The sequence below is a fragment of the Azospirillum lipoferum 4B genome, assembly GCF_000283655.1.
In the GTDB taxonomy this organism is placed as follows: domain Bacteria; phylum Pseudomonadota; class Alphaproteobacteria; order Azospirillales; family Azospirillaceae; genus Azospirillum; species Azospirillum lipoferum_C.
Genome location: NC_016586.1, coordinates 184540 through 241608, shown reverse-complemented (window position 1 = coordinate 241608; position 57069 = coordinate 184540). Strand labels below are relative to the sequence as shown.

Sequence of the window (57069 nt, the reverse complement as noted above, 5' to 3'; positions counted from 1 at the left end):
GCGCGCGGGAACGTGGTCTTAAAGGTGGAGGCGGCCGTGCGATGTCCGCCCTTTTCCAACACCTTCTTTGCCGCGGGCGGGCTCAAGGTTGCCGCCCGCGAGACTGGAACCAGAATGTCAGTATCCGTCCTCGTCGCGAAACCGGCCTCGTCCGTCGAAGCCGGTCAAACCGCTTCTCACGCCCCGCTCAAGCATGGCAATCCGGCCGTCGTCGGCCTTGCCGGCTTCGGGCTGTCGACCCTGCTTCTGCAGTTCCACAATGTCGGCTGGGTCGACATCGGCCCGGTGGTCTGGCTCGGCCTGATCTTCGGCGGGGCGGCGCAGATGATCGCCGGCCTGCAGGAAATGAAGGCGGGCAACAATTTCGGCTACAGCGCCTTCACCTCCTACGGCTGCTTCTGGATCTCGCTTTGCCTGATCCTGATCGGCAACAAGACGGGCCTGTTCACCGTCGGCGAGACGGACATCGGCTGGTTTCTGGTCGCCTGGACGTTCTACACCGCGATCATGACCATCGGCGCCATGCGGATCAGCCGGGTGTTGGGCCTGATCTTCATCACGCTGCTGGCCGGCTTCGTCCTGCTGGATCTGGCCCATTTCGCCGATCACGTCTTCACGGTGATCGCCGGCTACGAACTGATGATCTGCGCCGGTCTGGCGCTGTACGGCATGGCGCACGCCGTCTTCCTCGACGTCTTCGGCCGCGACGTGCTGCCGATGGGAAAGCCCTTCCTAGGCTGACCGACCGGCTCATTCCGCGCCGATGCTTGCACGATCCTCTTGGGGCGCTGTGAGCATCGGCGGAACACCGCTTCAACGCCCCAGCAAAGCCTCCACCAGTTCGGAGTCCGGATCGGCCAGATCGTCGATGACGTCGAAGTGATGGCGCCCGCCGGCCAGCCGCAATTCGGTCGCCGCCCCCAACCCATGCCAGATGTTGGCGAGCAGTTCCGTCTGCCGGACGAACTCCGGCCGTTCGGCGGCACCCGCCCAGCAGGTGATGCGGGTGCCCGGCCGCGGGCGCAGAAGGGCCGGGCTTTCCGCCGCGGCCTCCGCCTCGTCCAGGTTCAGCGTGGCGTTCATGCGGGTGTTCAGCAGCGGCCGCAAATCGTGCAGGCCGCTGATGGAAACGACATGCTCCACCCGCCCCTGCACCTCCGGCGGCAAAAGCGCATCGGCACAGGCAAGACGGCTGACCAGATGGCCGCCGGCGGAATGGCCGGTCAGGCGCAGCGGTCCCGGCTGGGCCTGCGCGATGGCCTCCACCGCGCGCGCAACCTGCCGGGTGATGCCGGCAATGCGGCTCTCGGGGCAGAGCGTGTAGCTGGGCATCGCGACGGCCCAGCCGCGGGCGAGAGCGCCGGCCGCCAGATGCGACCAGCGCCCCTTGTCGAAGGCCATCCAATAGCCGCCATGGACGAACACGACAGTGCCCTTGGCCGCTCCGTCGGGGCGGAACAGGTCGTAACGCTCCCGCGCACCCTCGCCATAGGACAGGTCCAACTCTGCCCGGCCGACGGCGGAAAGTTCTGCCCGGAAGGCCGCCGCCAGTTCCGCCCAGCGCGCCGGATAGGCGTCGCCGCCAGGAATATAGGCGCCGTTGCTGTAGGCGTCGTCCCAATCGGCGATTGCCTGCAAGCCGCTCACAGCACCGTCCTCACGCGCCAGAGTTCCGGAAAGAGTTCAACCGCCAGCATGTTGCGAAGATAGGACACGCCGCCGGTGCCGCCGGTGCCGCGCTTGAAGCCGATCACCCGCTCCACCGTCGTCACATGGTTGAAGCGCCAGCGGCGGAAGTAATCCTCGAAATCCACCAGCTTCTCGGCAAGCTCGTAGAGCGGCCAATGGTCTTCGGGGGACTGGTAGATGACCCGCCACGCCTCCGTCACGCCGTCGTTGGGCTGATGGGTCTGCGACACGTCGCGTTCCAGCACTTCGGCCGGAACCGGGATGCCGTTGCGGGCGAGCAGGCGTAGCGCCTCGTCATACAGGCTGGGGCGGGACAGCTCCTGTTCCAGCATGGCGTGGATTTCCGGCCGGTGGGCGTGGGGGCGCAGCATCGCCGGGTTGCGGTTGCCCAGCAGGAACTCGATCTCCCGATACTGGTAGGACTGGAAGCCGGAGGATTGGCCGAGATCGTCGCGGAAACGGGTGTATTCGCTGGGCGTCATCGTGCGCAAAACGTCCCAGGCGGAATTCAGCTGTTCGAAGATGCGGGCGACGCGGGCCAGCATCTTGAAGGCCGGCGACAGCCGGTCCGCGCTGATCGCTTCGCGCGCGGCGCGGATCTCGTAGACCGCCAGCCGCATCCACAGCTCCGACGTCTGGTGCTGGATGATGAACAGCATTTCGTCATGGGCGGTGGAACGCGGCATCTGCGCGCCCAGGATGCGGTCGAGCTGCAGATAGTCGCCGTAGGACATCCGCCCGTCGAAGGCCATCTGCGCGCCCTCGTCCGCCGGGTCGTAAGGCTTGCTCCTGTCACGCCCACTCATGTCACGCTTGCTCATGTTACGGCGGCCTTCCTGTGATAGTCGGGCCGGTCCCAAAGCCCGCCGTCCAACACCTGTTTCAGCACGGCGACGGCGCCGCGCACCTCCGCCTCGCCGATGTAGAGCGGAGTGAAGCCGAAGCGCAGGATGTCCGGCGCGCGGAAATCGCCGATCACGCCGCGGTCGATCAGCGCCTGCATGATGGCGTAGCCGTGGGGATGGCGGAAGGACACCTGACTGCCGCGCCGCGTGCCGTCGCGCGGTGAGGCCAATTCCAGCGCCGGGCATTGCGCCTCCACCAGTTCGATGAACAGGTCGCAGAGCGCGATGGAGGTGCGGCGGACATCGGCCATATCGACCCCATCCCACACGTCCAGCGCAGCGTCGAGCGCGGCCAGCGCGATCACCGGCGGGGTGCCGACGCGCATCCGCTCCACCCCTTCGCCGGGGCGATAGGACGGGTCGAAGGCGAAGGGCGCCTCATGCCCCATCCAGCCGGACAGGGCCGGCCGCGCCGACCGGGCATGGCGCGGCGCGACATAGATGAAGGCCGGCGCCCCCGGCCCGCCATTCAGGTATTTGTAGGTGCAGCCGACCGCGAAATCAGCGCCCGAACCGGCCAGATCGACCGGCAGCGCACCGGCGGAATGGGCGAGGTCCCACACCGTCACCACACCCGCCGCATGGGCCTTGGCGGTCAGCGCCGCCATGTCGTGCAGACGGCCGGTCCGGTAATCGACCTCGGTCAGCATCAGCACGGCGACATCCTCGCCGATCGCAGCCTCCACCTCCTCCGGTGCCACCGCCTTCAGGACATGGCCGCGGCCGAGCGTCTCGATCAGCCCTTCCGCCATGTAGAGGTCGGTCGGGAAGTTGCCGCTGTCGGACAGGATGACGCTGCGGTCCGGCCGCATCGCCAGGGCTGCGGCCAGCGCCTGATAGACCTTGATCGACAGGGTGTCGCCCACCACCACGCTGCCGGCCGGTGCGCCGATCAGCCGGGCGATGCGGTCGCCGACGACGCGCGGCTGTACCATCCAGCCGGCGCTGTTCCAGCCGCGGATCAGCTGGCCGCCCCATTCCGCGGTCAGGGTGCGGGCCACCCGCTCCTCCGCGGCGACCGGCAGCGGTCCCAGCGAGTTGCCGTCCAGATAAATCACGCCGTCGGGAATGCGGAAGCGGGCACGGGTCGCTTGGAAATCCGTCATCGCTCTGCCTGCCGCTGTCTGGCCGGCAAGCGCTGCCGGACAGAAATTGTTAGTTCTCGCAACACTCTATGACTCTGGATATCCCCGCCACCCCGAGGCTGTCCAGCGGAAAATGGGCATTGCCGGAAGCCTCGCCACCCAATCGACCCGGACGACCCCATCTGAAAGAAAGTCGTATGCTAAACAGTTTGCGGGTTTCCTTCGTGCCCACGCAGACCGTTCCGTTCCGGCGCTTTTCCACCGGCTTTCTGCCGTAACCTGACCCGTCTCGGCGGCATCATGGGACGGCTGCTGGCCGACCACATGCGCTCCCTGGCCCTGGGAGAGGCGGGCGCGGGCGCCGCCCTCCCACAGGGTGTGGAATCGGCGTATGCCGGTCTTCAGTCCCGCTTCGCCGACATCGGCGGCTCGACCGGGTGCTCCAGGAAGAAGCGTATCATCTCCGCCGTGGCGTCCGGTCCCTGCGGGTCGGTGTAGGATCCGGCAGGGCTTCCGCCCGCCCAGGCATGTCCGGCGCCATGGATGGTCCACTGCTCGCACAATGTCCGACCGGAGGGATCGGTGTGGAGGGTCCGGCTGTAGGCGCGCCGGCCAGAGGCTTCCCCCTGCTGCGTCTCGGTGCGCAGGCCGGCAGTGGCGGCGGTCGCCTGGGCCGCGACCTGATCGCCGTTCTGCGGGTTCACCACCGTGTCCCGGTCGCCGTGGAAGACGATGGTGGGCACCTTGCGGCCGTTCCCTGCGCGGGTCGGAGCCGCCCGGCCACCCTGGCGCATGGCCGCCAGGGCGGAAGGGAGATCGCCGGCGGCACCGGCGGGCAGACCGGAATGCACGCCGACCGCGGCATAGAGATCGGGATAGGCCGCCGCCATGATCGCCGCCGCCGCACCACCGGCGGACAGGCCGGCGATGTAGACGCGGTTCGGGTCGATGGGATGCTCGCCCATGATCCGGCGGGTGATGCCCGCCAGCAGGTCGGGCTCGCCACGATCGCGGTGCTGGTCCTCCGGCTTGAACCAGTTCCAGCAGCGCTGGGGGTTGGCCGAGGCCGGCTGTTCCGGATAGGCGACGAACACACCATGCCGCTCGGCGAAGGCATTCATCCGGGTGCCGGCGGCGAAATCGTCGGGCGACTGGGTGCAGCCATGCAGCATCACCACCAGCGGGCACGGCCCCTCGCCTCGGTTGGCCGGCACATAGAGCTTGTAGGCGCGGGTTCCCGATGCCCCGCTGTGGGATGCCGTCACGAAGGACGCACCGTCGGGCAGCGGGTCGGCGGGCAGACGGGGCGCGCCCATCCCCGCACCATGCAGCCCGGTCGGCCGCAGGCGGGCGGCAAGGCCGCGCAGGGTCTCGCCCAGACCGGTTCTCGCCGCATGGCCGGGCCTGTTTCCCGGCGCCTTTTCGGTCTTGGGTGCGGAATCGAGCCGTGTGAACTCGCCCTCTATCACGGAGGGATCCGGCGCGGCTGTGGGGCCGGGTTCGCCCGTCCCCCGCAGCAGGCGCTGAACAAGGCCGGTCGCCTCGGCAAGCTGGCCGGAGCGGGTCAGTCGGGCGACCTCGTCCATGCCGGGCAGGAAGCCGGTGGGGCGTGAGTTGGGCATAAGGGGGTCTTTCGAGGTTCAGGCCAGGTTCGGGCCAAATTCGGGAATGATGCCGAGTGCGTCAGCGGATGCGGTCGGCGAGCGCCGCCTTGACGGCGGCCGGCGCATGCAGCGCCCCCAGCACGGTCAGCGAGGCGATGGTGGCGCGGGCGAGGTCGGCGGAAACGTCCTGGGCGATCGTGGCGAGCCCGAGGACACGGATGTCCAGCATCCGCCCTTCGGCCTGCGCCGCTTCCAGGTCGGCACGGCTGAAATGGCGCAGGCCCAGATCGACGCTCTTGCGCGTCACTGTCTGGCGGACCACGTCGGCGTGCCGGTCGACCTGATTGCGGATGGCCGTGCGGATGAAGTCGGTGCGGTTCGAATAGAACCCTTCATCGACCAGCAGATCGATATGGCCCAGGTCGACATAACCGAGATTGATCGTGATCTTCTCGCTGTCGCCTGCCTTGGGCCGCAGGTCACGGGCCGTATCGCTCATCGCCGACCATCCTTCCGCCATCCGACTGGATGGTAGATGGATGTAATGTGCTTTCCGTTCAAGGCCGGCACCGGTGTTCTCCCGAACCTGTACGAACAATCGGGTTTCTTTCTGGCTGGGATCGGAACAATGAATTTTTCGATTCCGCGGCGGGATGCGATTTAATCCCAGCCGGAACACAGAAATGGCCGGCGACCGCACCGGTCCCGGCCAACTCCGCCCAGAAGGAATTTTCAGAATGACCGTTCCGCCCAGCGATCAGGTGCAACTCGTCGCCTATCTCGTCGCCAAGCCCGGACAGGAGCAGGCGCTGGCCGATGCCATCACCGCCATCGTCCCGACCGTCCTGACGGAGCCGGGCTGCCTCGCCTACTCCGCCCATGTCAGCCGCGAGCGGCCCGGCACCATCGTGATGTACGAAGTTTGGCAGGATCAGGCGGCACTCGACGCCCATGCGGCGGGCGCTGCCTTCACCGGGCTCGCAGCGCAGTTCGACACGCTGCTGGGCGAGCCGCTGCGGATCGACCTGCTGCGCCGCATCGCCTGACCGGGGCGACAGTCCCTTACCAGTCGGACGGGCAAGACTTGCAGCCGGTCATCAGCGCGTTCTGAAAGATCGCGAAGCGGATTTTCGCCCCGTCCAGATTGGCGCCCGACAGGTTGGACAGGGACAGCTTCGCCTCCTGCAGGTTGGCGCCTTCGAGGCTCGCGCCGGTAAGATTGATCTTGTCGGCGCGGATCGCCTCCAGGTTGGCGGCGGTCAGATCCGTGCCGGTGAAATCGGCGCCGGTGGCCCGGGCGAATTCCAGATTGGCGCCGCGCAGACGCGCACCGGACAGCTTCGCCCCCTGCAGGAAGGCGGTGCGCAGATCGGCGCCGTCGAGGATGGCGCCCGACAGGTTGGCCCCGCGCAGATCGGCGTTGCGCAGGTCGGCCCGCATCAGGTTGGCTCCGTGCAGATCGGCCCCCGCCAGCGCCAACCCGCGCAGGTTGCGGTGCCGCAGGTCGAGGTTGGGACAGGTCACGCGCGGGGCGAGCGTGCAGCCGTTCACGCTGGTGGCCCGTTCCTCCTCGCCACCGCCGACCGGGCGGGCGGACGGATCTTCGGCTGCCTTCTCCAGCGCGGCGCTTTCCACCTCCGCGGAGAGGACCGAGGCGGCGGGCGCCAGCATGCAAAGGACAAGGCCGCATCCTGCCAAGCTGGGGAGCAGGGCCTTCTTGCGCGACGTCATGATGTTGCCTCCGTTGGGAAAAGGCCGGGGCGGTAACCGCCCCGGCTCCTCTGGGATCATCCGGCCTGGAATCATCCTGCTGGACCGGCTCACTTGGTGCTGGAGACCTTCACGTCGGCGAGCTTGAACACCCAGAAGGACCCGCCCTGGGTCACGCGGGTGGTCAGGTCGGCCAGATCGCCGCCCCACAGCGGCACCGCGCCGCCATAGCCGGTGGTGATGCCGACATACTGCACCCCGTCCTGCTCCCAGGTGACGGGGGACGAGATGATGCCCGAACCGGTCTGGAAGCGCCAAAGCTCCTCGCCCGTCTTGGCGTTGAACGCCTTGACATAGCCGTCGCCGGTGCCGGTGAAGACCAGATTGCCGGCGGTCGCCAGCGTGCCGGACCACAGCGGCAGTTCCTCCTTGTGTTCCCAGACGATCTTGCCGGTGGTCGGATCGAGCGCCCGCAGGATGCCGACATGGTCGTCGAACATCTTGTGGATGCGGAACCCCATGCCGAGATAGGCCGCGCCGGGGTTGTAGCCGACATGCTCGGTCCAGTAATCCTCCTTCCAATGGTTGGCGGCGATGTAGAACAGCTTGGTGTCCTCACTGTAGGACATCGGGTTCCAGTTCTTGCCGCCGAGGAAGGGCGGCGACACCTCGACCGGTTTGCCGCGCTTCTCGCCTTCGGCCGGCAGGGCCGGACGCTGGCCCTCGACCTCGATGGGGCGGCCGGTCTTCAGGTCGATGCCCTTGGCCCAGGTGATGCCGTCGACGAAGGGATAGGCGGCCAGCACGCTGTTCGGCTTGTTGGGCTCGCCGCCGGCCGTCGCCAGCTTCACGCGGTCGGTGACATAGAAGAAGCCGTTGCGGTCGGCGTGCGCCGTCGCCTTCACCGTCTTGCCGGAGGCGTCGATGTAGTCGAACAGCACCAGCTCGTTGTTGCCGGAGAAGTCCCAGGTGTCGTTGGGCGTGTGCTGGTAGAAGCCCTTCAGTTCGCCGGTGGCTGGATCGACATAGGCCTGGCCGGAGGTATAGAGGCTGTCGCCGGGCCAGCGCGCCCAGCCGTTCCACGGCGCCGGGTTGCCGGTGCCGATGACGATGGTGTTGGTCTCCACGTCGAAGGTGGCGCTCTGCCAGGGCGCGCCGCCGCCATGGTTCCACGCCTCGACCAGCTTGCCGTCCTTGTCACGCGGCCAGGACGGAGCCTTGTCGCTGCCGGTGGGGGTGCTGTCCTTGCCGTTCAGCCGGCCCATGTGCCCTTCGACCAGCGGGCGCATCCACACCTCGTCGCCGGTGTCGGGATCGCGGGCGAACAGCCGGCCGACCACACCGAACTCGTCGCCCGACGACCCGTGGATCAGCAGCACCTTGCCGCTCTTCTGGTCCTTCACGATGGTCGGCGCGCCGGTCATGGTGTAGCCGACCTTGTGATCGGCGAACTTCTTCTTCCAGACGACCTTGCCGGTGTCCTTGTTCAGGGCGACGACGGACGCATCGAGCGTGCCGAAGAACACCTTGTCGCCATAGATCGCCGCGCCACGGTTGACGACGTCGCAGCAGGGCCGGATGTCGTCGGGCAGGCGGTGGGCGTAGCTCCACAGCCGCTTGCCGGTCTTCGCGTCCAGCGCGAACATGCGGGAGTAGGAGGCGGTGACGTAGATCACCCCCTCATGCACCAGCGCCTGGGTTTCCTGCCCGCGCTGCTTCTCGTCGCCGAAGGAGAAGGACCAGGCCGGGACGAGGCGCGACACGCTTTCGGCGTTGATCTGCTTCAGCGGGCTGAAACGCTTGCCCTCCACCCCCATGCCGTACATCAGCACGTCGCCGGGATTCTTCGCGTCGCTGGCGATGGCGTCCCAGCTGACCTCGCCGGCCAGCGCGGGAACGGCCGCCGTCAGCAGCAGCCCGGCGACCGCCGCGGCAAGGCCGAGACGACGATGCAGCCGGGACCGGCCGGCGTTGGGCGCAGTGGTGGTGTTGGACGAAAGTGTCATGCGTTTCCCCCGTTGATTGGCCGTGAGACGGCGATGGTCGGCAATGGAGTGCTCAAGGCGCCCTGCAGGAGCGTGCAGGCAGCGGCAGCGGGAAACCGTCACGCCGGCCGCTCCCCCTCCGGCAACGGCGGGAGGCTGTGCCGCCCGGATGCGGAGGCGGCCGTGCGTGACGGTGTCATGCCCGAAGGCGGCGCTTTGCCGGCAAGACGCTGTCGAAGGCTGTTCTGTGCATCCCGCCCGGCGCACAGGGCCATGTCCTGCCTGTCCCCATAGTCTTCCCGGCGGGCCTACCTTTCCATTCGACATTCCGGGGAAGATTTTCTTGAAGTCCGCGCATGTCGATTTCCCGAACGATACGGGATTTTTTCCCGTGTCGCTTGCCGACGGGCGGAACCATGTGGCGCCGTTCGCCGCCCATTGTCCGAAGGGCGGATGGCAGGCAAACAGATTGATGGACTAACATTCCGCCAATGGTCCTATAGCGGAGCGGGCGGCGGTGTCCCTGAAGATGCGCATCCTGGCCCTGATCGGCCTTTTCCTGCTGCTGATGACGGTGGCCGGCGGCGCGGTGATGGTCGCGAACGCCCGCGACGCGGTGCGGGCGGAGATGGCGTCGGCGCTCGAACTGGGCCGCGCGCTCGGCCTTGCGGTGACGGAGCGCGGAACGCTGGCCGGCGGCCCCGGAATGCTGAACGGGCTGGGGCTGCGCCATCTGCGCTTCGTCGAGGGCGACGATGCTGCCGGACCGGAGACGGAGAGCGGACGGGCGCCGGACTGGTTCACCGCGCTGATCGCCGTCGAGCCGCAGGAGTTGCGGTTGACCGGCACGCTGCGTGTCGTGGCCGAGCCTGGGGACGAGATCGCCGAGGTCTGGGAGGATATGAGCGATCTCGCCGCCGCGGTGCTGGCGGTCGGCGTGCTGCTGCTGGCGGCGGCCTTCCTGGCGGTGGGGCGGGCTTTGGCGCCGCTGTCGCGGCTGGAGGCCGGGGTGAAGCGGCTGCGCGAGGGCGACTACCGCTTCGCCTTCGACAGCGGGGGCGTTCCCGAGCTTCGCCGGCTCGGAACCGGAATCGCCGCGCTGGCCGACGGTCTCGCCGCGGCCGAGCAGGAGAACCGCCGCGTCGGCCAGCGGATCGTCGCGGCACAGGATTCCGAAAGGCGGGAGATCGCCCGCGACATCCATGACGAACTCGGCGCCGCGCTGTTCGCGATCAAGGTCGATGCCGGACGGCTCCTCCGGCTGGCCGAAGGGCGGGCCGATGGGGAAGAGGCGGCGGAGCGCGCGCGCAAGATCCTCGACACCGCGGCGGAGGTCCACCAGCTCAGCCGCCGCATCCTGGTCCGCCTGCGCCCCGCCCTGCTCGACCAGTTGCCGTTGAGCGAGGCGCTGACCGAACTGGTCGGCGACTGGATGCGGCGCAAACCCGATGTGGCCTGGACGCTCTCCTTCGAACCGCCCGGTGCCGCGGCGGATCTCGACGGCTGCGAGGAGGTGCTGCGCCTGACCCTCTACCGGCTGGTGCAGGAATCGCTGGTCAACGCCCTGCGGCATGCCGTGCCGTCGGCGGTCGCGGTTTCCTTGCGGATCGATGCCGACAGGGTGGAGGTGGCGGTCACCGACGACGGACCCGGCCTTGCTCCCGGCCTGCCTGTGGGCGACGATCCGCACAGGGCCGGCTTCGGCATTTCCGGCATGACGGAGAGGGTGCAGGCCTTGGGCGGATGCCTGTCCATCGGCCCGGCCGAAGGCGGCGGCACCAGGGTGTCGGCACGGCTGCCCCGGCCCGCGCATAATTCGGCAACGGATCGCCTGGAGCGCATGGCATGACCCGCACCATCCTTCTCGTCGACGACCATCCCATCGTCCGCGCCGGCTGCCAGCGGCTGCTGGCCGAAGCGGCGCTGGGGCGCGTGGTGGAGGCGGAGGACGTCGACAGCGCGCTCGCCCTGTGGCGGACCGAGCGGCCGGACGTCGTCATCCTCGACCTGAACATTCCGGGGGACGGCGGCGGCATGGCGGTGCTGCGCAGCATGCAGACGGAAAACCCGGCGGTGCCGGTGCTGATCTTCAGCATGCATGAGGACCCGGCCATCGCCGCCCGCGCACTGAAGGCGGGCGCCAGGGGCTATGTCACCAAGAACGACGCGCCCGACAGTCTGGCCTCGGCCATCGGCACCGTGCTGTCCGGGCGCATCCATCTCGACAACGCGCTCGCCCGCGAACTGGCGCTGATGACCCTGACGGCGCCGGCCGACCCGCTGGCACCGCTGACCCAGCGCGAGCGGGAGATCCTGGCGCTGGTCGGCCGCGGGATGACCACCGCGGCCATCGGCGAAACGCTCGGCATCAGCCAGAAGACGGTGGCCAATGCCTGCACCCAGATCAAGGACAAGCTGGGCGCCGACAGCACCCGCGCCCTGATCCGCATCGCCATCGCCCACGGGCTGGCCGGCTGAGCCCGCCGGACGGAGGCTTTGGCCCCCCGTTTCAGTGCGCCATGGCCGGAACCCGGCCCGGCACGCCCAGCCGATTGTCGCGATCCCGGATATTTCGCCCTCCCCCTCGAAGGCTGACAGGTTCATGACAGGTTCGTCTGATAGATAATCACCAACACGAATAATCGCTCTGGGGAGAAACGTCATGGCGGACCAGCCCGCGCGGCCTCCGGCAGAAGGCCGCATACCCGTTTTCCATGGCGCCGCGCACGGCGCAGGCGCCGGCGGATCGATCCTGCTCCCGGATATGCCGTTTGCGGAGCGACGGCCCGGGCAGCCTGGCAGCGGGGCGGCGCAGCCGTCTCTGCCGGCAGGTCAACCGGGTCATCAACGATAAGTCCGAACGGGGACAGAATCAGTCGGGAGGGTTCATCATGAAAGTCGGCATTTCCGCCAAGCTGGCATTCGCAGCGGCGGTGGCGTTCGGCACCGCATCCTTCACCGCACCGGCTTCCGCCGAACTGAAATCGGTGGAGATCATCGCCCCGGCCAATCCCGGCGGCGGTTACGACCAGCATGCCCGCGCGATGCAGCAGGTGATGCAGAACCACAAGCTCGCCTCCGGCGTCCAGGTGGTCAACATCCCCGGCGCCGGCGGCACCATCGGGCTCAGCCAGTTCGTCACGGCGAAGAAGCGCAATCCCGGCATGATGATCAGCGGCCTCGGCATGATCGGCGCCATCCTGATCAACAAGTCGCCGGTGACGCTCGATCAGGTGACGCCGCTGGGCCGCCTGACCGGCGAATACCAGCCGATCGTCGTGGCGGCGGATTCGCCGATCAAGACGCTCGACGACCTGATCCGGAAGTTCAAGGCCGATCCCGGCTCGGTGTCCTGGGGCGGCTTCGCCGTCGGCAGCCCCGACCACATCCTGTACGCCCTGCTCATCAAGGCGGCGGGCGGCGATGTCGGCAAGATGAACTACATCGCGGCCGGGGCCGGCGGCGAGATGATGGCGTCGATCCTGGGCGGCCATATCACCGTCGCCACCGGCGGCTACAACGAGATGGCCTCGCAGCTCCAGGCCGGAAAGCTGCGCGCGCTCGCCATTTCCGCGCCGCAGCGCGTGCCCGGCATCGACATCCCGACCTTCAAGGAACAGGGCGTCGATGTCGAACTGGTGAACTGGCGCGCCGTGATGGCACCGGGGAACCTGAAGGCGGACGAGCTGAAGGCGATGGACGAGGCCGTCGGCGCGATGGTCAAGACCGACGAATGGAAGCAGATCGCCAAGGAGCGCGGCTGGATCGACCTCTACCTGCCGGCCGACCGCTTCGCCGCCTTCCTCAAGGAGGAGCGCAGCCGGATCGGCTCCGTGCTGACCGACCTCGGCCTCGTCAAGTAACGCCTCGAGCACCGCGATCCCGTAACGCACCTCATCAACAAAAACACCAGGAGGATCCCCATGGGTACCCGTCACGCCACCTTCTTCAAAGGTCTCTTCGCCGCCGCCGCCCTGATCGCCGGCACCGTCACCGCAACCCCGTCCCTGGCCGAGTTGAAGGGGCTGGAGATCATCGCCCCCGCCAGCCCCGGCGGCGGCTGGGACCAGCATGCGCGCGCGCTGCAGCAGGTTCTGCAGAACCAGAAGCTGGCCTCCGGCGTCCAAGTCGCCAACATCCCCGGCGCCGGCGGCACCATCGGACTGGCGCAGTTCGTCACCGCCAAGAAGCGCAACCCCGCCATCCTGGTCGGCGGCCAGATCATGCTGGGCGCAATCGTCACCAACAAATCCGCGGTCACGCTGGAGCAGGTGGCGCCGCTGGCCCGGCTGACCGGCGAATACACCGGCATCGTCGTGCCGGCCGACTCGCCCATCAAGTCCTTCGGCGACCTTCTGCAGAAGTTCAAGGCCGATCCCGGTTCGGTGTCGTGGGGCGGCGGGTCTGCCGGCGGCAGCGACCAGATCCTCGCCGGGCTGATCGCCAAGGCGGTCGGCGTCGATCCGGCCAAGGTCAACTACGTCGCCACCGCCGGCGGCGGCGAGCTGCTGGCCTCGGCGCTGGGCGGCCACGTCACGCTGGGCTTGGGCGGCTACTCCGAATTCACGCCGCAGATCCAGGCCGGAAAGCTGCGCGCCATCGCCGTCTCCGCGCCGCAGCGCCTGCCGGGCACCGACACCCCGACCCTGAAGGAACAGGGAGTCGACCTGGAATTCGTCAACTGGCGCGGCATCTTCGCCCAGGCCAACGCCAAGCCGGCCGAGATGAAGGAGCTTCAGGAGGCGGTGGCCAAGGCGGTCGCCAGCCCCGAATGGCAGGAAATCCTGAAGCAGCGCGGCTGGATCGACCAGTACCAGCCGGCCGACCGGTTCGCCGGCTTCCTGAAGGAAGACCGCACCCGCATCGAAGGCACGCTGAAGGAACTCGGCATCGCCAAGTAACTGCGGCAACGGCGCGGGCGCCCGTAAATCGGGAGCGCCCGCCACCGAATAGACACCGGGAGGATGCGATGACCACTGGCCGCAGTTTGCGGATCGGCGAAGCCTTGCTCGGCGGCGGCCTGTTCGCCCTGGGCGCCCTGATCGCCGTCGAGACCATGCTGACCCCGTCCGCCGGCCGCGGAGTCGTCGGCCCTGCCCTGTTCCCCTACCTGATCTCGGCCGGCCTGATGCTGGTCGCCCTGTCGCTGCTGCGCGAGGCCTTCGCCGGTCACATCGCCCATGATGGCGGGCTGGAACTGGACCTGCGGGCGGTGATGCTGGTCGCGGCCGGGCTGGCCGCGCAGTTCCTGCTGATCGAGTATCTCGGCTGGATTCCGGCCGCCGCCCTTCTGTTCGTCGCGGTGGCGCGCGCCTTCGGCAACCGCCGCTTTTTTGTGAACGCCGCATTCGGGCTCGTGCTCTCCGGCGCGACCTTCGCGGTCTTCAATTACGGCCTCGACCTGAACCTGCCGATCGGCACCGTCGGCGAGTGGTTCCTGCCGGCCGAATAAGCGTCCTTTCGGGAAGGAAACGCATCCATGGACACCCTCGCCGCGCTCGGCCACGGATTTCTCGTGGCGTTGACGCCCTACAACCTGCTGTGGTCGGCCATCGGGGTCACCGTGGGCACGGCGGTCGGCGTCCTGCCCGGCATCGGCCCGGCGCTAACCGTGGCTTTGCTGCTGCCTGTCACCTACCATCTGGAGCCGACCTCCGCCTTCATCATGTTCGCCGGCATCTATTACGGCGCCATGTATGGCGGCTCCACCACCTCGATCCTGCTGAACGCGCCGGGCGAGTCGGGCAGCATCGTCACCGCCATCGACGGCCATGCCATGGCCCGCCAGGGCCGCGGCGCCCAGGCGCTCGCCACCGCCGCCATCGGCTCCTTCATCGCCGGCACCATCGCCACCGCGGCGCTGACCTTCGTGGCGCCGCTGATGGTGAAGATGGCGCTGCTGTTCGGCCCGGCGGAGTATTTCGCCCTGATGGTGCTGGCGCTGACCACCGTCACCGCGGTGCTGGGCAATTCGCTGGCCCGCGGGCTGGGCAGCCTGTTCCTCGGGCTGGCGCTGGGGCTGGTCGGCATCGACATGCAGACCGGTCAGGCGCGGCTGGCCTTCGGCGTGCCGGAGCTGCTGGACGGCATCGACACCGTCGTCGTCGCGGTCGGGCTGTTCGCGGTGGGCGAGACGCTCTATGTCGCCTCGCGCTTCCGCTTCGAGCGGGAGGAGGTCTATGCGCTGAAGGGCTCCAAATGGATGAGCCGCGAGGACTGGTCGCGCTCCTGGAAGCCCTGGCTGCGCGGCACCCTGCTGGGCTTCCCCATCGGCGCGCTTCCGGCCGGCGGCAGCGAGATCCCGACCTTCCTGTCCTACCTTGTCGAAAAGCGTCTGGCGAAGAAGCCGGAGGAGTTCGGCCACGGCGCCATCGAGGCGGTGGCAGGCCCGGAGGCCGCCAACAACGCGTCAGCCGCCGGCGTGCTGGCGCCGCTGCTGTCGCTCGGCCTGCCGACCTCGGCCACGGCGGCAATCATGCTGGCCGCCTTCCAGCAATACGGCCTGCAGCCCGGCCCGACGCTGTTCGACAGCAACCCGGAACTGGTCTGGGGCATGATCGCCAGCCTCTATGTCGGCAATGTCCTGCTGCTTCTGCTGAACCTGCCGCTGGTGGGGATGTGGGTGAAGCTGCTGGTCATCCCGCGGCCCTGGCTCTATGCCGGCATCCTGGTGTTCTCCACGCTTGGCGCCTACACGCTGAACAACAATGTGGTCGATCTGGTCATCCTGTGGGTGATCGGGCTGGTCGGCTTCGGCATGCGGGTGCTGAACGTGCCGGTGGCGCCCTGCGTCGTCGGGCTGATCCTGGGGCCGCTGGCCGAACAGCAGTTCCGCCGCGCGCTCGCCATCAGCCAGGGCGACGCCACCGTCTTCATCACCCATCCGATTTCCGCCGCGCTGCTCGCCATCGCCCTGCTGCTGGTGGTCGGCCCGCTGGTGATGCGCCGCCGCAACCGGACCGCCGCGTCCGACCATGCCGGCAAGACCTCGACGGTCTGATCGCCCACTCTTTGCCGGCTTCCCCCTCCCAGCCTGACATCCGGAAGGACTTGTGTTCATGGACTCCCTCGATCTTTGGCCGCAGCTCGTCGCGTTGGGGCAGGTCGTCGCGATCGATCTCGTGCTTGCCGGCGACAACGCCATCGTCGTCGGCATGGCCGCTGCCGCGGTGCCGATGGCCCAGCGCCGGAAGGTCATTTTCTGGGGCATCGCCGCCGCCATCGGGCTGCGCATCTTCTTCGCGCTGATCACCGCTCAGCTTCTCGCCATCATCGGCCTGACCCTGGCCGGCGGCGTGCTGCTGCTGTGGGTGTGCTGGAAGATGTTCCGCGAGCTGCGCTCCCATGGCACGGACGAGGTCGCGCCGGACGAGGCGATGGCAGCGCCCGATGTCTCCGCCGGCAGCGGTGGCGCAGCGGTCGGCACCGCGGCGGCGGCAGCGGCGGCCGGAACCACGGTGGGCGCGGCCATCTGGCAGATCGTCGTCGCCGACGTGTCGATGTCGCTCGACAACGTGCTGGCGGTGGCCGGCGCCGCCAAGGACCATCCGACCATCCTGGTCATCGGCCTGATCCTGTCGGTCGTGCTGATGGGTGCTGCGGCGAACGTGATCGCGCACATGCTGCACAAGCACCGCTGGATCGGCTGGGTCGGCCTTCTCATCATCACCTACGTCGCCCTCGACATGATCTGGCGCGGCAGCCGGGAGGTGCTTAACCACACCGCCTTGATCCTGTGAGCCGGTCCCTGTACGGAGAACACGCAATGAAGAAGGTTCTCGTTCCCCTCACCGGCCGTCCGCTGGACCGCCGCGCCGTCGCCTCCGCCTTCCTGGTCGCCGAACGTTTCGGCGCCCATGTGGAGGGGCTCAGCGTCATGCCGCAGGTGGAAATCCGCACCTCCATCGAAAGCGCCGCCATACCCAAGGCGCTGGTGGAGCAGCTGATCCGCATCGGCCAAGCCGAACAGGTGGAGGTGGTGGACGCCGCCCACCAGCTGTTCGACGAATTCCGCGGCCGCCATGGCGGCGTCACCGCCTCCTGGCAACAGGCGACCGGCCCGCTGGCGGAAACCGTGTCGGAGGAGGCTCGGCTGGCCGACATCGCCGTGATCGCCCAGGCGTCCGACGGCACCAACGCCATGGGTCCGGTGATCGAGGCGGCGCTGTTCGGCTCCGGCCGGCCGCTTCTGCTGGCACCGAAGGCGGAGCCGCCGTCGCTCGGCAACACTGTCGCGGTCGCCTGGGACGGCGGTGCGGCGGCGGCCCGCGCGGTCGCCACGGCCATCCCCTTCCTGCACCGGGCCGGCAAGGTCGTCGTGCTGTCCACCGACACGCCGCAGGACAGCCGCTCGGCCGATCCCGACCGGCTGACCGGCTATCTCGCCCTGCACGGCATCGTCGCCACCGTCCAGCGCATCTCCGTGTCCTCCGGCGTCAGCCGGGCGCTGCTGGAGAACGCCCAGGCGCTGGGCTGCGACCTGCTGGTGATGGGCGGCTACGGCCACAGCCGCGTCCGCGAGCGGGTGTGGGGCGGCGTGACACTGGACATCCTGCGCGAACCGCCCACACTGCCGATCCTGATGGCCCATTGAGGCGTCGGACGGGTCCAGACCGGAGGGGCAGCCCATGCGCATTCTCGTCGTCGAAGACACCGAGGATCTGGCCGACGCCATCGTCCATCGCCTGCGCAAGCTGGGCTATGCGGTGGACTGGGTGGCCGACGGCCATGAGGCGGAGGAGCTGCTGCGCCGGGAGCCCTATCAGCTGGTTCTTCTCGACATCATGCTGCCGGGCATCGACGGGCAGGCGCTGCTGGGCCAGCTGCGCCGCCGCCGCAACGCCACGCCGGTGCTGATGATGACCGCCCGGTCGCAGGTGGATGTGAAGATCGACCTGCTCGACCTCGGCGCCGACGACTTCATCGTCAAGCCGTTCGACCTGCGCGAGCTGGAGGCGCGCTGCCGGGCACTGCTGCGCCGCTCCCACGGCATGGCGTCGTCGCGCACCCAGTTCGGCAACATCCTGTTCGACGCCGCCGCCAAGCTGGTGGAGGTCGACGGGCGGCCGGTCGAGCTGGGCGGGCGCGAGTTCCGGCTGCTGGAGCTTTTCCTCGGCCACCTCGGCGCGGTGATGTCGAAGGAGGATCTGATGGACCGCCTGTTCAGCCTGGACCAGCCCACCGCGCTGAATGCCATCGAGTTGTACGTCTCGCGGCTGCGGCGCAAGATGCAGGGATCGTCGATGGAGATCCGCACGGTTCGGGGGCTGGGATATGTGGCGGAAATCCGCAACGGGGAGTGAGGGGACCTATTCGCTGCGCCGCCGACTGTTCATCCGGCTGCTCGGCGTGCTGGCGGTTCTGACCGGCTGCCTGTTCCTGTTCGTCGACGCCTATGCCCGGCGCGCCGCCGATGCCGCCTTCGACCGCCTGCTGGCGGCCTCCGCCCTGTCCATCGCCGACACGGTGCGCGTCCAGGACGGCCGATTCCTGGTCGATCTGCCCTATTCCTCGCTCAGCATCCTCGCACAGGGGGGAGAGGAGCAGGGCGGCGGTCGCGACCGGCTGTTCTACCGCATCGTCGCGCCGGACGGATCGCCGGTCACGGGGTACGACGACCTGCCGGTGACCGCCAAGTCCGGCACAAGCGTCCGCCCACAATTCGCCGATGCCACCTACCGCGATGCGCGGGTGCGCGTCGCCACGCTGGACCGCTTCGTGGCGCAGCCGGGGCTCGCCGGCTGGGTCACCATCGCCGTCGCCCAGACGCGGGAGGAGCGGCAGGCATTGGCGCGCGACATCCTCGCCAACGCCTTCCTGCCCATCGTCTTCGCCATGCTGGCCTTAGCCGGGCTGGTGTGGTTCGGCATCCGGCAGGCGCTGGCGCCGCTCGGCTCGCTGGAGCGCGTGCTGCGCGACCGGCATGCCCGCGACCTCTCCCCCATCGCCATGCCGCCGCCGCAGGAGGTGTCGCAGCTGGTCCATGCGATCAACCAGCTGATGGAGCGGCTGAAGTCGAACCTGGACACCATGCAGACCTTCCTGGCCGACGCCGCCCACCAGATCCGCACGCCGCTCGCCAGCCTGCGCCTGCAGGCCGAGCTTGCGGCGGACGAGGACGACCCCGCCGCCCTGCGCCGCATCGCCCAGCGCGTCCACCGCAATGCGGTGGAGGCGAGCCAGCTGACCAGCCAGCTTCTCAACCACGCCATGGTGATGCACCGCAGCGAGGCGCTGAATCCGGAGGACGTGGACATCGGCGCCCTGTTGGAGCAGGTGATCCAGCGGGCGCGGCCCGTCGCCGGAGAGACGCCGATCCGGCTGGAGGTCGATCCCGCGGCCGAACCGGGGCTGGTCCCCGGCGACGCCATCAGCCTGCGCGAGGCGCTGACCAACCTCGTGGACAACGCGGTGAAATACGCCGGTGCGGTGAAGCATGAAGGGTCTGGCGGCACCATAGACGTGTCCCTGGCCCGGCGGCCCGGCGACCGCGGCCTGCGCATCGAGGTGGCCGACCGCGGTCCCGGCATTCCCGACGCGGAAAAGACGAAGGTGCTGACCCGCTTCGGACGCGGCAGTTCGGCGGCCGGGGTCGCCGGCAGCGGGCTGGGGCTGGCCATCGTCCATTCCGTTGCCGAGGCGCACGGCGCCGCCCTGTCGCTGCTCGACCGTCCGGGCGGCGGGCTGGTGGCGCGGATCGACTTCCCCGGCGCGCTCGCCAACTCCACTGCCGCATCCGAGCCGGTCGCCACCCCGTCCGGCGGCCAGACGGCATTGCTGGTCCTGGCCTTCGCGGCATTGACCGCGCTGTGGTCGCCCCAGCAGGCGGCAGCTCAAACGGCGGCGCAAACGGCGACACAGACCATCACCTACCCGGCCCCCGGCACGGCGCGGGACCGGCTGCGCATCCATGCGGCCACCGACCGTCAGGCGATGGAGCCGCTGGTCCTCGACTTCCAGCGCGTGCATCCGGACATCACGGTGGAGTATGTCGACGTCGGCACGTCCGAGCTGTACGCCCGCGCGGTCAGGGATGCCGAGACGGACAAGCCGGATCTGCTGATCAGCTCCGCCGCCGACCTTCAGGTCAAGCTGGTGAATGACGGCCACACCCAACCCCACATCCCGGCCGGCAGCCAACTCCTGCCGGGCTGGGCCAATTGGCGGAACGAGGCCTTCGGCTTCACCTTCGAGCCGGCGGTGATCGCCTATGACCGCAACCGCCTGCCCGAAGACCGGGTGCCGCGCACCCGCGAGGCGCTGATCCGGCTGCTGCGCGAGGGTCGCGCCGAATATGGCCGGCTGGTCGCCACCTACGACGTCACGATCAGCGGCATCGGCTATCTTCTGGCCTCGCACGACGCGCTGCTGTTCAGCCAATACTGGCAACTCGTGGCCTTGATGGGAAACGCCCAGGTGCGGACGGCCTGCTGCAGCGCCGACCTTCTCGACATGGTGGAGCGGGGCGAGGCGCTGATCGCCTACAATGTGCTGGGCTCCTACGCGCGGGCGCGGGTGGCGGCCGGCGCCCCCATCGGCATCGTGATGCCGGAGGACTACACGCTGGTCATCTCGCGCGTGGCGGTGATCCCGAAATCGGCCCCGCGCCCCCGGCTGGCCGGCCTGTTCATCGATTACCTGCTGTCCACCCGCGGGCAGGAGGTGGTCGCCGACCGCTCTGCCCTCTACGCGCTGTCCTCCTCGGTGACCCTCGAGGCCTCGGCGGCCGGCCTGCGCTCCAGCACCGTGGCGCCGCTGCAGCCCATCGCGCTCAGTGCGGCGCTGCTGGTCTTCCTCGACCCGCTCAAGCGCGGGACTTTCCTGCAGCAATGGCAGTCGGCGGTCCAGCTGCCCTAAAAACTCACAAATTCCAAGGCTTCGCCGTCACAGGATCCCGAGCCGCTCCTTGATCTGCGGGAAGAAGCGCCGGCTGACGGGAATGACCTGCCCGCGCTTCGTGCTGATTTCCGCGAGGCCGTTCTCAAGGAAATTGATCTTCTCGATGCAATCGGTGTTGACCAGATATTGCCGGTGGCAGCGCAGCAGCGGCGTCCGGTCCTGAAGGATGTGGAGGGGAAGCTCCGTCGGCCGTTCGGTGCCGTCGGTGGAGACCACATAGACGCCGCTGACGCCGGACGCCACATGCTCGACATCCTCCATGCGCACCAGCTGCACATGGTGCTGCCCGAAGCAGGGAATCTGGCGGAGCTGGTTGGCGCCCGGAAGCTGGTCGATCTTCTGCGGCTCGCGGTCACGGCGAAGGCGCTGCAGCGTCTTGTCGAGACGGGCCTGGTTGACCGGCTTCAGCAGGTAATCGAAGGCGTGCTGTTCGAACGCCTGGACCGCATACTCGTCGTACGCGGTCAGGAAGACGATGTGCGGCATCTTCTCATGGTCGAGCATGCTCAGCATCTCGATGCCGCTCACCCGCGGCATCTGGATGTCCAGGAACACCACGTCCGGCTTTTCCCGGTTGATCGCGCCGATGGCGTCGATGGCGTTGCTGCATTCCCCGACGATGGCGATGTCGGCGGCCTTCGAGAGAACGCGGCGAAGCTCCTTGCGTGCCAGCGGTTCGTCATCGACGATGAGCACGTTGATCATTTGAAAGCGGCCTCCAGAGGAACCCGGATCGTGATGCGGGTGAAGACGTCCCGCTCGGACGCGACGGTAACACCGTAGGACGGACCGAAACAGTTCTTGATGCGGCGGTCGACCAGACTCATGCCTAGCCCTTGGCCTGCCGGTTTCGCCTCGTAAAGCCCGGCATCGTCCTCCACGTCGATGACCAGAACGTCGCCGTCATCGCGGGCCTTGATCGAGACATGGCCGGGACGGAGAAGCTGCGACGTGCCGTGCTTGATCGCATTCTCCACCACCGGTTGAAGCGTGAAGGCCGGCAGCCGCACCCGGCCAAGGCTGTCGGGGATGTCGATGTCCACCGACAGGCTGTCGGAAAAGCGCGCCAGCTCGATCTGCAGATAGGCGTTCACATGCTCGATCTCCTCGGCCAGGGGGGCGATCTGGCTCGGGCGTTTCAGGTTCATGCGGAAGAAGGTGGACAGGTCGCCGATCAGGTCGCGGGCCTTTTCCGGATCGTCGCAGGTGACGGCGGCGATGGTGTTCAGCGCGTTGAACAGGAAATGCGGGTTCACCTGGGCATGCAGCAGCTTGATCTCCGCCTGCGCCAGCAGGGCCTTCTGCTGCTCGTAGCGCCCGGCGAGGATCTGGCTCGACAGCAGCTTGGCGATGCCTTCCCCCAGCGTGCGGTTGATGGTGGAGAACAGCTTGGTCTTGGGCTCGTACAGCTTGATCGTGCCGATGACATGGCTGTCCTCGCCGACCAGCGGGATGACCAGCGACGCCCCCAGCGGACAGGTCGGGCTGATCGAGCACTGATAGGCCACCTCGTTGCCGTCGGCATAGGTGACCTCGTTGTTGGCGATGGCGTCCAGCGTGCTGGTTGAGGAAATCCGCGTGCCGGGCAGGTGATGGTCGTCGCCGATGCCGATGAAGGCGAGGATCTTCTCGCGGTCGGTGATGGCGACGGCACCCACCCCGGTCTCCTCATAGATGATCCGGGCGACGGTCATGCTGTTTTCCTGGTTGAAGCCGCGGCGCAGCACGCCGTCGGCCCGCGCGGCGATTGCCAGCGCCTTCGCGGAGAACAGGCTGGACTGCCGCTCGATCAGCGCCCGGCGGTCGAGCAGGATGCCCATGAACATCGCCGCGCCCAGCGAATTGGCGATCAGCTCCGGCACCGCGATCAGCTTGACGATCTCCAGCGTCTGGTCGAAGGGCTTCGCCACCGCGAGATCGATCAGCAGTTCCAGCACCACCCCGACGAAGGTCAGCGCGCCGGCCTTGACCGGATCGAACAGGGTGCGGATCCTGCCCCGCCTGATGAGGTGGCGGTGCATCAGGCCGCCCAGCACGCCCTGCACGACGATGTCGATGGCGGCGGCGAGCGCGAAGGCGCCGCCCAGCGAATAGCGGTGCAGCCCGCCGGTGATGCCGACCGCAAGCCCGACAACCGGACCGCCGAGAAGACCGCCGAGAACGGCGCCGATCGCCGGCGTGTTGGCGATGGCATGGACCACCGGCATGCCGAGCACGGTCCCCATGATGCAGAACAGCGAGAAGATGACGTAGCAGGCCAGCTTGTGCGGCGGTCGGATCGTCGCATGCGTCAGCGGAATGAAGATCTTCGTCCGGCTGAGGAGATAGGCCACCACAAGATAGACGCACATCTGCTGGAGCAGGACCAGCGAGAGGCCCACGGGATCAATTTGCATCGGTTGAAGCTCCCTACACCCGCGCATCCGGACCGTCGGGTCCGGGCAGGTGAGCGACGGCATGTGCTGGGTTGAGGCGCATGGTGTGAACCATCCCCGGCCGAAAGGCCAGTGGGAAGCGGCGGGACGCGCCGTTCACCCCCCGCAGGCCGCCGCTCGCCCCCGGCCGCCTCCGCTCATTTTTCCATTCCGCCGCTCATTTCGCTATTCCACCGCTCCTGAGTTCGGCCAGGAATTGCCGGCGGTGTGTTGCTAGGCTTCCTCCAGGTCAACAAAGCGCAGCCTTTCCGTGATGGCCTGAACATCCACGAACGAAGGCATGCTGGAGGCATAAAAATGGTCAGCATCTCAACGGAATCCACGAGGCTTGGCAATCCTCCACTGCCGTGGACCAAGCATGACACCATGTGGATGCTTGGGCTGTTCGGAACGGCTATTGGCGCAGGCACGCTTTTTCTTCCCATCAACGCCGGGCTCGGCGGCTTCTGGCCCCTGGCGGTGATGGCGGTCATCGCCTTCCCGATGACCTATCTGGCCCATCGCGGCCTGTGCCGCTTCATCCTGTCCTCGTCCAAACCGGGCAGCGACATCACCGAGGTGGTGACCGAGCATTTCGGTGCCACCGCGGGCAAGCTCATCACCCTGCTGTACTTCTTCACCATCCTGCCGATCCTGCTGATCTACGGCGTCGGCCTGACCAACACGGTCCAGAGCTTCATGGTGCATCAGTTGGGCATGGTGCCGCCACCGCGCATCCTGCTGTCGCTCGGCCTGATCCTCGGGCTGATGGCCGTCATCAAGCTGGGCGAGCAGATGGTCGTCCGGGTCATGAGCTGGCTCGTCTATCCCTTCGTGCTGGTCCTGATGGGCATCGGCCTGTATCTCGCCCCTGACTGGAACGGCGCGATCCTCGAGCAAGCCCCGACCGCCGGCCAGTTCAGCCTGACCCTGTGGCTCAGCATCCCGGCGCTGGTGTTCTCCTTCAATCACTCCCCGGCCATCTCGCGCTTCGTCGTCGCCCAGCAGAACCAGTATGGCGAAGAGGCTGAAGCGCAGACCACCCGCATCGAGAAATATGCGGTCGTCATGATGGTCCTGGTCGTCATGTTCTTCGTCTTCAGCTGCGTCTTCAGCCTGACCCCGCAGGAACTGGCCGACGCGAAGGCCCAGAACATCTCCATCCTGTCCTATCTCGGCAACAAGTTCGACAACCCGCTGATGGCCCTCCTGACCCCGGCCGTGGCGTTCGTGGCGATCACCAAGTCCTTCTTCGGCCACTATCTCGGCGCCCGCGAAGGCCTGAACGGTCTGATCTCGCAGCAGCTTCGCAGCCAGGGCAAACCCGTCAACCTCAAGGCGATCAACAGCTTCAGCGCCCTGTTCATGGTCGCCGCCGTGTGGATCGCCGCCACGCTCAACCCCAGCATCCTGGGCATGATCGAATCCCTCTGCGGTCCCATCATCGCCGCCCTGCTCTTCATCATGCCGATGTACGCGATCCGCAAGGTGCCGGCCATGCGCAAATACGCCGGCCAGCCGGGCAACGTGGTGGTGATCTTCATCGGCAGCGTCGCGATGTCCGCCATCCTTTACTCCCTGCTCAGCCTCTGACAATCCCACCGCTTCGCCCCAGGGTGGCGCCCCGTCCGACAACGGCGGGACGCCGCCCGAAGCGGCGAAGAGAAGAACCGGCACAGGAAGGAAGCACGCCATGATCAGCATGTTCGACCTCTACAAGGTCGGTATCGGCCCCTCCAGTTCGCACACGGTGGGACCGATGCGGGCAGCCAAGCAGTTCGTGGATGCCCTGCGCTCCTGCGGCGGGTTCGATGCCACGACCCGCGTCGCGGTCGACGTCTACGGCTCGCTGGCGCTGACCGGCAAGGGCCACCACACCGACGTCGCCCTCATGCTCGGCCTCGCCGGCAACCTGCCGGACACCGTCGCCATCGACACCATCCCCGCCTTCCTGCAGCAGGTGCGCAATTCGCACAGCCTGCCGCTGGGACAGGAGGGCAAGCCCATCGATTTCCCGCCGGCCGCGATCACCTTCCACCGGTCGAACCTGCCCCGGCACGAGAACGGCATGACGATCCAGGCCTTCGACGGCGACCGGCTGCTGCTGGGTAAGACCTATTACTCCATCGGCGGCGGCTTCGTCGTCGAGGACGAGAATTTCGGCAAGCAGAGCGGCGAGGAGGTGGAGCTTCCCTACGCTTACGCCTCTGCCGCCGAGCTGCTGGACCACTGCCGGAAGACCGGCCTGTCCTTCTCCGGCCTGATCCTGCAGAACGAGCTGCGCCTGCACAGCCACCAGGAAATCCGCGACTATTTCGCCAACATCTGGCAGACGATGCGCGCCTGCATGGACCGCGGCATGACGACCGAGGGCGTGCTGCCCGGACCGATGCGGGTCCCGCGCCGGGCCGCCATCCTGCGCCGCCAGCTGGCCTCGTCGGAAGCGCTGTCGCGCGACCCGATGAACGTCGTCGACTGGGTCAACATGTTCGCCTTCGCCGTGAACGAGGAGAATGCGGCGGGCGGCCGCGTCGTCACCGCGCCGACCAACGGCGCCTGCGGCATCGTCCCGGCGGTGCTCGCCTACTACCACAACTTCATCAAGCCGCTGGACGAGGACGCCTGTGTCCGCTTCTTCCTGGCGTCGGCCGCCATCGGCGCGCTCTACAAGCGGAACGCTTCCATCTCCGGCGCCGAGGTCGGCTGCCAGGGCGAGGTCGGCGTCGCCTGCTCGATGGCCGCCGGCGGGCTCGCCGACCTGATGGGCGGCAGCCCCGAACAGGTGTGCATCGCCGCCGAGATCGCGATGGAACACAATCTCGGCCTGACCTGCGACCCGGTCGGCGGGCAGGTGCAGATCCCCTGCATCGAACGCAACGCCATGGGCGCCATGAAGGCGATCAACGCCACGCGCATGGCCCTGCACCGGACCAGCGAACCGCTGGTGTCGCTCGACAAGGTCATCGAGACGATGTTCGAGACCGGCAAGGACATGGACCCGAAATACCGCGAAACCTCCTGCGGCGGTCTGGCGGTCAAGGTGGTCGCGCAGACCGCGCCGCAGACACAGGATGCCGACGGCGTCACCTGGGCGGCCTGACGCCGCTCAGCGCGACAGCCGCTTCGCCAGGTCGGCGAAGCCGTCGAGAATTCCGTCATGCGGGAGAGTGTCGAGCGGAACCCGGGCGTAACCGTAGGGCACCACCAGCACCCGCGCGACACCTGCCGCGCGGGCGGCGGCGACGTCATGCTCATTGTCGCCGACGAAGACCGCCTCATTCGGCTGCACGCCCAGCCTGTCCAGCAATCCCAGCACCGGTTCAGGCGAGGGCTTGCGGGTCGGATAGCTGTCCCCGCCGACCACGGCGGCGAAACGGCCGGCAATCCCCAGATCGTCGAGCAGCCTCAGGGTCGCCGCCATCGGCTTGTTGGTGCAGACGCCGAGCCGCAGCCCGGCCGCCGCCAACGCGTCCAAGGTATCGGCGACACCGGGATAAAGCTGACTGTGGGCGCTGGGATCGGCCTCGTAGATCGACAGGAATCGCGCAAGGCAGCGGGCGGTTTCCTCCGCGGCCGGAACCCCGCCGGTGGCGGCCAGCACGCGCTCCACCAGCTTGGGCGCTCCATCGCCGACGAAGGACCGAACCGACGGCAGGTCGACCGGCGGGCGTCCCAGCTCGGCGAGCAGGAGGTTGGCGGCGTGCATCAGGTCGGCGACACTGTCCACCAGCGTGCCGTCGAGATCGAAGGCGACGGCGCGGATGGGGCGGGACTCGAGGCTGTCGGTGGGATCGGTCACGGTGACGGCACCTTGATGGCTGAGAAAGCGGACCTGCCGGCTGCCGGTCGGGGTCGAACGGCGGGGCCGGGGGCGGAGCATAGCCCAGCCGGCCGTCGGCGCGATATGGGTCAGGTGCCGCCCATCACCAGCCCGCCATCCACCGTCAGCGTCTGGCCGGTCATGAAGCGGCTCCAGTCGGAGGCAAGGAACAGCACCGGCCCGGCGACATCCTCCGGCGTCGCGATGCGGCCGAGCGGCGTCAGGGCGGTGATGCGGTCCTTCACCGGTTCCGGCGTCGACCGGCTGGCGTCGGTGGGATAGACCAGCCCCGGCGCCACGCAGTTGACGCGGATGCCGAACGGCCCCAGCTCCGCCGCCAGGGTGCGGCTGAAGCCGATCAGCGCCGCCTTGGCGGTGGTGTAGTCGTGGTATGGCACGGTCGGCCGCGCCACGAGGTCGGTCGCCATGTTGACGATGCTGCCTCCGCCCCGCCGGCGCAACGCCGGCAGCACCGCCCGGCAGACGGCGTGGGTGCTTTTCAGCGCCCCGTCGATCTGGGTCTGGTAGTCGTCCCACTCGGTTTCCCAGAACAGCCGCCGCCGGTCCGGGTCGAAGACATAGGGCGCGAAGGCGTTGTTGACGACCACGTCCAGCCCGCCGAACTCCGCGACCGCCGTCTCCACCATCCCAGCGACTGCCACGGCGTCGGTCACGTCCGCGCGCAGCGGCAACCCGTCGCCGCCCAGTGCCCGGCACTCCGCCGCCACCGCTTCCGCAGCAGCTTGGTTGCGGAGGTAGTTGACCGCCACCATGGCCCCTTCCGCGGCGAAGGCGCGGGCGATGGCAGCGCCGATGCCGCGCCCGGCGCCGGTGACGAGGATGGCCTTGCCCTGGAAATCCATGACGGTCCCGTCACTGCTTGGGTGGGATCAGGTCGGTGCGCACCACCGTGCCCATGTCGAGCGGGCGGGCGATCAGCCCCAGCTGGTGGAAGGTGTCGGCGCCCTTCTGCATCACGCCGGGATCGAAGGCGCCCAGCCCCTCGCGCTCCGTCGTCTCCGACACGGTGGAGGCGTTGCGCAGCTTGATGATGCCCAGGTTGACCGCCTCGTCCGACCCGTTGATGGCGCGGGTGACGGCGAGGCGGGCCGCCTCCTCCGGGTTGGCGATCATCCAGGCGGCGCTGTCCCGGTAGGCGGCGAGGAAGCGGGCGAGCAGCGGCTTCTTGCTGCGATAGGTCTCCTCGGTCACCACGAAGATGTCGCTCGGCAGGTTCAGGCTGTCGCGCACCTCGATCACGTTCACCTCGGGCAGGCCCTTCAGCCGCGCGACGTAGAGGCCGGTGTCGGTCGCCGCCGTGGCGTCCACCTGCCCCTGGATCACCGGGGCGAAGTTCAGCAGCCCGGTCACCTCGATGGTCACGTCCTTTTCGCTCAAGCCCACCTGATGCAGCAGCACGGCCAGATTCTGGCGGGTGCCGCTCGACAGGCTGTAGACGCCGACGCGCTTGCCCTTCAGGTCGGCGGGCTTGGCGATGCCGTTGGCCTTGGGCGACACCACGTTGAAGACGTTCTGCGGATAGATGTTGTAGATGGCGACCAGCTTCTCGCCCTTGTCCAGCGCCAGATAGAGGGCGGCGGGATCGGTGAAGGCGACGTCGGCCTTGCCGGTCAGCATGGTCTGGATCGCCGACCCGCCGCCGGTGCCGGGCACATAGTCCAGCGCGATGCCCTTGGCCTTGAAGAAGCCCTTGTCGGGTTCGGCCAGCAGGTTGGTGATCTCGCTGATCGGCTGGCTCCAGCCCGCCACCGTCACCTTGTCCAGTGCCTGGGCGAAAGCGCCGGACATGCCGCCCAGCAGCAGCGTCCCGACAAGGGCGGATGCCCCCACCAAACGAGAAAACAGACCCATTTCCCTGCTATCCTTTCGCCTGTCGAGACAACAGCCACCGCTCGATCAGCAGCGTGGCCTGATACATCAGCATGCCCAGCGCGGTGATGACCGCGAACAGGGCGAACATCAGCGGGGTGTCCATCATCCCCTGCGCAGCGATGATCGAGGCGCCCAGCCCCTGGCGCCCGCCGATGAACTCCCCCACCACGGCACCGACCAGCGCCAGCACCACCGCCACGCGCAGCCCGGCCAGGATCACCGGCAGGCCCGCGGGAATCTTGAGCCGCGTCAGGGTGCGCCAGCGCCCGGCGCGCAGCATGCGGAACAGCTCCCGCTTGGCGGGATCGACGCGGTCGAGGCCCGTCAGCGTGTTCTCCAGCAGCGGGAAGAAGCAGATCAACGCGGTGATCGCGACGGTGGAGGTCATGCCGAAGCCGAACCACAGGATGAACAGCGGCGCCAGCGCCAGCTTCGGCACCACCTGGCTGGCGATGACATAGGGGTAGAGCAGCCGGCGCAGTCCCGCGACCTCCGCCAGTGCCACCCCGGCGACGAAACCGACGAGGCAGCCGATGCCGAGACCGAGCGCCATCTCCGCAGCCGTCACCGCCAGATGCGGCAGCAGCCGTCCGCTCGCCAGACCGCTCCACAGCGCAGCCCCCACGGCGGAGGGCGGCGGCAGCACCAGCGCCGGAATCCCCGACCAGCGGCAATAGCCCTCCCACCCCGCCAGAAGCAGCAGCGGCAGCAGGATCGCAGCGAGGCGGTTGGTCATTCCGCCGCCTCCGCCCGCCGGACGCCGGACGCGCCGTCCATGGCATGGCGCAGCTCGCGGCACAGCGCGTTGAATCGCGGGTCATAGCGCACATCGCGCGGGCGCGGACGCGGCAGGTCGATGGACACGCTGTGGCGCAGCCGCCCGTCCGCCATCACCGCCACGCGGTCGCCCAGATAGACCGCCTCGGCGATGTCGTGGGTGACGAACAGCGCGGTGGTGCCGCGCTGCGCGCACAGCCGCAGCAGATCCTCCTGCAGCTCCTCGCGCGTCAGGGCGTCCAGCGCGGCGAAGGGCTCGTCGAGCAGAAGCAGCGCCGGATCGGCGATCAGCGCGCGGGCCAGCGCCACCCGGCTCTGCTGACCGCCCGACAGCGCCCGCGGCCCCCGCTCCGACAGCCCGGCCAGCCCGACCAGTTCCAGCAGGTCCAGCGCGCGGGCGCGGTCGTCGGCGCTGGCGCGGCGGTGCAGCGTCACCGGCAGCAGCACATTGTCGAGCACCGTCAGCCATTCCAGCAGCGTCGGCGCCTGGAAGACGAAGCCCACCGCATCGCCCGGCCCGCGCACCGGCACGCCGTCCAGCCGCACCCCTCCCGCGGCGGGGGAGAGAAGCCCGGCGGCCAGCTTCAGCAGCGTGGTCTTGCCGCAACCGCTGCGCCCCAGCAGGCAGTGGATGGCGCCCCGGCCGACCGACCAGTCGACGCCATCGACGATGGCGGCGGCGCCGTAATCGAAGCGCACGCCCTCGAAGCTCAGGAAGGCCGGCGGGTCAATCGGCATAGCGGGCCAACCCCTCCGCCAGCGCTTCCGCCGAGCGTTCGATCTCCGTCACCGTCACCAGATCCAGCAGGTTGAACCGGCCGTCATGGTGCCAACCCGCCTCCGGCGCGGTCATGCCACCCAAGGCACAAAGCCGCGTCACCCCAGCCGCACCCAGCGGCCCGGCCAGCCGGAACAACTCTTCCGGCGGCGCTGCAATGCCGGCGGTCTGCAGCACGGCGCGGTGCGGTGCGACGCGGCCCGCCACCTCCGCCAGATCGTCCACCGCGACCACGGAAATCGTCCGGTTCAGCGCGGTCGGCGCCAACCCGTCCGGCGCGTCGGTGCAGGACACGCACCAGCCGCCTGCCGGATCCGACAGCAGCAGATGGCCGGACCCGTCCAGGCCGCGCATCGCTTGCCCGTCGCGCCAGCCGGCGACCTCCCCGGCCTCCGCCATCGACAGGGCACGGCGCGGGTGCTTGCGGGATTGCACCGCGAGTTCCTGGGCGAGCAGGACGGCAAAATCCTGCGGCGACAGCCGGCCGCCGCGCTCGACGAACAGGGTCTGCGGCGAATAGCAGCCCTGCTGGTCGTAGCGGGCGATGTCGTGGGCGGCCAGCCGCGCCGTCTCCCCCGCCCGCCGCGGGTCGAGGGCGGCGCGCGACACCATCGCGAAGCTGATCTTGTGGCCGTAGGGCAGGAAGCGGGTGGTCACCGGCACCCGGTCGCGGATCGCCGCCAGCGCCGAATTGCCGCCATAGGCGACCACCGTGTCGGCCTGGGCCAGCCATGCCCGCTCCGCCGCCGCATCGCCGCCCTTCCACCACACTACCGCCAGACAGTCGCCCAGCCTGGGGTCGATCTCCGCCAGCAATTGGGCGAACCAGCCCGCGAACAGCGGCTCGGCGCTGGGCAGCTTGCCGACCGTGCCGGATTTCACCAGCAGGCCGGAGATCAGGCTCCACAAGGGCAGCCCCGGCACATTGCCCGCCCAGACATGCAGCAGCAGGTCGGGGCCGAAGGCGCGGGTGAAGCCGCCCTTGGGCGCCGGCTGGAATTCGTCCAGCACCAGCGGGTTGGCGAAATCCTCCGCCAGGAAGCGACGCAACTCATGCGCGCGGAAGGTCTTCAGATAGCCGGTCAGCCCCAGACGCACCATCTCGGCGTCATAGCCGGTGACGATGGGCAGCAACCGCTCCGCCCGGCGGCGCCATGGGTCCTCGCGGTCGAGCAGCCGCTGGATCGCCACATCGATCACCGCGACGATGTGCGCCGTCGGCAGCGTTTTCAGATAGCCGCGCGCCGCCGCCCGGACCGTCGCCGCGACCCGCTCCACCTGCCCGGAATCCAGCACCGGCACCGCCACGCGCAACGCCGCAGCGCCCGACCCGAAGGTCAGCACGCGCCGCTCCACCGCATCCGGCGGCAGGCCGGGCAGATGGCCTGCCAGTTCCGGTTCGTCGCGGAAGGCCAAGGCCGCGGTCCCGTTCAACCGCGCGCGGCGGCGAGGAAATCCTCCACCGCCAGCGAACAGCCCTTGGCCTGCGCCCCGGCGACGCGGCCCAGCAGGCGGAACCCGCCCTCCTCCAGGATGCCGGCGTCCTCGGTCAGGATGGCGGCGACGGAGTTGACGTGGGCCAGATCATGGTGCACCAGCACGCCCATACCGCCGGCCGGCACGTCCCGCCCGGACAAGGGATCGACGACGCGGCTGCGGATCCAATGCGGGCCGGATTTCAGCGACGGGCAGACCGCGTTGCCGTCGTCGTAGAACTGAGTGCTCAGCTCCGTCATGCCGTACATGTTGATGCAGCGCTGGCGCGGCACGCCGAAGAATTCGGCCAGCTGGCCATAGAACTCGTCCGGTTCCAGTTCGCGCGACTGGCCCTTGAAGCCGCCGGTGTCGAGGATGCGGCTCCCCTCCGGCAGGGCGAAACGGCGTCCGTCGCGCGCCATGGCGTCCATCAGATGCACGAATCCGTAGCTGGCGCCCAGCAGCGCGAAGGGCAGCCCCGACCGTTCGGCGGCATCCAACCGGTCGTAGAGCCCGGCGGTGTCGATGCCCGCCTCGCCGATCCAATGGCGGCTGTCCGGCGTGCCGCACTCCGCCCGCGCCAGCTCCAGGTAATGGGCGAGCGAGGAGTTCGGCATCGCCGTCTCGGTCGGGAACAGGATGCCCATCGCCATCCGCTCTGCCTCCTGCATGAAGCGGCGGCGGAAGTTGAGCAGCATGGAGCGGTCATAGACCGTCAGGGTAGTGTGGTGGATCTGGCCGCGGATGCCGCCCTTGGTCGTGCCGCTGGTCATGAAGATGCGGGCGGACTCCTCCGCCGGGCGGCAGCTGAGCGTCAGGTCCTTGAAGGCGTTGATCGGCACCGCCGGGATGTCGCGCCAGCTCTTCACCCCGCGCGGCGTCCGGCCGCGCTGCATGGCGAAGCGGCGATAGGGCTGGTTGTGCTCGAACTGATGGGCGAACACCGCCAGCGCCAGGGCGTTGAAGGCCTCGTCGGCCGCCGCCCCGGTTCCGATGTCGGCCTCCATGAAGGCCAGGACCCTGTCGTAGATCACGCTGTCGTAGATCGCGCTCACCGCCGCACTCCCCGCCCCGATTTCTCCATGCGGCACCGACCGATGGAGCAACAAACGAATCCGGGACAAGCCTGTGGGGGTATGGATCTGCGCGTCGGCCGCAAAGGCCTTCTCGTCCCGCATCCCTACGCCGGCATGACCCGGATCAGGTTCGAAGGGTTGCCGCGTCGCCTGGACGCGAAGGACCGGGCCGGCGGGTGTCTCAGCCTCCTGAACGAGGCTCCCCTGGGAACGGGACGGAGCCTAGAAGACCATCGCGCCGTCTGTCAACGGCGGGGATGTCGGCTTTGCGGAGGGCGGAAAGGACGGCGCATTGATGATTTTCGCTCTCCGCCCTTTTGTGCCGCTGCCACCCTGTGCCGCAGCAAATCCGATATCGGCTTGGGTGGATCGGCCCTCTCTTCAAGGAGACGCAGATGACCGTTCGCAGATTCGCCATGACGGACGTATCGCTGGAGCGCACGCCCAGACAAGACGCCGATGACCTTGGCCCCGTGCAACGCCTCCCATAGCCGGAGGGTTATACCGCCCACGCGCTACGCTGGCGGCGCCACGTCTCCTCGAATGCCATTGGAAAGGTTGCCCAGGGTGGAATGCATTCGTTTACGGTTAGGACTTACGCCAAAACAACCGCTCCCTCTGGCTGTCGGGCGAGATGGTGTAAGATCCAGCGATTGAAGCGATGTTCAAACGAGGTTCCAGGCAAATGACCTGTTGACAGCCCCATGAGTGTGTAATAATGGTATCGACACACAGACGGATAGCGCCATGCCAACCAGTACCCGCTTTGTTGTTGCCGTTCACATCTTGACCTGTCTTGCGGTAACGGATGGCAAGCCAATGCGTTCTGAGGATCTGGCTTATTCGGCAAACACAGGTGCGGTCGTTGTGCGGGGACTTTTATCCCGTTTGAATGATGCGGGATTGACACGGTCGCAGCTTGGAGCTGGAGGGGGTTCTTTGCTGGCAAAGCCGGCCAACGAGATACGGTTGCTCGATGTCTATCGAGCCGTTGAAGATACCGAATTGTTTTCGCTGCATCGGACCCCACCCTGTGAGAACTGTGCCGTTGGCGGCAACATTCTTGCGGCTCTAAAGCCAACCTTGTTGCGTGCACGCACAGCACTCGAAGATGAACTCGCAAAGGCAACCATTGCAGATATCGCTGCCGATGTGGCGGCGATTGGCAGGTTTTCCATTCCACTCGTCTGGTGATCTGGCACGCCAATAAATGTCGTTACGTCAACAACACACAGTCATTTCGGCGCCCAGGGCGCCGAAATGACTGCCGAAACACTGATCAGCCTTCGGGGCGCTGACGGTTTTCATCTCCTCAAGCCCCTGCTTCTAAAGGACAAAGCTATGAGTATTGGTATCATCGGTTCTGGCGCCCTTGGCTCCAACGTTGCACGCGCTCTTGCTAAAAAGGGCATTTCTGCAACAATCTCAAACAGTCGCGGTCCGCAATCCTTGGCCTCGCTGGTTGAAGAACTGGGCCCCTCGATCAAAGCGGGAACGGTTGAGGAGGCAGCAAGCGCCGACATCGTTTTCGCCGCCGTGCGCTGGGTTGATGTGGAGAAGGTGTTCACCAACTTGCCGGCGTGGAATGGCCGCATCGTCATTGATGGCACCAACCCGGTAGAGTTCATCGATCCCAATTCACCCGACGCCACAGATCCGAGCAATCCGCTTGCAGCCTATGGCATCAAGGCGGTCGATCTGAATGGCAAACATTCCAGCGAAATATTCCACCAGTTTGTTCCGGGCGCTCGGGTCGTCAAGGCGTTCAACCACCTTGATGTCAACGTTCTGAAGGAGCCGGAGGTGGCGAGCGGCAAGCGCGTGCTGTTCTATTCAGGTGATGACGCCGCTGCAAAGGCCGAAATCCGCAAGATCATCAAGGATATGGGTTTCGCCCCGGTTGACCTTGGCGCGCTTGACGTCGGCGGCCCGCTGGCATCCCTGCCCTTCGGTCCATTGTCGGCGCAAAACTTCATCCGAATATAAGCGCAGGGCCGGTATCGACTGTCTCCAGATCCCGCTGGGCCGCGGCTGCAGCCCCCCAACCAGGGTTGCATAGCGGCATCAGGGCAACGAGTCCAGGTTAATGCGATGAAGGTGTAAGCAGGTTTGCCAGGACGTTTGGGTCCCAGCCTGCGAGCTTTCTGGTTGATTTGATGGAGTGTTTTCCCTTTCCCACGCGGACGGCATTGATGGCGAAGTGGCGGACGACGGCCATGTTCCGGGCGCCGTGTCCTTTTCGCAGGCGGTGATCTTCGCGGAAGGTGACGTCGAGGACCCAGTGCAGGCAGTTTTCGATGCCCCAGTGCCCGCGCACAGCTTGTTCGAGGCGGTGGGAGGTGAGCGCGGCCGAACTGAGGAAGAGGCGCCGCATGGTGCTTACGCTGCCGGCCTTTTCGACGACGCTCTCGACCAGGGCGATGGTCTTGAGGTGAGGGAAGCGGGGTTCGTCGGGATAGCGCCGGTCGCCCGACAGCCAGTCGACCTCCTGGCTGACGGCATAGCGGCGGCTCTCGATCCGGCCATGGCCTTTGTCGACAGCGGTGTGCTCGGCGATCCGGGCCTCGGGATCATCGAAGTAACGGCCGATCTCGGCGAACAGGGTTGGTTGATTGGCCTTTACCGCCAGCAGATAGTCGCCCTTGCGCTCGGTGATGGCTGTGGCGATGGCGGGATTGCAGGCGATGGCGTCGATGGTGACCACCGCGCCGTTCAGATCCAGGCGCTCCAGGATCTCGGGGATCACCGCGCACTCGTTCTCCTTCTCGTCCACGGCTTCCTGGGCCAGCACCAGGCGTTCGGTGGTGGCCCAGGCAGACACCAGATGCAGCGCCTTGCGCCCGGCGGCCCGGTCATGGCTGCGCCGCGAGGTCTTGCCGTCGATGGCGATCAGCTTCGGCGCGTCCGGGCGCAACGCCAACGCCCAATCGGTAAAGCAGGCCTGGAACAGGTCCGGCCCAATCCGGTTCATCACCACCCGAAGCCAGTCCGCACACGGCGTGCCGAAGTGGAACTCCGAAAAGCGCCGCAGGAACTCCAGATGATTACGCCCCCAAAGGGCGATCTCATCGTAGTCCTCACAGTCCGCTATGGTCGCGGCCACCACCAGAAACAGCACCTCCCGCAGCGGGTACCGGACTTCCGGAGCCTCGCGCGGGTACTTAAGGACGGAAAAATGGTCAAGCAGGCTGCGCAGGCGCGACCGCTGGAACGTCTCGTCGAACTCCTCGGACATCCGAGCCTCCCTCTCGTCGGGTAGGCCCTCCATGAATCACACTCCCCACCAACAGGGAATCCTCATCGTCAATCGTTAACCTGACCCCGTGGCCCTGCACCCTGTTGCCGGCCATCGCCACCATCGGCATCGTTCTCTATGCCGCCATGCTCCACCTCAATTTCGACATGCGCGACGCCGGACTCCCCCTTCTCTGCACCGTGGCCTTCCTGATGACCTACAAGCGGGCATAGGAAGGCGGGCGCAGGGCGAACTCCGGCGGAGCGAACCGGACGGACACGGTCGTCAGGCCGGGAACGGGGGTCAGCACCCCGTTCTTTCCGGCAGCCCGGCAACGGGTGGAGCGGGCGCGCAGGATCTTGCCGCGCCCTGCCCCGCATTGGCGTCGACCGCCGGTGCGGCGCGGCCACCCATTCCGCTCAAATCGTAGCCGGTCCAGGCAAGATGGCCCGGCGACATCAGCAGCGGCGCCCAGATCACGGCCGACAGGACGTTGAAGGTCTGAAACTTCCGATGGGGCATCGCCATCATGCCGGCCGTCGTCGGCACCACCGCGCGCAGCGGGCCGATGAAGCGCGCCAGGAACACGCTCTTGCTTCCATGACGCAGGAAGAAGGCTTCGCCGCGGCGGCGCAGGTCGGGCTGCCTGCTCAGCGGCCATATCCGGAACATGCGCTCGCCATAGCGGCGACCCAGCCAGTAGGAGGTGGCGTCACCCAGGATGGCGCCGCCCGCGATGGCCAGATAGACCGACCAGAAATCGAGAACGCCCGCGCCCACGAGTGCACCGGCCGCGATCAGCATGACAACGCCGGGAACGAGAAGCCCGACGAGCGTCAGCCCCTCCGCAAACGCCATCAGGAAGATGATGACTTCCGCCCAGTCCGCATGCGCTTCGATGAAGGCGGCGAGAGCGGCCCCCTGGGCTGCGAAATCCGGCAATCCCGTCAGCACGGCGTCTGCGCCCGCATCGTCCCGATGCTTGCAGGGCGCTGGCCGACGGTGAGCGGTCGATGCAGGTCGGTCATGGGAAGCGCCAGGTCCTTATTCCAAGTCGGTGAAGCCGTCGAAGTCCCGAAACGCGATGACGCCCCTCGGCGCGAGCACAGGATCTCAGCTGGACTTGCTTCCACCATCATTCAAGTCCACAGCGTGCGATTTATCGCCTGTCGGCCGCCGCCTGCACCGCCGATCCGCAGGACTTCCCGCCCGGCCGGGGGAGCGGATTGCCCCGCGGCCCCGAGCACTGGCGATTTGACGATCCGACTCGATGACCGTCACATGATCTTCACGCAACCGTCATGATCGCACGCCGTTCCAGGCAATAATCTGGCACCGTTGGAACAGGTGGGATCCGGGCGGTCATCAATGGAAGCATCCGATGATAACGACGTACTCGATATAATCGAGGATGACGGCCAGATCGGCAGCACGGCACCCGGGCGGGTCTGGCGCCTCCTGGTGGTCGACGATGACGAGATCGTGCATGCCTCGACCAAGTACTCGCTCCACGATATCGACATTCTCGGTCGGCGTCTGGAACTGACCCACGCGAAATCGGCGGCGGAGGCCCATGCCATCCTGCGGACGGACAGCGATTTCGCCGTCATCCTTCTCGATGTCGTGATGGAGACGCCGGATGCGGGATTGAAGCTGGTCCGCATCATCCGCGAGGAGCTGAAGCTCACCACCTTGCGGATCATGCTCCGCACCGGCCAGCCGGGTTACGCGCCCGAACTGGCGGTGATCCGCGACTACGACATCGACGATTACAGGACGAAGTCGGAGCTGACGCGCAACCGGTTGCTCACGTCGCTTTTCACGGCGTTGCGCGCATACAGCCACATCCAGGCGCTGGAGTTGAGCCGCAAGGGTTTGGAACGGATCATCGCCGCCTCGGCGGGGCTGTTCCGGCGCAGTTCCCTGCGCTCCTTCTGCGAGGGCATCCTGCTGCAACTCGGCGGCCTTCTCGATGTCGAGGCGAACGGTTTCGTTCTCGCCCGTGTGGCGCCGCCGACGGCGGCGAGGCTCGGCAATGGCGAGGAACCGCTCATCCTGGCGGCGGCCGGTCCGTTCTGCCACCTCTCGGGCACACCCCTCAGCCATGTGGAAGACGGGCCGCTGCGCACGCTGATCGCGTCGGCGCTGGAAGGAAAGCGGAGCGTCTATCTGGACGGCGTCACCGTGCTCTATATCCCCGGCCAGTCCGGGGACGATCTGGCCATCTACGTCGCGACCGGGCGGGAGATCGGGCCGGACGTTCGGCGCCTGCTGGAAGTCTTCTGCTCCAACGTGGCGCTCGGCTTCGACAACGTCTCGCTCCTCGACGACGTCCGGTCGCTCGCCTATTACGACACGCTGACGGGATTGGCCAACCGCACCCTGTTCCTGGAGGAGATCGGCAGCCGGATCGCGCGCCAGTCGCCGTCGGCCGGCGTGCTGACGGTCCTGCTTCTCGACCTCGACCATTTCCAATCGGTGAACGATGGACTGGGACACGAGACCGGCGACAGGCTGCTGCTGGCGGTGGCCAACCGGCTGGGCTCGGTGTTCAGCGACCGGCACGCGGTCAGCCGCATCGCCAGCGACATGTTCGGGGTGCTGGTCTGGCTGAAACAGCCGCTCGATGAACGGGATCTGGTGCGCGCTGTCGACCTGTGCTTCGCGGATCCCTTCACCATCAACGGACACCCCATCGATATCCGGATATCGGGCGGCTACGTGCTGGCCGACGATCGGGAGTCGGACGTCCATCGGCTGGTCCGCCGGGCGGGGATGGCCTTGAAGGGAGCCAAGCGCAGCGGGCGTGGCCGCATCCTGCGCTTCGACCCCGCGATGGAAGAGGAACTGCACGGGCGGCTCTCGCTGGTCAGCCGCCTTGCCGAAGCGCAAGCCAACGGTCAATTCTCTCTCGTCTACCAGCCGCAGATCGCCCTGTCGGACGGAACCCCCTTCGGGAGCGAGGCTCTGCTGCGCTGGCAGCTGCCGGAAGGGACCTGGGTCAGACCCGACCAGTTCATCCCGGTTGCCGAAGATGCCGGCCACATCCTCAGCCTGGGCGAATGGGTCCTGCGGCAGGCCTGCCTGCATCAGGTCCACTGGCGCGACAGTGCCGTCGGGCGCCTGCGCATGGCCGTCAACGTCTCGGTGCGGCAGCTGCGCGACGGCAGTTTCGTCCACAGCGCCGAGCGCATCCTTTCGTCCTGCAACGCCGACCCGCGCGACATCGAACTGGAGATCACCGAAAGCCACGCCATGGAGAACGATCAGGTCCTTGCGACGGTTCGGACGCTTCGCGGCATGGGTTTCAGCATCGCCATCGACGATTTCGGCACCGGCTACTCGTCGCTGTCGCGGCTGCAGCAACTCCCGGCCTCCGTTCTCAAGATCGACCGCTCCTTCGTAACCGATCTCGGCACTGTCCCGGAAAGCCGCAGCATCGCCGCAACCATCGTAAAGGTCGGTCATGAGCTGGGAATGACCGTCCTCGCCGAAGGGATCGAGACGGCCGAGCAGGAGGAAATCCTGCGGTCGCTCGGCTGCGACGCCGCGCAGGGCTACCTCTATGCCAAGCCGATGCCGGCGCCGCAATTCGAGCGCTGGATCCTGGACAACATGCCGGCCCGGCTCCCGGCAGCGGTTTCCTGACCGCAGGACCGGGATCGGCAGGTCGGTCAGGAGGGCATGATCACCGGCTCCTCGACGGCGTCCTGCCCGGATTGTTGCGGAGCCACCAGCGGCAGGACGATGGAAAAGCGGGTTCCCTGGCCGATCTGGCTCTCCACCGCCACCACCCCGCCCAGAACCCGCATGACGATGGCGTAGACGATGTGCAGGCCAAGCCCGCTGCCGCCCGAACCGAGCTTGGTCGTAAAGAACGGATCGAAGATCCGCGGCAGAACCGCCGCCGGGATGCCCGCCCCGTCATCGGCCACCGTCAGGGTCACATGCCGGCCGTCCTCCTCCAGCGTCGCGCCGACGGTGATGCTCCCCGCCGCCGTCGCGTCGGCAAAGGCGTGAAGCATGGCATTCGTCATCAGATTGGTCAGCACTTGGCCGAGAGCACCCGGAAAGCTGTCCATCACCACGCCGCCGGGCAGCCTCAGATCGATGGACACCGGAGAATGCCTGTAGGTCGGCCGCAGCATGGCGACGACCTCGCCGCAGACGACATCGAGCTCGAACCGGCGGCGCAGCTCGCCCGTCTGGTCGACGGCCACGCGCTTGAAACGGCCGATCAGTTCGGAGGCCCGCAGCAGATTGCCGACCAACAGCTGGCTCGCCGTGCCGAAGCTGTCGGAATAGTCACGGATGACCGACCGGCGCAGCTCCTTGCCCTGAAGAATGGCCTGGAACTCCGTGATCTTGTCCGACAGCGTCGTCGCGACCGTCAGGCTGCTGCCGATGGGCGTGTTGATCTCATGCGCGATGGCGGCGACCATGCCGCCGAGCGCCGCCAGCTTCTCGGAACGGATCAGTTCGTTCTGCGCCAGCTTCAAGGTTTCCAGCGCCGCGGTCAGCTCCCCGGTGCGTTTGGCGACGATCTCTTCGATCACCTCCATGTGGCGGGCCTGACGCTCGATGAACTCCAGCCGCTCCGCCGCATGCTGCTTCAAGGTGCCGAGCGCCGCCGCCATCCGTCCGATCTCGTCCCGGCGGTCGACCCGCGGGATCTCCAGATCGATCCTCCCGGCCGCCAGCACGGCCATGCCGTCGGTCATCTGGCGCACGGGTGCGGTGACGCCACGGACGATGACCGCCAGCAGCCCGCACACCGCGACCAGCAGGCCCAAGCCGCTCAGCGCAATGGCCCAGGCCCGGCTGTTGATGGTCCGTTCCGCATTCGCGGTCGTCAGGTAAAGCCGCAGCTGACCGATATGCTGTCCCCTGCCCTGCTCCCCGGCCTGTCCCCCTGCGGTCAGCCGGATCAGGGAAACCTGTTCGACGATCAGTCCGCTGCGCGGCGGATCGACCTCCCCCAGTCCGAGGAAGACCGAACCGCCGCGCTCGAAGACGACCGCGCCGACGAAGTCGGGATCCTTCGACAGAGGATGCAGGATCGACTGTGCCGCAACCCGGTCGACGTTCCACAGCGCATCGCCGACTCCGCCGGCGAGAAGCGCAACCGTCTGCCGGGCCCGTGCCTCGAGCGCCGTCCGGGCATCCCGATTGGAAAAACTGATCGCCACCACCACCGCCAGACCGACCGCAAGCAGCAGGGGGAGGCAGATCAACCCGACGGTCCGCACCATCAGGCTTTCCGAGAACACGGCGCCGAACCGGGTGAGGCAGCCGCGCAGCATCCAATTCAGCGGCATGACTCGACCAGTTCGGCCGGGCGCACGGCCAGCGATCCGGCAGCGATCTCCGCCGCAGCCGTTCCAAGCCGGGGCGCCAGGCCGGCGACCAGGGCCGCGTTGGCCTCGTCCCTCGCCCAATCCACGCCTTGCTCCGCCAGCCCCAGATACTGCACCCCGCCGGTCCATTTCCCCTCATGCGCATCCTTCAGGGCAAGATAGGCGGCGACATCGACCCGCTTCAGCGCCGATGTCAGGACATGGCCGGGAAACAGGCCGTTCTGGTTGGTGTCCACGCCGATCCCCAGACGCCCGGCTGTCGCCATCGTCTCCAGCACGCCGATCCCGGCATAGCCGGCGGCGGCGAAAACGACGTCGGCCCCTTCCCCGATCATCTGCTCCGCCACGCGGTGCGCGGCATCCTTGTCCCGGAACGCGTTCGCCTCGTTGCCGAGAAAGCGGCGCAGCAGCCTGACCGACGGACGGCTTGCCATGGCGCCCTGGATGAACCCGCATTCGAAGCGCTTGATCGGCGGAATGGGCATCGCGCCGATGAAGCCGACCGTGCCGGTGCCGCTCGCCAATCCCGCCGCCATGCCCGCCAGATACGCGGCCTCGTCTTCGCGGAAGAGAACGGAGCGCACGTTCGGAAGATCGACCCGACCGTCGATCAGAGTGAAATGGACGTCCGGAAACTCCTGCGCCACGGTGGAAACCGCGCCTTCGTTGACGAAACCGATCAGCAGGATGTTGCGGATGCCGAACCGCGCGAAGTTCCGCATCGACCGGATGCTCTCCTCCTCGGTGCGGATGACGTTCTCCCGCGCATCGGTGCCGGTTTCGGTCTTGAACCGTTGCAGGCCGCGCAACGCCAGTTCGTTGAATCCTCCATCCGTCTTGGTGTTGTTGAAGATGATGGCGAACTGGCGGTCCGCCAGAGTTTCGGCCCGGCCGGATGTGGCCATCGCCACGACGAGCAGCAGGATCAGGAGGAACTGCACCGGAATTCACCTTTTCAGGATCGACTTGCCCGGACTTTCGCAGACCTGATTTGCGCAGAGATGATCATTCCATGACAGTTTGACGACGTCCGAAATAAAACCGAAAACAAAATCCGGATTCATCGGCACGCGAACAACAATCGAACAATGAATTTTCCATGAAAATACTCGTGGGATCTGGGTTGGTAACCTGCAGTTAACGATGCGGATTCGACAGTGACGCGGCAAATATCATAACGCGACACGCTGTCCTCTCGCCCTGTGCCGGGGCCAGGACCTTCCGGGGAGCACCGCCATGATTGGTAGACTGATGGGTTTCAACCTCATCCTGGCCGGCACCATCCTGGCGTCGACCGCCGGAGCGAGCGCGGACATGGTTCGCCTGACCACGCTGGAATGGCCCCCCTACTCCGGCTCGCTGCCGGACAACGGCTTCTCCAGCATCGTGGTCCGCGAAGCGTTCAAGGCGATGGGGCATACGGTGAGCATCGAGGTGCTGCCCTGGCAGCGCGCCGTCCACAGCGCCAAGGAAGAGGCCGGCGTCGTCGGGTATTTCCCGGAATATCCCTCGGATCTGGATGGCTTCGCCCTTTCCGGCCCGATCGGGGACAGCCCCCTCGGCCTGATCGTTCCCGCCGGCGCCAGGATCGCCGACACCAGCCCGTCCGCCCTGGCCCGCCTGAAGCTGGGCGTGGTCAACGGCTATGTGAACGCCAAGCCGGTGAGCGACGCCATCGCGGCGAACGGCCTGAAGCCGGAAGCGGTGGTGGACGATACCACCAACATCCGCAAGGTCGCCGCCGGCCGCATCGAGGCGGCGGAGATCGACCGCTATGTCTTCTCCTATCTGATGCGCAACACCGCCGAACTGAAGCCCCTGCAGGGCAAGGTCGAATTCGGCCCGACGCTCGAATCGAAGACGCTGCACGTCGCCTTCAACACCAAGCCGGAAGGGCGGAAGTGGGCGGCGGTCTTTGCCGAAGGGCTGACGAAGATCGACATCGGCACCCTCCAGAAACAGCACCTGTCGGCGCTCGCGAAGTAACGGCACCCGGCCGGCGCCCCAGGTGCCGACCCGGCAAGGATGGCCACAGCCCGGTTTCCCTGGGGGCTGCCGCTTCAACAAGGAGTCGCGATGTTCGGAATTTACCGCCGCAGCCTTACGGTCCGCGTCCTGTTCCCGATCGCCGCCCTGTTCGTCGTCCTGGCCCTGGCCGCGATGACGGGGATCGCCTACATGAACATGACCGTTGCCCGCAACGGCCTTACGGAACGCGCGCAGATGGTCGCGACGGCCCTTGCCGGCGGTGCCGGCGAGGCCCTGTGGAACATGGATGCGAACGCGGCCTCGGCCCTGCTCGCCGCCCTTTCGGCCGATCCCGACTATGTCGGCAGCTCGATCAGGGACAAGGACGGCAAGGTCTTTGCCGCCCATGGCGCCACGGCGACCCGGCCGGATGACGGGATCGTCAGCAGCGCTCCCGTCACGCGGAACGAGGGCGCGAAGGCGACGCAGATCGGAACGCTCCAGGTCACGCTGTCGACCCGGCGCATCCAGGCCGACATCCGCTCGACCACCATGGTCATCGCGCTGGCCGCGCTGCTGTCGGTGCTGGTGATCTGCGGCGTCCTCGGTGCCATCGTCCGGACCGTCACCCGCCCCATCGCGCAGATGACCCGGGTGATGAGCACGCTCGCCGCCGGGGAAACCGAAGTCGAGGTTCCGGCCACCGGCCGGGAGGACGAAGTCGGCAAGATGGCTCTCGCCGTCCAGACCTTCCGGGAAAATGCCGTCGAACGGCGCCGTCTGGAAGCGGAGCAGCTGCGCCTGCGCGAGGAGGCCGAGCAGCAGCGGCAACGCGCGCTGGCCTCGGTCGCCGAGACCTTCGACCGCGATGTCGGGCGCCTTCTGGCCGATGTCAACGGAACCGCCACGTCCATGGGTCTGGCGGTCGGCGAGGTGGCCGCCAGCGCCGGCGAGAACGCCACGGTCAGCCATAGCGTGGCCGATACCTCGGAGGAGGTCAGCAGCAACGTGCAGACGGTTGCGGCGGCTGTGGAGGAACTGGCGGCGTCGATCCGCGAGATCTCCGTCCAGGCACAGAGCTCTCAGTCCGAATCGCAGGGTGCCAGCCGGCAGGTCGCCACCACCGTGGACCTCATGAACCGGCTCGTCGGCGATGCCGGGCGGATCGGCGACGTCCTGACCCTCATCACATCCATCGCCGGGCAAACCAACCTGCTGGCGCTGAATGCCACCATCGAAGCGGCCCGGGCGGGAGAGGCCGGCAAGGGCTTCGCGGTGGTGGCGACCGAGGTGAAGAACCTCGCGGGCCAGACCGCCAAGGCCACGGAGGAGATCTCGGCCCTGATCGGCGCGATCCAGGCTTCGACCGGCGACGCCGCCGGCAAGATCGGCGACATCTCGCGGGTGATGGAACAGCTCAACAGCATCAGCGCGTCGATTGCCGCCGCCGTCGAACAGCAGAATTCGGCGACCACGGAAATCAGCCGCGCCGTCCAGCAGGCGGCCCAGGGTACCGAGCGCCTCCGCCTGAATGTCCGCACCGTTGCCGATTCGGCGCAACGCAACGGCACCGCGGCCGCCAGCCTGCATGGCGGCATCCAGGAACTGGAGCGCAGCGTCCACGAACTCCAATCCCAGGTGGACCGCTTCGTCGGCACATTGCAGAACGGCTGAGCCATGGCTGCCGATGGATGGGGTCCATCGGCCGAACGACCGGCATCGCGGCGGAGCGGCTGCTTACGTCCCTGAAAAATCCCGATTGCGTCGTCAGGCAGACCCGATTGCCGCGGCGACGATTGCCAGAGCCCGCTCCAGCTCGGCCTCGGCGATGGTCAGGGGTGGCGACAGGGTCAGAACCGTTCCCTGCGATATCTTCAGGCTGACACCGGCGGCGAGTGCCGCGTAGAAGGCCGCCTCCGCCCGGTCGGCGGCGCTGCGGCCGAGATGGTCGGCCAGTTCGATCCCGATCAGCAGCCCGGCGCCCCGGATGTCGGCGATGCCCGGCAGGGGCCCAGTCAGCTCGCGCAGGCGCTCCAGCGCCAGGGTGCCGAGAGTCGCGGCGCGCTCCGCAAGCCCTTCGTCCCGGACGATGTCCAGGGTCGTCAGGCCGGCGCGGGCGAGCAGCGGGTTCTTCTCGTGGGTGTAGTGGCCGAGCGCGCGGTCGGCTGCCACGTCCAGCCCGGCGCGGGCGATCACCGCCGCCAGCGGCAGCATGGCGCCGCCAAGCGCCTTTCCCAGCACCAGGATGTCCGGCCGCGCGCCGAAGGGCTCATGGCTGAACAGGCTGCCGGTCTTGCCGAGGCCGGTCGGGATTTCGTCGAAGATCAGCAGGGCGCCGGCGTCGTCGCAGGCCCGCCGCACCTCCGCCCAGAAGCCCGGCGGCGGCACATAGGGCACGGCGCGCACCGGCTCCGCCACCACGGCGGCGACGTCGCCCTCCTTCTCCAGCACATAGCGCAGCATCCGCGCGCAGGTCATCCGGCAGGTGTCGAGGTCGGGACCGCCGCCGGGGGCCGGGTCGAAGCCGTAGGGACAGCGGGCGCAGGCGAAGGGCGCCACATGTTCGGTTCCCGCCAGCAGCGGCCCGATCCCGTTGGAGCGGAACAGCGCCTCCCCACCGACACTGGACGAACCGAAGCCGGCACCGTGGAAGGCGTCCCAGAATGAGACCGTCTTGAAGCGGCCGGTGGCAACGCGGGCCAGCTTCAGCGCGATCTCGATCCCCTCCGACCCGCCGGGCGCGAACAACACGCGACTGCCGGGGCCGGTCGGAGCGATTGCGGTGAGGCGCTCCGCCAGTTCGGCCGCCGGCTCGCAAGCAAAGCGGCGCGGGGCGAAGGACAGCTCGTCCATCTGCGCCTTGAGCGCCGCCACCAGCCGGGGGTGGGCATAGCCGATGTGATGGACGCTGTTGCCATGGAAATCCATGAAGCGGCGGCCGTCCATGTCCTCGATCCAGATGCCCTCGGCCTTGCGGATCGCCGACAGGCAGGGGGTGGACAGGGACTGCCTCAGGAAGGCGGCGGCGTCGCGCTCCACCAGCGCGCGGGAACGGGGGCCGAGCGCGCCGGCCATCCAGCCTGCGCGCCGCGGCCCGAGATTGATGTCGCCTTCGGACCGGTCGGGTTGCGGATTCGCGCTCACGGCTTCTCGCCGCGGGCCAGCCGCGCTTCGATGGCGTCGAGCAGCGGCAGCGCCTCGGCCAGGGACCGGACGACATAGTGGGCGCCGGCCCGAGCCAGCCGGTCGGATGCTGCGACATGCAGCGCGTCGCGCCGCTCGGGCGCCAGCGCCTGCCAGTCGGCGAGCGGCAGGCCCACCTCGTTGCCGGTGTCGGCCACCGCGATGGTCCACATGCCGGCGTTCAGCCCCTCTTCGACATCGACCACGGTGTCGCCGATCTTCACGCAGGCTTCCACCGGCGAGATGGACAGCTCGACGACGCAGCGCAAGGCCATCGCCGGGCCGGGACGACCGGCCGGCGTCTCGCCCGCGCAGACGGTGATGTCGGGCGTGTAGCCCTGCGCCGACGCCACGCGCTGCACCACGTCCATCACCGGGCGGGGATAGCCGGTGGTCGAGCCGATCTTCAGCCCGCGCGCCCGCATCGCGGCGACCGTCTCCGCCGCACCGGGGATCAGGTCGGAATGCCGGGCCACCACATCCACCTGCAGCGGCAGGAAGGTCTCATAGAGCCGGTCGACATCGGCGTCGGTCGGGGCGGCGCCATGGACGGCGGTCCAGGCCTCGGCCACCGGCGCCATGCGGGTGATCGCCTGGATGTGGTGCCATTTGGCCATGCCCATGGGGGCGCGGGCCTGATCCAGCGTGATGGTGACCCCGGAACGGCGGAAGGCCTCCATGAAGGCGCCGGCCGGGGCGAGGCAGCCATGGTCCACCGTGGTCCCGGCCCAGTCGAGGATGACGGCCTCCAACGGACCGGTATAGCGGCGCGAATAGACGAAGCTCATGGATTCGGGCTTTCGGGAAAGAGGAGAGGTCAGGGAGCGCCGGACGCGACGCCCATCTCGGACAGGGTGGCGCGGATGGCGGCGATGGCGGCGGTCATCTCCTCCGCGCCCAGCCGGCCGATGCAGCCGATGCGGAAGCTGTCGGCCACCGTCAGCTTGCCGGGATAGATGACGAAGCCGCGCTCGCGCAGCCGGTCGTAGAACTCGGCGAAGACGAAGGCCGGATCGGCCGGCATGCGGAAGGTGACGATGATCGGGGCCTGCAGATGGCCGGGCAGCAGCGTCTCGAACCCCAGCGCCCGCATGCCGTCGATCAGAATGGCGGCGTTGGCGCGATAGCGGGCGCCGCGTCCCTCGACGCCGCCTTCCGCCTCATGCTCGTCCAGCGCCTGGGCGAAGGCGGCCACCACATGGGTGGGCGGGGTGAAGCGCCACTGCGCGTTCGCCTCGAAGCCGCGCCATTGGTCGTGCAGGTCGAGCGACAGGGAATGGGCGTTGCCCTTTGCGGCCTCCAGCGCGTCGCGGCGGGCGATGACGAAGCCCATGCCCGGCACCCCCTCCAGGCATTTGTTGGAGGATGCGGCCACCGCCACGGCGCCCAGCGCCGCCATGTCCAGCGGCAGCGCGCCGAAGGCGCTCATGGCGTCGATCAGCAGGGCGCGGCCACGCGAGCGGACCACCTCCGCCACCGCTTCGATGGGATTGAGGATGCCGGAGGTGGTTTCGCAGTGGACGACGGCGACATGGGTGATCGCCGGATCGGCGTCGAGCGCCTCGGCGAGCGAAGCGGGCGACACCGGTTGGTCCTCCGCCGTTTCCAGCGCGGCGACGGACCGGCCGGCGACCTCGGCGATGCGGACCATGCGGGTGCCGTAGGCGCCGTTGACCAGCACCAGCAGCCGGCCGGCGCGCGGCACCAGCGTGCCGATCATCGCCTCCACCGCAAAGGTGCCGGAGCCCTGGACGGGCACCGCGGCATGGCTGTCGGCGCTGCCGCCGGCCAGACGCACCAGCCGGGCGCGGATGCCGGCGTTGAGATCGATGAAGCGTCCGTCGCGCGAGCCCCAGTCGCGCAACATCGCCTGCTTGACGGTGGCAGAGGTGGTCAGCGGACCCGGGGTCAGCAGATAGGGCACGGAGTCAGACATTTGGGACCATTCCGGAGGAAAGGGGGGAAGCGCGACGGTCGGAATGGCCCCATGACGCCGCTTCGCCTATCATAAAGCCAATCCATTCGGCCTATGGGTCCATAGATGAAATCAATGAACTTCGCCCAGCTGCGCGCCTTCCACGCGGTGGCGACGGAGGGGGGATTCACCAAGGCGGCCCGCCTGCTGAACGTGACGCAGCCGACCTGCTCGCAGGAGGTGAAGGCGCTGGAGGAGACCTATGGCGTCACCCTGTTCGACCGCTCCAACCGTCAGGTGGCGCTGACGGAGGTCGGCACGGCGCTGTTCGCCGTGACCCGCCGCCTGTTCGCCGCCGAGCAGGAGGCGATGGAGCTGCTGGCCGGGGTCCGGCATCTGAAGGGCGGCACGCTGGCGGTCGGGGCGGACGGGCCGTTCCATGCGGTGCCGCTGATCGCCCGCTTCACCCGTGCCCATCCGGGACCGACGGTGACGCTGGCCGTCGGCAACTCGCGGACCATGCTGGAAGGATTGATGGAGACGCGCATCGACGTGGCGGTGCTGGCCGACGTGCCGGGGGACTCGCGGCTCTATGTGCTGCCGCTGCGGCGCGATCCGGTGCGGGCGCTGCTGCCGAAGGCGCATCCGCTGGCGCGGCGCCGGGCGGTGTCGCTGACCGATCTGGCGGCGGAACGGCTGGTGCTGCGGGAACCGGGATCGATGACCCGCCGGCTGGTCGAACGCGCGCTGTCAGCGGCGGAGGTCACGCCCGCCGCGATCATCGAGATTCAAGGCCGCGAAGCGGTGGTGGAGGCGGTGGCGGCGGGGCTGGGCATCGGCTTCACCTCCGCCGCCGAGTTCACCGGCGACGGGCGGCTGGTGCTGCTGCCCATTGCCGGGGCCGAGATCGAGATGGACGAATATGTGGTCTGCCTGCGCGAACGCCGCCGGCTGGCGGTGGTGCGGGCTTTCCTCGATCTGGCGCGGGAGGTGGCGGCCGAGGCCGGGGGCCCCCTGTCCGCGCTCAACTCCTCCGGCCTCAGCGCCGCCGCCATGCCTGCGTCCGCCGCTGCAGCGCCCAGGACAGCAGGGCATGCAGCACCCGCACCGCGGCGGAGGTGAGGACGATCATCATCGCCATGGCGGCGGCCCCTGCCACCTCGCCGGCATCGTCCATGTTCAGCACGGCGACCGACGCCGGCTTGGTTTCCGGCGCATAGAGGAAGACGACCGCCGACACCGTGGTCATGGCGTTGACGAAAAAATAGATGGCGATGTCGAGGATGGCCGGCAGGCACAGGGGCACCGTCACCCGTAGGAAGGTGGACCAGACCGGCACCTTCAGGCTGGCCGACACCGCTTCGAATTCGGCATCCAGCTGCTTCAGGGCGGTGACGGCGGTCAGGTGGCTGACGGTGTAGAAATGCGCCACCGTCGACAGGACCAGGATCGCCATGCCGTGATAGAGCCAGCCCAGCGGGTTCCACGGCGCGTTGAAGAAGAAGATATAGGCGAGGCCGAGCACCATGCCCGGAACCGCCAGCGGCAGGATCGCCATCAGCCGCACAATCCCCTTCATCGCCGCCCGTCCCGGCGCCCGTTCCACCAGCCAGGCGCCGGTGAAGACGATGGCGGTGCCGGCCAGCGCGGTCCAGAAGGCCAGGATCAGGCTGTTGGCGTAGCTGCTCCAGCCCGCCGAATCGAACTGGGCGAAATCGTAGTTCGCCAGCGTCGGCGTCAGATTGTAGGGCCAGAAGGTGACGATGGAGGCGAAGCCCGCCACGCCCAGCATCCCCAGCATCAGGCCGCCGACCAGTGCGCAGAACAGGAAGGCCAGCCGGTCGCCGACCGGGTTCAGCCGCGGCTGGAACGGCACGGAGCGGGCGGACAGCAGCGCCATCTGCCGGCGCTGGCCGAACCAGTCGGCGACGAAGGCCAGCACCGCCGGCAGAAGCAGGACGATGCCGACCACCGCGCCCATGCCGAAATTCTGCAGGCCGACCACCTGCTTGTAGACGTCGGTCGCCAGCATGTTGGTGGAGCCGCCGATCACCTTGGGCACGCCGAAATCTGTGACCACCAGCGTGAACACCACGAAGATTGCGGAGATCAGGCCATAGCGCACGCCGGGCAGGGTGATGGTAACGAAGCGCTTCCAGGTGCCGGCCCCCAGCGCCTCCGCCGCCTCGTACAGGCGGGCGTCGGAGGTCGACAGCGCCACGGTCAGGATCATCACCGCATGCGGGAAGGCGTAGAAGACCTCGCCCATCACGATGCCGATGGGGCCGTAGATGCTCTCGCCCATCAGCAGGCCGCGCAGGATGCCCTTGTTTCCGAACAGATAGACCAGCGCGATGGCCGGCAGCAGCGATGGCGCCAGCAGCGGGATCTGCGCCAGCAGCCGGAACACCCCTTTGCCCGCCATGGCGGTGCGGGTCAGGCAGAAGGCATAGAGGAAGGCCAGCGGCACCGTGATCGCGGTGGTCAGCAGCGACAGGGTCAGGCTGTTGACCACCGACCGCACCAGCGTCGGCGTCTCCAGGAAGGCCGCGAAATTGGCGAGCCCGACGAAGGCGCCGTCGCGATCATAGACGCTGCGCAGGAACAGCGCGCACAGCGGCAGCAGGACGAACAGAGCCAGGAACAGCGCGATCCCGCCCATCCCCAGCCCGAACAGCCAGCGCTCGCCCCGCTCCACCGGCCGGCCGGTCTGCCGGGCGGCAAAGAAGGAGGATTTCGGCACATTTGCCCGCAGCGCGCTCATCGCGCGGCCTCGAACACGCGCAGCCGCTCGCGCGGCAGGGTCACCGCCAAGCGGCGGCCGGGGTCCAGCGACAGGTCGCGCACCAGATTGGCCGACAAATCGGCGGTGACGCGGGCGTCGCCCAGCCCGTCGGCGGCCAGCCGGGCGCGGTGGAAGGGGCCGAGGAATTCCAGGCTTTCGATCACCGCGTCGAGCGTGTTGGCGCCGCCGGCCGCGCGCACCTGCACATCCTCCGGCCGCAGGCAGACGGTCACGGCGGCGCCGGGGGCCGCCGCGGACAGATGGTCGCCGTCGCAGTCGAAGCCATGCTCGCCAAGCCGCACCCGGCCCGGTGCCTCCAGCACGCCGGACAGGAAGTTCATCGCGCCGACGAAATCGGCGACGAAGGGGCTGGCCGGCCGATGATAGACCTCGTTGGGCGTGCCGACCTGTTCGATCACGCCGTTGTTCATCACCACGATGCGGTCGGCCATGGTCAGCGCCTCCTCCTGGTCGTGGGTGACCATGATGGTGGTGATGCCCAGCCGGCGGTGCAGGTCGCGGATCTGGCGGCGCAGATGCAGCCGCACCCGTGCGTCGAGCGCCGACAACGGCTCGTCCAGCAGAAGCAGGCCGGGGGAAGGTGCCAGCGCGCGGGCCAGCGCCACCCGCTGCTGCTGCCCGCCGGAAAGCTGGCCCGGATATTTGGCGCCGGCATCGGGCAGGCCGACCAGCGCCAGCAGCTCCTCCACCCGCGCCCGTTCGGCGGCCCGGCCCAGCTTCAGGCCATAGGCGACGTTCCTGTGCACGGTCAGGTTCGGGAACAGCGCGTAGGATTGGAAGACGATGCCGTAATCGCGCGCCGATGGCGGCAATCGCGACACGTCGCGGTCGCCCAGCCACACCGTCCCGCCGCTCTGCGGGTCGAGGCCGGCGATCACCCGCAGCAGCGTGGTCTTGCCGCAGCCGGACGGGCCGAGGAAACAAACGAACTCGCCGCGCCGGATGTCGAGCGATACGCCCTTCAGCGCGGTGAAGGTGCCGAAGGTCTTGACGATGGACTCCAGGCGGAGATGGGGCGCGGCGATCATTGGCAGTGTGTCCCGGCGGGAAACGGCAGGGACGGGCGGGCGCGCATGGCACCCGCCCGCCGGCTCGATACGGCTCGGCTCGGCTTTTTGCCGGCGTCAGCTCTTCGGCTCGGACTTGGCGCCGTAACGCTTTTCCCAATCCGCCAGGATGCGGTCGCGGTTGGCGGCGGCCCAGACGAAATCGTTGGTCTTGTTCATCGCCGCTTCCGCGTTCTTCGGATAGTTCGGCGTCTCCTTGGTCACGCCCGGATGCGCCGTGACCTGATAGAAGTTCACATACTGCTCGTTCGCCTTGCGGCTGGCCGCCCAGTCGGCGAGCGCCTTCGCGGCCTCGGCCTTTTGGGTGCCCTTGACGATGGCCGTCGCCTCCATCTCCCAGCCCACGCCTTCGGAGGCCAGGATCACGTCGATGGGCGCGCCCTTGGTCTTCTGCTGGGCGCCGGTGTATTCGATGGAGATGCCGATGGGGTATTCGCCGGCCGCCGCCATCTTGCAGGGCTTGGAGCCCGAATGGGTGTAGATGGCGACGTTGTCGTTCAGCTTGTCCATATAGGACCAGCCCTTCTCCGCCCCCATGGTCTGCAGCCAGCCCGACACGGCGAGGAAGCCGGTGCCCGAGGAGGCCGGGTTCGGCATGACGATCTGGCCCTTGTATTCCGGCTTCAGCAGGTCGGCCCAGGAGGTCGGCTTCGGCAGCTTCTTCTTCTCCGCCTCGACCGTGTTGAAGCAGATGGCGGCCATCCAGGCATCCATGCCGACCCAGGCCGGCGGGGTCTTGGCATCGCGGAAGCTGGCCTTGAGATCCTCGGCGCCCTTGGGCTGGTAGGGCATCAGCATGCCCTGGGCGTCCAGGATCATCAGGCTGGAGGCGGCGAGGCCCCACACCACGTCGGCCTTCGGATTGTCCTTTTCGGCCAACAGCTTGGCAGTGACGACGCCGGTGGAATCGCGCACCCAGTCGATTTCGATGCCGGGATTGTCGGCTTCGAACGCCTTCCTGTAGGGGGTGAGCTGTTCGTTCTCCAGCGCGGTGTAGACGGTCAGGCGGGTGGCTGCCCCGGCCCCGGTGGCGGACGCAACGGCGGCCAGCAGCGCAAGCGCACAAGTCCCAAGCAGAGTGGTGCGGCGGATCATCAGGAAGCTCCCGTGGTCGGATCGGCGGTGTCTGGAGGCGTCCCGGAGCGGCCGTGTTCGCCGCCCCGGTACAGAAAGCCTCTCTACGCCCAAGCGCCCGTTCACTCCCGTTAAGCTTTGGTGACTCCGGGCGGGTGAAAACCCGACCGGGCCGATGCGAACCTGCCCCACCGAACCGGGGTAAGATCAACCTGCTGCTCGCCCTCGCCATCGAGCGGCCCAGCCACGTGTGGAGCACTGACCTCACATACAGTCCGACGCGTCGGGGCTTCCCTGTCGGGAAAGCACGGGCCGGTTCAATCTCTGCGAACTGACTCTCAGAGCGTGAAGGTGAGCAGGACGTTCATCAGCACCGCTGCGACGATGCCCATGGGCGCGGCGCGGAACAGCAGGCGGGTGAACAGGGTGTTGCGGGCCTTTTCCTCCAGCGCCGAGCCGAGGATCAGGCTGCCGCCGGACGAGAAGGGCGAGATCGAGGTGGCCTGCGAACCGACGACGATGGCCGTGAACAACAGGACCGGGCTGATCGACAGGCCGCTTGCCAGCTCCGGCACCAGCGGGAACAGCGTCGGCGTCACCACCCCCAGCGTGCTGGAGAACAGCGACATGGCGGCGGCGACGATGCCGAACACCACCGGCAGGAGCAGGGCCGGAATGCTGCTGCCGAGCCAGGCCGCCAGCGCGGCGATGGTCCCCGCCTTGATCGCGACGGAGATCAGCATGCCCATGCCGCAGATCATGATGAGGGTCGACCAGGGAACCGAGGCGATGGCCTTGCGCTCGTCCCCGAGCTTCAGCAGCAGCGCGATGACGGAGAAGACGCCGGCGATCAGGCCGATGTCGATCTTCGAGTTCAGATAGCCGACCGTGGGGTTTCCGGGCATCGCGAGCTGGAGCACCGGGCCGAGAAGGACCAGCGCCATCATCGCCAGCGTCAGCGCAAGCGTCGTCCGCTGCCGGCCGTCGAGCGGCTCCGGCCGGTCGGTGTCGGCCACGGCGGCGTTCAGGTTGCGGTGGTTGCCGAAGAGGAAGAGCATTGCCGTGATGACGAAGAACGGGATGACCAGCGTCGCGGCAAAGATGACCCCGCTGTAGAGGAAGGCGTCGGCGTCGCTGGTGCCGTTCGCGGTCATCAGGCCGCGGAAGATGATGCCGCTCTGGCTGGACATGAAGTTGGCGCCCGCCAATGCCCCGTAATTCGCCCCCATCGCCCCCAGCACCATGTCCAGCCCGGTCCGCCGGCACAGGATCAGTGTCAGCGGCGCCATGAAGGCGAGAACGGTGTAATAGCCGGCCCCCATCGCAGCAATCAGCGTCGCGGTCAGCAGGATGGCGTAGGGCAGAACCCATGGCACGTTCCGGCACCGGTACAGCATGTGCCCGGCCAGCTTCTCCAGCGTGCCGTTGACCAGAGCGAAGCTGTAGAACAGGCAGACCGAGAAGATGACGAAGAAGATCTTCAGCGGCCACAGATCGATCAGCGCCCCCGGCTTCATGCCCAGCCCGAAACAGCCGAGCACATAGGCGAAAGCAATCGCAAACAGGCCGATGTTGATCTTGGTGACATAGCCCAACACGACGGCGAGGGCGATCGCCAGGACGACGACAAGGCTCACGGGTTTCCTCCGATTCTTGAATTTCAGGCGAATTGGAATAGCGTCGCCGGATTCCGGACCAGGATCCGCGCTCGCTCGTCCGGGTCGGGGATCAGGTCATGCAGACGGGCCAGCTGGGCGGCATAGCCGGTCTCCGCCTCGTGCTGGGTGTGCGGCCAGTCGCTGCCCCAGACGAAACGGTTGGAGCCGCCGCAGGCCTCGCGCAGCAGCTCGAAACTCCGTGCGGCGAGGTCCGGCGTCAGGCCGGCGCGGTAGGGAGCGGACAGCTTGACCCAGACGTCCGGCATCCGGCGCAGCTGGTCCAGGAAGGCGCGGTGGGAACGGTTTCCCGGATCGATCCCGCCCTGCGGCAGGCCGAAATGGTCGATCACCACGGTCACGCCGGTGTCGGCGATGGCGGGGACCAGATCGGCGAGGTCGTCGAACCGGCGCTGGATCTCGACCTGCCAGCGGCGGGCTGCGAGGCGGCGGAAGAACTCCGGCCAGGGTGGGGCCGCGTAATCCTCGACCTCGCGCCCGACGAGATTCAGGCGCGCACCGACGAAACCGAGGGCACCGAGCCTATCCAGTTCCTCCTCCGTCACGCCGGGATCGACGACGGCGACGGCACGCAGCCGCTCCGGATGGGCGCACAGCGCGGCTTCGATGAAGCTGTTGTCGGTGCCGAGGAAGCTGGGCTGGATCAGCACGCCATGGCTGAACCCCGCTTTGTCCTGCAGCGCGAACCAGTCCGAAAGCTCCGCCGCATGGGCTGGGCTGTAGCGCCGGCCGGCGGCCATCGGCAGGTCCGGGCGGAAGATGTGGGCATGGGTATCGATGCCCCCGATAAGGGGATGTGCAGTCATCCGTCGATCCGTACAGACAAGGAAAAGGCGGCCCCCGCCCCGAAGGTGGAGGTGATGGGAAGGGCCGGACAGGAGGGCCGGTGCCGGACGCCGGGTCCGGCGCCGCGCGTCAGCTCAGGCGGCTGCGGTAGCGGAAGCGTTCGGCGGGGCCATGGGCGATGCGCCATTCGACCGCGATGCCGTCCGCGGTGTAGGCGGTGCGTTCGATCACCGCAGTGGGCGCGCCCTCGGCAAGGCCGAGCCGGGCCGCGACCGCGGCGGAGGCCGGCGCGAAGCTGACGTCGTCGACGGCGCTGGCGATGAAGACGTTGAAGCGTTCGTGATAAAGCGGATAGAGCAACGGCCCGAACTGGGACTCCTCCAGTTCCGCGATGCCGTCGAAACGGGCGCGCGGCAGCCAGATTTCCTCCGACAGCAGCAGGGCGTCGGATTGGCCGCGCAGGCGGTCGAGGCGGATGCAGTCCGGCGTGCCGAGAATTTCGGCGACGGCGGCCGGGGCGGTGGCGGCCTTGCGCGCGATGATGCGGCTCGACGGGATCGTCGCCCCGCCATCGGCCGACTGCACCGCGAAGAAACGGAACAGCGACGCGTTGAAGGCGCGCTTGCGCAGATAGGTTCCGGATCCCTGGCGCCGCTCGAGCAGCCCTTCGTCGACCAGCGTCTGGATCGCCTTGCGCACGGTGCCGACCGAAAGACCGGTTTCGGCCGTCAGCTGGTTCTCCGACGGCAGCGCGGTGTCGGGTCCCCATTCCCCGCGCGCCACGCGGGTGGCCAGTGCGTCGCGCAGTTGCAGATAGGCCGGCAGCCGCCGGTCCGGCGATGGCGCCGAGGCGAAGTCATGCTGTGGCATCGATGTCCTCCCGCAGCCATCC

The 57069-nt window shown here is 67.8% G+C and carries 50 protein-coding genes and 1 riboswitch; of the genes, 21 read left to right on the top strand and 29 right to left on the bottom strand.

Annotated features, from left to right (window positions below; all coding sequences use genetic code 11):
- The first annotated feature begins 114 nt into the window (after positions 1-114).
- Entirely contained in the window at positions 115-741 is a 627-nt protein-coding gene (locus tag AZOLI_RS19390; RefSeq protein WP_014188829.1) for an acetate uptake transporter, read from the top strand.
- Between the two features lie 72 nt (positions 742-813).
- Here the strand turns inward: AZOLI_RS19390 and AZOLI_RS19385 are convergent, their stop codons facing one another.
- The 5 genes from AZOLI_RS19385 to AZOLI_RS19365 form a co-directional block, all read right to left on the bottom strand.
- Entirely contained in the window at positions 814-1647 is an 834-nt protein-coding gene (locus AZOLI_RS19385) for an alpha/beta hydrolase (protein ID WP_014188828.1), read from the bottom strand.
- Positions 1644-2510: a tryptophan 2,3-dioxygenase gene (kynA, locus tag AZOLI_RS19380; RefSeq protein ID WP_014188827.1), complete on the bottom strand. Its 867-nt coding sequence runs from the start codon at positions 2508-2510 to the stop codon at positions 1644-1646. Before kynA ends, AZOLI_RS19385 begins: the two co-directional genes overlap by 4 nt.
- Positions 2507-3700, bottom strand: a complete 1194-nt coding sequence (gene kynU, locus AZOLI_RS19375; RefSeq protein ID WP_014188826.1) for a kynureninase — start codon at positions 3698-3700, stop codon at positions 2507-2509. The genes kynA and kynU overlap by 4 nt, the downstream gene beginning before the upstream one ends.
- Before the next feature lie 380 nt (positions 3701-4080).
- Positions 4081-5301, bottom strand: a complete 1221-nt coding sequence (locus tag AZOLI_RS19370; protein ID WP_014188825.1) for an extracellular catalytic domain type 1 short-chain-length polyhydroxyalkanoate depolymerase — start codon at positions 5299-5301, stop codon at positions 4081-4083.
- 61 nt (positions 5302-5362) lie between these two features.
- Entirely contained in the window at positions 5363-5782 is a 420-nt protein-coding gene (locus AZOLI_RS19365) for a CopG family transcriptional regulator (protein ID WP_014188824.1), read from the bottom strand.
- Between the two features lie 238 nt (positions 5783-6020).
- Between AZOLI_RS19365 and AZOLI_RS19360 the strand changes: the two genes are divergently transcribed.
- Entirely contained in the window at positions 6021-6329 is a 309-nt protein-coding gene (locus tag AZOLI_RS19360) for a putative quinol monooxygenase (protein WP_014188823.1), read from the top strand.
- Positions 6330-6345: 16 nt separating this feature from the next.
- Here the strand turns inward: AZOLI_RS19360 and AZOLI_RS19355 are convergent, their stop codons facing one another.
- Complete coding sequence (locus AZOLI_RS19355; protein WP_014188822.1) at positions 6346-7014, bottom strand: pentapeptide repeat-containing protein; 669 nt, start codon at positions 7012-7014, stop codon at positions 6346-6348.
- Between the two features lie 89 nt (positions 7015-7103).
- The gene (locus AZOLI_RS19350) at positions 7104-8999 is read right to left on the bottom strand and encodes a methanol/ethanol family PQQ-dependent dehydrogenase (protein ID WP_014188821.1); all 1896 of its coding nucleotides are present in this window, start codon (positions 8997-8999) and stop codon (positions 7104-7106) included.
- 496 nt (positions 9000-9495) lie between these two features.
- Here AZOLI_RS19350 and AZOLI_RS19345 point away from each other — a divergent pair, with 496 nt between their 5' ends.
- The 10 genes from AZOLI_RS19345 to AZOLI_RS19300 all read left to right on the top strand — a co-directional run bounded on the left by AZOLI_RS19345 (position 9496) and on the right by AZOLI_RS19300 (position 20834).
- Positions 9496-10827 (top strand): ATP-binding protein, encoded by a 1332-nt coding sequence (locus AZOLI_RS19345; protein WP_014188820.1) that lies wholly within the window; start codon positions 9496-9498, stop codon positions 10825-10827.
- Complete coding sequence (locus AZOLI_RS19340; RefSeq protein WP_014188819.1) at positions 10824-11456, top strand: response regulator transcription factor; 633 nt, start codon at positions 10824-10826, stop codon at positions 11454-11456. The genes AZOLI_RS19345 and AZOLI_RS19340 overlap by 4 nt, the downstream gene beginning before the upstream one ends.
- Before the next feature lie 413 nt (positions 11457-11869).
- Entirely contained in the window at positions 11870-12841 is a 972-nt protein-coding gene (locus AZOLI_RS19335) for a Bug family tripartite tricarboxylate transporter substrate binding protein (RefSeq protein WP_014188817.1), read from the top strand.
- Positions 12842-12901: 60 nt separating this feature from the next.
- Positions 12902-13879, top strand: coding sequence for a Bug family tripartite tricarboxylate transporter substrate binding protein (locus AZOLI_RS19330; RefSeq protein ID WP_014188816.1), 978 nt, complete (start codon positions 12902-12904; stop codon positions 13877-13879).
- Positions 13880-13947: 68 nt separating this feature from the next.
- Entirely contained in the window at positions 13948-14430 is a 483-nt protein-coding gene (locus AZOLI_RS19325) for a tripartite tricarboxylate transporter TctB family protein (protein ID WP_014188815.1), read from the top strand.
- A gap of 27 nt (positions 14431-14457) precedes the next feature.
- Positions 14458-15978 (top strand): tripartite tricarboxylate transporter permease, encoded by a 1521-nt coding sequence (locus tag AZOLI_RS19320; protein ID WP_014188814.1) that lies wholly within the window; start codon positions 14458-14460, stop codon positions 15976-15978.
- 58 nt (positions 15979-16036) lie between these two features.
- Positions 16037-16717 (top strand): TerC family protein, encoded by a 681-nt coding sequence (locus AZOLI_RS19315; RefSeq protein ID WP_014188813.1) that lies wholly within the window; start codon positions 16037-16039, stop codon positions 16715-16717.
- Between the two features lie 26 nt (positions 16718-16743).
- A complete protein-coding gene (locus tag AZOLI_RS19310; RefSeq protein ID WP_014188812.1) occupies positions 16744-17571 on the top strand; it encodes a universal stress protein in 828 nt (275 codons plus the stop codon).
- A gap of 34 nt (positions 17572-17605) precedes the next feature.
- Complete coding sequence (locus AZOLI_RS19305) at positions 17606-18280, top strand: response regulator transcription factor (protein ID WP_014188811.1); 675 nt, start codon at positions 17606-17608, stop codon at positions 18278-18280.
- Positions 18252-20834 carry a sensor histidine kinase gene (locus AZOLI_RS19300; RefSeq protein WP_014188810.1) on the top strand — a complete coding sequence of 861 codons (2583 nt, stop codon included), beginning with the start codon at positions 18252-18254 and terminating at the stop codon, positions 20832-20834. Before AZOLI_RS19305 ends, AZOLI_RS19300 begins: the two co-directional genes overlap by 29 nt.
- Positions 20835-20861: 27 nt before the next feature.
- On the opposite strand, the gene btsR is transcribed toward AZOLI_RS19300, so the two are convergent.
- Positions 20862-21581, bottom strand: coding sequence for a two-component system response regulator BtsR (btsR, locus tag AZOLI_RS19295; protein WP_014188809.1), 720 nt, complete (start codon positions 21579-21581; stop codon positions 20862-20864).
- Positions 21578-23272 carry a sensor histidine kinase gene (locus tag AZOLI_RS19290; RefSeq protein ID WP_014188808.1) on the bottom strand — a complete coding sequence of 565 codons (1695 nt, stop codon included), beginning with the start codon at positions 23270-23272 and terminating at the stop codon, positions 21578-21580. The genes btsR and AZOLI_RS19290 overlap by 4 nt, the downstream gene beginning before the upstream one ends.
- 336 nt (positions 23273-23608) lie before the next feature.
- Here AZOLI_RS19290 and AZOLI_RS19285 point away from each other — a divergent pair, with 336 nt between their 5' ends.
- Both AZOLI_RS19285 and AZOLI_RS19280 read left to right on the top strand, forming a co-directional pair.
- A complete protein-coding gene (locus tag AZOLI_RS19285) occupies positions 23609-24883 on the top strand; it encodes a serine/threonine transporter (protein WP_044552160.1) in 1275 nt (424 codons plus the stop codon).
- Positions 24884-24983: 100 nt separating this feature from the next.
- Positions 24984-26390: an L-serine ammonia-lyase gene (locus AZOLI_RS19280; RefSeq protein WP_014188806.1), complete on the top strand. Its 1407-nt coding sequence runs from the start codon at positions 24984-24986 to the stop codon at positions 26388-26390.
- 6 nt (positions 26391-26396) lie between these two features.
- Here AZOLI_RS19280 and gph read toward each other — a convergent pair whose 3' ends face one another.
- The 7 genes from gph to AZOLI_RS19245 form a co-directional block, all read right to left on the bottom strand.
- Positions 26397-27089, bottom strand: a complete 693-nt coding sequence (gene gph, locus AZOLI_RS19275; protein WP_044552495.1) for a phosphoglycolate phosphatase — start codon at positions 27087-27089, stop codon at positions 26397-26399.
- 110 nt (positions 27090-27199) lie between these two features.
- The gene (locus tag AZOLI_RS19270; protein WP_014188804.1) at positions 27200-27973 is read right to left on the bottom strand and encodes a 3-oxoacyl-ACP reductase; all 774 of its coding nucleotides are present in this window, start codon (positions 27971-27973) and stop codon (positions 27200-27202) included.
- Positions 27974-27983: 10 nt separating this feature from the next.
- Complete coding sequence (locus AZOLI_RS19265) at positions 27984-28982, bottom strand: ABC transporter substrate-binding protein (protein ID WP_014188803.1); 999 nt, start codon at positions 28980-28982, stop codon at positions 27984-27986.
- Positions 28983-28989: 7 nt separating this feature from the next.
- Positions 28990-29739 carry an ABC transporter permease gene (locus AZOLI_RS19260; RefSeq protein ID WP_014188802.1) on the bottom strand — a complete coding sequence of 250 codons (750 nt, stop codon included), beginning with the start codon at positions 29737-29739 and terminating at the stop codon, positions 28990-28992.
- Positions 29736-30518 carry an ABC transporter ATP-binding protein gene (locus tag AZOLI_RS19255; RefSeq protein WP_014188801.1) on the bottom strand — a complete coding sequence of 261 codons (783 nt, stop codon included), beginning with the start codon at positions 30516-30518 and terminating at the stop codon, positions 29736-29738. Before AZOLI_RS19255 ends, AZOLI_RS19260 begins: the two co-directional genes overlap by 4 nt.
- Positions 30508-31974, bottom strand: coding sequence for an acyl-CoA reductase (locus AZOLI_RS19250; protein ID WP_162488325.1), 1467 nt, complete (start codon positions 31972-31974; stop codon positions 30508-30510). The genes AZOLI_RS19255 and AZOLI_RS19250 overlap by 11 nt, the downstream gene beginning before the upstream one ends.
- Before the next feature lie 14 nt (positions 31975-31988).
- Complete coding sequence (locus AZOLI_RS19245) at positions 31989-33089, bottom strand: long-chain-fatty-acid--CoA ligase (protein WP_014188799.1); 1101 nt, start codon at positions 33087-33089, stop codon at positions 31989-31991.
- Positions 33090-33193: 104 nt separating this feature from the next.
- Positions 33194-33326: riboswitch (TPP riboswitch) on the bottom strand.
- A 531-nt stretch (positions 33327-33857) separates the two neighbouring features.
- Here AZOLI_RS19245 and AZOLI_RS31450 point away from each other — a divergent pair.
- A complete protein-coding gene (locus tag AZOLI_RS31450; RefSeq protein ID WP_081505994.1) occupies positions 33858-34304 on the top strand; it encodes an Rrf2 family transcriptional regulator in 447 nt (148 codons plus the stop codon).
- 147 nt (positions 34305-34451) lie between these two features.
- Positions 34452-35096 (top strand): NADPH-dependent F420 reductase, encoded by a 645-nt coding sequence (locus AZOLI_RS19240; protein WP_044552490.1) that lies wholly within the window; start codon positions 34452-34454, stop codon positions 35094-35096.
- Positions 35097-35193: 97 nt separating this feature from the next.
- Here AZOLI_RS19240 and AZOLI_RS19235 read toward each other — a convergent pair whose 3' ends face one another.
- Positions 35194-36345 carry an ISAs1-like element ISAli14 family transposase gene (locus AZOLI_RS19235; RefSeq protein ID WP_014188797.1) on the bottom strand — a complete coding sequence of 384 codons (1152 nt, stop codon included), beginning with the start codon at positions 36343-36345 and terminating at the stop codon, positions 35194-35196.
- Positions 36346-36449: 104 nt separating this feature from the next.
- Between AZOLI_RS19235 and AZOLI_RS33655 the strand changes: the two genes are divergently transcribed.
- Complete coding sequence (locus AZOLI_RS33655; protein ID WP_275451548.1) at positions 36450-36578, top strand: hypothetical protein; 129 nt, start codon at positions 36450-36452, stop codon at positions 36576-36578.
- 70 nt (positions 36579-36648) lie between these two features.
- Here the strand turns inward: AZOLI_RS33655 and AZOLI_RS19230 are convergent, their stop codons facing one another.
- A complete protein-coding gene (locus AZOLI_RS19230) occupies positions 36649-37299 on the bottom strand; it encodes a DedA family protein (protein WP_014188796.1) in 651 nt (216 codons plus the stop codon).
- Positions 37300-37713: 414 nt separating this feature from the next.
- On the opposite strand from AZOLI_RS19230, the gene AZOLI_RS19225 reads away from it, so the two are divergent.
- Positions 37714-39993 (top strand): EAL domain-containing protein, encoded by a 2280-nt coding sequence (locus AZOLI_RS19225; RefSeq protein ID WP_014188795.1) that lies wholly within the window; start codon positions 37714-37716, stop codon positions 39991-39993.
- Between the two features lie 26 nt (positions 39994-40019).
- Here AZOLI_RS19225 and AZOLI_RS19220 read toward each other — a convergent pair whose 3' ends face one another.
- Positions 40020-41663, bottom strand: coding sequence for an ATP-binding protein (locus tag AZOLI_RS19220; RefSeq protein WP_244442611.1), 1644 nt, complete (start codon positions 41661-41663; stop codon positions 40020-40022).
- Complete coding sequence (locus AZOLI_RS19215) at positions 41654-42643, bottom strand: BMP family ABC transporter substrate-binding protein (RefSeq protein WP_014188793.1); 990 nt, start codon at positions 42641-42643, stop codon at positions 41654-41656. Before AZOLI_RS19215 ends, AZOLI_RS19220 begins: the two co-directional genes overlap by 10 nt.
- Before the next feature lie 295 nt (positions 42644-42938).
- On the opposite strand from AZOLI_RS19215, the gene AZOLI_RS19210 reads away from it, so the two are divergent.
- Together AZOLI_RS19210 and AZOLI_RS19205 are read left to right on the top strand one after the other, a co-directional pair.
- Positions 42939-43688, top strand: coding sequence for a substrate-binding periplasmic protein (locus AZOLI_RS19210; protein WP_162488324.1), 750 nt, complete (start codon positions 42939-42941; stop codon positions 43686-43688).
- A 90-nt stretch (positions 43689-43778) separates the two neighbouring features.
- Positions 43779-45344, top strand: coding sequence for a methyl-accepting chemotaxis protein (locus AZOLI_RS19205; protein ID WP_014188791.1), 1566 nt, complete (start codon positions 43779-43781; stop codon positions 45342-45344).
- A gap of 93 nt (positions 45345-45437) precedes the next feature.
- On the opposite strand, the gene AZOLI_RS19200 is transcribed toward AZOLI_RS19205, so the two are convergent.
- Genes AZOLI_RS19200 through AZOLI_RS19190 form a run of 3 tightly spaced genes read right to left on the bottom strand, consistent with a single transcriptional unit; the run spans position 45438 to position 48789 of the window.
- A complete protein-coding gene (locus AZOLI_RS19200) occupies positions 45438-46814 on the bottom strand; it encodes an aspartate aminotransferase family protein (protein WP_014188790.1) in 1377 nt (458 codons plus the stop codon).
- Entirely contained in the window at positions 46811-47641 is an 831-nt protein-coding gene (gene phnX, locus AZOLI_RS19195; RefSeq protein WP_014188789.1) for a phosphonoacetaldehyde hydrolase, read from the bottom strand. The genes AZOLI_RS19200 and phnX overlap by 4 nt, the downstream gene beginning before the upstream one ends.
- 29 nt (positions 47642-47670) lie before the next feature.
- On the bottom strand, positions 47671-48789 hold the full coding sequence (locus AZOLI_RS19190; protein ID WP_014188788.1) for a 2-aminoethylphosphonate--pyruvate transaminase: 1119 nt from the start codon (positions 48787-48789) through the stop codon (positions 47671-47673).
- Between the two features lie 114 nt (positions 48790-48903).
- Here AZOLI_RS19190 and AZOLI_RS19185 point away from each other — a divergent pair, with 114 nt between their 5' ends.
- The gene (locus AZOLI_RS19185; protein ID WP_014188787.1) at positions 48904-49890 is read left to right on the top strand and encodes a LysR substrate-binding domain-containing protein; all 987 of its coding nucleotides are present in this window, start codon (positions 48904-48906) and stop codon (positions 49888-49890) included.
- Here the strand turns inward: AZOLI_RS19185 and AZOLI_RS19180 are convergent.
- From AZOLI_RS19180 to AZOLI_RS19155, 6 genes are all read right to left on the bottom strand, one after another.
- Complete coding sequence (locus tag AZOLI_RS19180; RefSeq protein ID WP_014188786.1) at positions 49808-51532, bottom strand: putative 2-aminoethylphosphonate ABC transporter permease subunit; 1725 nt, start codon at positions 51530-51532, stop codon at positions 49808-49810. The two genes, AZOLI_RS19185 and AZOLI_RS19180, sit on opposite strands and share 83 nt — an antisense overlap.
- Positions 51529-52602, bottom strand: coding sequence for a putative 2-aminoethylphosphonate ABC transporter ATP-binding protein (locus AZOLI_RS19175; RefSeq protein ID WP_014188785.1), 1074 nt, complete (start codon positions 52600-52602; stop codon positions 51529-51531). The genes AZOLI_RS19180 and AZOLI_RS19175 overlap by 4 nt, the downstream gene beginning before the upstream one ends.
- 96 nt (positions 52603-52698) lie before the next feature.
- Positions 52699-53736: a putative 2-aminoethylphosphonate ABC transporter substrate-binding protein gene (locus tag AZOLI_RS19170; RefSeq protein ID WP_014188784.1), complete on the bottom strand. Its 1038-nt coding sequence runs from the start codon at positions 53734-53736 to the stop codon at positions 52699-52701.
- A gap of 317 nt (positions 53737-54053) precedes the next feature.
- On the bottom strand, positions 54054-55352 hold the full coding sequence (locus tag AZOLI_RS19165; RefSeq protein WP_014188783.1) for an SLC13 family permease: 1299 nt from the start codon (positions 55350-55352) through the stop codon (positions 54054-54056).
- A 23-nt stretch (positions 55353-55375) separates the two neighbouring features.
- Complete coding sequence (locus tag AZOLI_RS19160; RefSeq protein WP_014188782.1) at positions 55376-56197, bottom strand: amidohydrolase family protein; 822 nt, start codon at positions 56195-56197, stop codon at positions 55376-55378.
- A gap of 109 nt (positions 56198-56306) precedes the next feature.
- Complete coding sequence (locus AZOLI_RS19155) at positions 56307-57047, bottom strand: GntR family transcriptional regulator (RefSeq protein ID WP_014188781.1); 741 nt, start codon at positions 57045-57047, stop codon at positions 56307-56309.
- Between the last annotated feature and the right edge of the window lie 22 nt (positions 57048-57069).

Coding starts and splice junctions, on each gene's coding strand:
- AZOLI_RS19235 (WP_014188797.1), bottom strand. CDS start 36,345: ATGTCCGAGGAGTTCGACGAGACGTTCCAGCGGTCGCGCCTGCGCAGC.
- AZOLI_RS19290 (WP_014188808.1), bottom strand. CDS start 23,272: ATGCAAATTGATCCCGTGGGCCTCTCGCTGGTCCTGCTCCAGCAGATG.
- AZOLI_RS19360 (WP_014188823.1), top strand. CDS start 6,021: ATGACCGTTCCGCCCAGCGATCAGGTGCAACTCGTCGCCTATCTCGTC.
- AZOLI_RS19265 (WP_014188803.1), bottom strand. CDS start 28,982: ATGGGTCTGTTTTCTCGTTTGGTGGGGGCATCCGCCCTTGTCGGGACG.
- kynU (WP_014188826.1), bottom strand. CDS start 3,700: ATGACGGATTTCCAAGCGACCCGTGCCCGCTTCCGCATTCCCGACGGC.
- AZOLI_RS19370 (WP_014188825.1), bottom strand. CDS start 5,301: ATGCCCAACTCACGCCCCACCGGCTTCCTGCCCGGCATGGACGAGGTC.
- AZOLI_RS19390 (WP_014188829.1), top strand. CDS start 115: ATGTCAGTATCCGTCCTCGTCGCGAAACCGGCCTCGTCCGTCGAAGCC.
- AZOLI_RS19260 (WP_014188802.1), bottom strand. CDS start 29,739: ATGACCAACCGCCTCGCTGCGATCCTGCTGCCGCTGCTGCTTCTGGCG.
- AZOLI_RS19185 (WP_014188787.1), top strand. CDS start 48,904: ATGAACTTCGCCCAGCTGCGCGCCTTCCACGCGGTGGCGACGGAGGGG.
- AZOLI_RS19335 (WP_014188817.1), top strand. CDS start 11,870: ATGAAAGTCGGCATTTCCGCCAAGCTGGCATTCGCAGCGGCGGTGGCG.
- AZOLI_RS19240 (WP_044552490.1), top strand. CDS start 34,452: ATGAGTATTGGTATCATCGGTTCTGGCGCCCTTGGCTCCAACGTTGCA.
- AZOLI_RS19205 (WP_014188791.1), top strand. CDS start 43,779: ATGTTCGGAATTTACCGCCGCAGCCTTACGGTCCGCGTCCTGTTCCCG.
- AZOLI_RS19355 (WP_014188822.1), bottom strand. CDS start 7,014: ATGACGTCGCGCAAGAAGGCCCTGCTCCCCAGCTTGGCAGGATGCGGC.
- phnX (WP_014188789.1), bottom strand. CDS start 47,641: ATGAGCTTCGTCTATTCGCGCCGCTATACCGGTCCGTTGGAGGCCGTC.
- AZOLI_RS19220 (WP_244442611.1), bottom strand. CDS start 41,663: ATGCCGCTGAATTGGATGCTGCGCGGCTGCCTCACCCGGTTCGGCGCC.
- AZOLI_RS19225 (WP_014188795.1), top strand. CDS start 37,714: ATGGAAGCATCCGATGATAACGACGTACTCGATATAATCGAGGATGAC.
- AZOLI_RS31450 (WP_081505994.1), top strand. CDS start 33,858: ATGCCAACCAGTACCCGCTTTGTTGTTGCCGTTCACATCTTGACCTGT.
- AZOLI_RS19190 (WP_014188788.1), bottom strand. CDS start 48,789: ATGTCTGACTCCGTGCCCTATCTGCTGACCCCGGGTCCGCTGACCACC.
- AZOLI_RS19285 (WP_044552160.1), top strand. CDS start 23,609: ATGGTCAGCATCTCAACGGAATCCACGAGGCTTGGCAATCCTCCACTG.
- AZOLI_RS19320 (WP_014188814.1), top strand. CDS start 14,458: ATGGACACCCTCGCCGCGCTCGGCCACGGATTTCTCGTGGCGTTGACG.
- AZOLI_RS19325 (WP_014188815.1), top strand. CDS start 13,948: ATGACCACTGGCCGCAGTTTGCGGATCGGCGAAGCCTTGCTCGGCGGC.
- AZOLI_RS19155 (WP_014188781.1), bottom strand. CDS start 57,047: ATGCCACAGCATGACTTCGCCTCGGCGCCATCGCCGGACCGGCGGCTG.
- AZOLI_RS19280 (WP_014188806.1), top strand. CDS start 24,984: ATGATCAGCATGTTCGACCTCTACAAGGTCGGTATCGGCCCCTCCAGT.
- AZOLI_RS19315 (WP_014188813.1), top strand. CDS start 16,037: ATGGACTCCCTCGATCTTTGGCCGCAGCTCGTCGCGTTGGGGCAGGTC.
- AZOLI_RS19180 (WP_014188786.1), bottom strand. CDS start 51,532: ATGAGCGCGCTGCGGGCAAATGTGCCGAAATCCTCCTTCTTTGCCGCC.
- AZOLI_RS19270 (WP_014188804.1), bottom strand. CDS start 27,973: ATGGATTTCCAGGGCAAGGCCATCCTCGTCACCGGCGCCGGGCGCGGC.
- btsR (WP_014188809.1), bottom strand. CDS start 21,581: ATGATCAACGTGCTCATCGTCGATGACGAACCGCTGGCACGCAAGGAG.
- AZOLI_RS19330 (WP_014188816.1), top strand. CDS start 12,902: ATGGGTACCCGTCACGCCACCTTCTTCAAAGGTCTCTTCGCCGCCGCC.
- AZOLI_RS19340 (WP_014188819.1), top strand. CDS start 10,824: ATGACCCGCACCATCCTTCTCGTCGACGACCATCCCATCGTCCGCGCC.
- kynA (WP_014188827.1), bottom strand. CDS start 2,510: ATGAGCAAGCGTGACATGAGTGGGCGTGACAGGAGCAAGCCTTACGAC.
- AZOLI_RS19255 (WP_014188801.1), bottom strand. CDS start 30,518: ATGCCGATTGACCCGCCGGCCTTCCTGAGCTTCGAGGGCGTGCGCTTC.
- AZOLI_RS19300 (WP_014188810.1), top strand. CDS start 18,252: ATGTGGCGGAAATCCGCAACGGGGAGTGAGGGGACCTATTCGCTGCGC.
- AZOLI_RS19170 (WP_014188784.1), bottom strand. CDS start 53,736: ATGATCCGCCGCACCACTCTGCTTGGGACTTGTGCGCTTGCGCTGCTG.
- AZOLI_RS19210 (WP_162488324.1), top strand. CDS start 42,939: ATGATTGGTAGACTGATGGGTTTCAACCTCATCCTGGCCGGCACCATC.
- AZOLI_RS19350 (WP_014188821.1), bottom strand. CDS start 8,999: ATGACACTTTCGTCCAACACCACCACTGCGCCCAACGCCGGCCGGTCC.
- AZOLI_RS19365 (WP_014188824.1), bottom strand. CDS start 5,782: ATGAGCGATACGGCCCGTGACCTGCGGCCCAAGGCAGGCGACAGCGAG.
- AZOLI_RS19175 (WP_014188785.1), bottom strand. CDS start 52,602: ATGATCGCCGCGCCCCATCTCCGCCTGGAGTCCATCGTCAAGACCTTC.
- AZOLI_RS19160 (WP_014188782.1), bottom strand. CDS start 56,197: ATGACTGCACATCCCCTTATCGGGGGCATCGATACCCATGCCCACATC.
- AZOLI_RS19305 (WP_014188811.1), top strand. CDS start 17,606: ATGCGCATTCTCGTCGTCGAAGACACCGAGGATCTGGCCGACGCCATC.
- AZOLI_RS19310 (WP_014188812.1), top strand. CDS start 16,744: ATGAAGAAGGTTCTCGTTCCCCTCACCGGCCGTCCGCTGGACCGCCGC.